This is a genomic window from Mycobacterium sp. 1245801.1, assembly GCF_001673055.1.
In the GTDB taxonomy this organism is placed as follows: Bacteria; Actinomycetota; Actinomycetes; order Mycobacteriales; family Mycobacteriaceae; genus Mycobacterium; species Mycobacterium europaeum_A.
In genome coordinates this window covers 1-56,731 of record NZ_LZKY01000374.1, presented here as the reverse complement: position 1 = coordinate 56,731, position 56,731 = coordinate 1, and the positions used below count along the sequence as shown (strand labels likewise).

Below are 56,731 nucleotides of genomic sequence, written 5' to 3'. Positions count from 1 at the left end.
CGCAATCGACCCCACCCGGCCGATCTCCACCCCGTTATACGTCACCTTCGAACCCGGATCCATCACCAAACCGGCCCTCGACGCAATCATCGTCAGCTGCGTCTTCTCGGTGAATGCACCGCGAAACTGGCCGTACACCAAGGCCAGAATCAGCCCGCAGACAAGCATCATGGCGAGGGCGATCCACTTGTAGGGCGGGGTTCGTTGCGAGTTGATCTGCACGGGTGAGCTGGGACCTGTTTTCGTCGACAAGACCGCCGCCACCCCTCACGTCCGCGCCGCCGCCTGCCGGCGCGGCGACAAATCCACTCCCCTGCCTTTGCCAGGGGCTTCGTAACTGTGCACTAACGAAGTCAGTGAAATGTACCGCGACGGCCGAACTTGTGCGAACCGCTGTTCACAAATTCGTCGGGCGCCGCGGTTGGCAAGATGCCGGGTCTACGCTCGATGAGAACCTCGATGAGGACAACGAAAGGTGCGCGATGCTGGCAGCGTTCGGATTCGAATCCCTGGGTGTGGTCGTCGGCGACATGTACTTCATCGACCCGTCCCCGCTCGAAGGTCAGGAAACCCCGGAGCGCGGCGTCAGGCTGGAACTGCGCCTCGTCGACCGGGCCGAGCCGCAGGGCTCGATCTACGCCGGCGTCCCGATCGCGTTCACTCGCCCGGTGTGGCGGGTGGACCTGTTCGGGTCCACCGAGAGCCCACCCGGGACCCTGGACCGCGCCCATCACCACCCGCAGTTCAACGGTTGGGAACCCAGCCGCCGGCACTTCGTCCCCGAGCTGTCCGCCGACCCGCTGGCCTGGTTGACCGAACAGCTGGCCGACCCGGCCGCCGTGCTGGCCCGCGCCGGCGTCGACGCCGACCAGGTCAGCGAGGCCGACACGGCCGGGCTCGCGGCGGCCGCTCCGGAGATCGTCGCCGCCGTGAAACGGTTGCTCGACGGCGTACGCAATGGCGAGCTGGCCCCGGAGCCCGCCGAGCCGGTCGCCGCCGCCCGCACCGGCTGGCTCTGACGTGCGTTAGCGTCGTCGGCGTGACCCTCAAAAACATCGCCCTGACCACCCTCGACGGTCGGCCGACCACGCTGGCCGAATTGTCCGACGGCGCAACGCTGGTCGTCAACGTCGCCTCCAAATGCGGGCTGACGCCGCAGTACACGGCCCTGGAAAAGCTGGCCAAGGACTATCGCGACCGCGGCCTGACGGTCGTCGGCGTCCCCTGCAACCAGTTCATGGGCCAGGAGCCGGGCACAGCCGACGAGATTCAGCAGTTCTGCTCGACGACCTACGGCGTGACGTTCCCGCTGTTGGAGAAGACCGACGTCAACGGCGACGGCCGCCACCCGCTGTACGCCGAGCTGACCAAGGCCGCCGACGCCGACGGCCAGGCCGGCGACATCCAGTGGAACTTCGAGAAGTTCCTGCTCGCACCCGACGGCGAGGTGGTGCGCCGCTTCCGGCCCCGCACCGAGCCCGAGGCCCCGGAGGTCATCAGCGCCATCGAGGACGTGCTGGCGCGCTAGGCATGAAAACGGCCCCCGGAGCTATCTCCGGGGGCCGTTTTACCTGGTAGCGGGGACAGGATTCGAACCTGCGACCTCTGGGTTATGAGCCCAGCGAGCTACCGAGCTGCTCCACCCCGCGTTGGTGAATGCCAGGTTACCGAACCGGTCTCTCGGCGACCAAATCGCCCGCTCAGCGGGCATCGAAGCCGCGAACGGCTCAGTGCGACGGCGGGTTCAGCCCGTATCGCTGGGCGATGTCGTCCATCCACTCCGGCGAGCCGTACGTCAGCCCATATTTGTCGGCGAGCTTGCCGAACTCGGGCAGCTCGTGCAGCGGTGTGCCCGCCGGGTCCTGGTCGTGCTCGACGAGCAGCTCGCCCAACTCGCGGAAGTAGTTCTCGAACCCGCCGGGGGTGATGACCTCGATGATGCGGCCCGGCTCGCTGCCGGCGTTCCACATCGCATGCATCTGCCCGCGCGGCTTGGTGATGTATCCACCGGGACCCAGCACCACTTCGCTGTCGTCGGAACGGAACCCGATCTCACCGGCCAGCACGATCGAATGCTCGTCCTCGCGGGTGTGCCGGTGCGCCGCGGTGAGCAGGCCGACGGCGAACGGATGCTCGACGATGGACACCTCGCCGCCGTTGGTCTTGCCGGACAGTTTGAACACCGCCCCGAAGCCCGGGAGAGTGACGACCTCGCCCTCTCCCGGTTGCACCACGGTGACGCCGATTGGATCTGGTCCGCTCATGGGAGATACCTTCCTCGCAAACCCGTTGCGCCGCAAGACGTGTTCAGCCCGCCGCGGCCAGGTCGGCCGTCGTCTCGTCGTGCGGCGGCCACAGTGGCTGCGGCACTTCGATGCCGAACGGCTTGTCCCATCCGTTGCGGGACGAAACCTGGTGCACGGGATGGCGATTGGCCGCGACGCCCCACCTGCCCAACGGGTAACCCAGGGTGAGCATCGCCGACATCTTCCAGCCCTGCTCGGCCGGAACTCCCAGTAGCTCGTTCACCTCGTCCTCGAAATTGCGGAGCACCATCGTCATGACACCGCCGACTCCCTCGGCGCGGGCGGCGAGCAACGCACTCCAGATGGCCGGGTAGATGTTGGCGCCGCCTAGGTCATCGATGGAGTAGACGAACAGCAACAGGGGGACCTCTTCGAAATGGTCGGCCAGGTAATTGCCCGAGCCCTTCATTCGGCGCATCGTTTCGGCGTGCGCGGCGGGATCCGCTCCGGGCGCCGTGGCGACCATCGGTCCCGTTCCCGTGCTGAACTTCTCGTATTCGATGGCGCGGGCCTTGCGGAACAGTTCGGCGAACTTGCCGATGAGTTCCCGATCGTCCACGGCCACGAAGTGCCAACGCTGGGTGTTGCCCCCGTTCGGGGCGCGCACGGCCGCATCGAGGATGCGCGCCTGGGTCTCCAACGGAATCGGATCCGGGCGCAGCCGGCGCATCATCCGGGTGGTGTACAGGCCTTCGTAGATGTCCATTGTTGTGCTCCTTCCACTATTCGGGCCAAGAACTGTTGTGGATCGCGTCGACCATGTTGGCGGGCGTGAAGTTCGGATCGAAGTGCGCCAGGACGTCGGCGTTCATGGTGCCGTAGGTGGTCTCCGGGCGGTGCTTCATGCCTTCGTTGAAGGCGACCAGGATGCGGTTCTTGAAGTCGGGACGCGGGTGGGCCGCGGTGACCGCCTCGACAGCGTCAGAAGGCAGGGCCTCGCGGCCGGCACCGACGACGTCGGTCGCGACACCGGCGATGAGCAAACTGATTTCCGGGTCCAGGCGGGCCGGCACGCCGGGCGTCGTGTGCAGGGCGATGCCCAACCACACCTTCTGGGCCTGCGCCTCCTCGACGCCACGTTCCACCAAGAATTCGCGCGCCGCGTCGGCACCGTCGATTTCGAACCGCTCGGTCGAGGCGCCGTAGCGCGAGGTGAGACCCAGGTCGTGGAACATCGCCGCCACGTAGAGCAGTTCCAGGTCTGGGTGCAGCCCGAGGCGGCGCCCGTGAAGCGCGCCGAAGAAGTACGCCCGCCGGGAATGGTGGAAGAGGACGTCGTCCTCGGCGGCGCGGATGAACTCGGTTGCCTCGCGCACCAGCGCGGTGTCGGGGACCACGATGTCCGCAACGGCTGTTGTCGATGGAATGGCCATGACCGCGTCTCCTTCACTGCTTGCCTGAAGTGTGCGCCGCCGCGCGGTCAGGGAGGAGTCGGTTTGCGGCCGTTCTTCCCACAGAATCCGACATTGGCCGTCAGGCGGTGAGGATCGCCTGGGCCACCTCGTCGGGGTGGGTGAGCAGCCCATTGTGCGTGCCCGCAACGACGACCGGCCGGACCCCGATCCGCGCGGCCGATTCGGCCGCCGGCCGCGGCATCGCCAGGTCGTCTTCGCCGGCGATGTAGACCAACGGGATGCCAAGGTCGATCGGGTGGATGTCGAGGGAACCGAGGAAGTAACCGCCGGGCTGAACGGTGAGCAGGTCCGCCACCAGCCGCTGTAGGTCAGCACAGACGCCCTGCATCAGTTCCCGTCCGAGATATTCCGCGGTTGCCGGAACGCCTCCGACCGGCGATTCCTCGATCCACCGCAGTGCGGACAGGCGCTTGTCGGGCGGGTTCTCGTCGATCAGCGACCTGCCGGGCAGCGGCACGTGCGCGTTGTAGTACACCAGTTTCTCGACTCGACCGGCGAGCACTTGCGCGGCGCCGGTCGCGGGGAAACCGCCCCAGCTGTGGGCAACCAACACCACCGCGCCGGATTCTCGCCGCCGCACCTGCCGGGCGATGTAATCGACCGCATCGTGAAGTTGGTATCCCGAGGGATCCTCGCCGTCGCCCATACCGGGCAGCGTCAAGGTGATAGCCCGGTGGCCCGCCGCGCGCAGCCGCTGGGCGACCGGACGCCAAGACCACGCCCCATGCCAGGCGCCGGGGATCAGGACGTATGTCGACATGTCCGCTAATCAACCGGGGTGGCCGGGCCGGGCGGCGGCCAGGTCACCGGTGGCCAAATCCCAAGTGTGGCAGTCGCTTCGCGTCATGTCCTGCTTTCTGTCGATCGAGGCAGCGCTTACGCTGAGGTCCGAGCCGCTATCGGGACGTTCCGCGCATTCGGGACCATGCGCAGCATCGTGGATGGATGAAACAGCTCCGCGCGCCGGCCGACCATGTTCATCAGATGCAGGAATCGCTGGACCATTTCCGGGTCGGTTTGCGCGGCGCGGACCATGCGCTCCACCAGAGCGTTCCTGAGCCGCACCGACACGGTTCGCTTCCCCGCTATTTGCGGCAGTGCCAGGTCCGAACTCAAGGCGGTGTGCCAGGCCACGGCGATCTCCTTGGCAGCGCGGCCGAAGAACCGCCGTGGCAGTTTGTCGCCGCCGTCCCGAAGGCAATCACGCAGAATCAACGCCTCGATGGCGGCGATCGACATGCCTTGGCCGTAAAGAGGATTGAAATTGCACAGCGCGTCTCCCATCACGATCAGGCCGTCGGGCGTGCGCGTCAGCTTGTCGTAGCGTCGCCATCGGTTCGAGGGAAACTTGTAATGCGTGACGTCGGCGAGCGGTTCCGCGGCCCGCGCGGCGGCCAGCACATGTGGGGGCGCTACACCGGTCAGACAATCGAAGAGGGCGGCGCGATCGGTGGGCGCCGGTTGCCCGGACAGCGTTTGCACCGCGAGCATGTACGCGTTGTTCTCCCCGGCGAACATCGCGAATGCGATCGGGCGGCTGGGCTGGGCAGCGGTGAGCGTGACGTTCTCCCGCAAGGTGCCCGGCTCCAGATAAACGGGCAGACCGGCGTAGGTGACGTGCACCTTCAATTCGTCCTCGCGTGGACGGCGATACCCGAGTTCTTCGAGGAGGATCGGTGTCCGCGAGCCGCGGCCCGTCGCGTCAACGACAAGGTCTGCGGTCAGGACGCTTTCGGCGCCCGAGTCACGTCGCGCCACCACGACACCCGTCACGCGGGCGCGCTGCTGGGTGGACGTCAACCGCACCGCGTCACAGCCCTGCAGCAACTCGACATTGGGAAGGGCATGCACGCGTCGACGTAGGTTCCACTCGAGAAAAGCGCGGTGCGCGTAGTGGATAACGATCGACTCCGGGTCGGGGACGTTGCCCGAGCGCAGCAACTCGTGTCCACCGAAATTGATGCAGAGGCGCGACAGGTCGCCGTCGTCCCAGACTCGGGCACCGCCGACCACCAATTCGTCGAGGAAACCGGGAAAAAGCTGTTCCAAACTTCGTGTCAGCCGTGCCGGTGGGATGTGCGGCAGGCCGCCTTGCGGGACCCCGCGGCGGGTCCGCGGTCCGTCCGGGAGAACGTCTCGTTCGATCACGACAACGTCGCGATAGAAGTCGGCCAGTACCCGTGCCGCCAGTAAGCCGGTGATGCTTCCCCCGAGAACTATTGCGGTGTACCCGATTTCGGACGCATTCGTCTTCAAGCTGACTCCTGTGATCGCACCTGATGAGAACCGCCGCATCCCCCGGCGGTCACCGCTCAGTCTGCTGCGGTGACCGTCGGGGCACCGGTGCGATTTCAGACCGCTATCCCACAGTTCGCGACATCACCGGCCGCGCGGACGGAGCGCCTACTCGGGCCAGGTGTTGTCCAGGATGATCTCGACGAAGTCGTCACGGCGGAAGGTGGGATCGAAGTGTTGCAGCACATCGGCGTTGACGGTGCCAAAGGTGCTGTGCGGGCGGTGTTTCATGCCTTCGTTGAAGGCAGCCAAGATTCGCCGCTTGAAGTCAGGCCGGGGATGCGCCGCGGTGACCGCGGCGAGGGCTTCCGCGGAAAGGTCGTCGCGTCCGATGCCCAGCACGTCGGTCTCGACACCGGCTGTGACCAAAGCGATTTCGGGTTCCATGAATTCGGGTATGCCGGGCGTGGTGTGCAACGCGATGCCGAGCCACACTTTGGCGGCGTCGGCCTCGCCGACGCCGTGCTCCAACAGGAAAGCCCGCGCCGCGTTGGCGCTGTCCACCTCGAAGCGCAGGGTGGACGTGCGATACCGCTCGGTGAGGCCCAGGTCGTGGAACATCGCCCCGGCGTACAGCAGTTCCAGGTCGGGCTCCAGGCCCCGGCGCCGCCCCTGCAGCGCACCGAACAGGAACACGCGCCGCGAATGGTCGAAGAGTAGGTCACCCTCGGCCTCGCGGATGAACTCGGTGATCTCGCGAACCAGCGGGGTGTCCGGTATGACGATGTCGGCGATACTCTCGACGTGTTGAGTGACCATGATCAACCTCCTGTGTCGGGTGGACTGTCCTCAGTATTCGACCGCGCCGTTCAAGCCACCCGAATCGTTTGAGCCGTCTTCACCACAGAATGCGACGCGTTCGTCACCGTCGGTCGGCCCGCTAGCCGCCCAGCCGCCATATTTCCCACAAATTGCGACACAATGGCTGGCGTGACCGAAGCCAAAGCGCGTACGCGGGTGGTGGTGATCGTCGTGTTCGACGGGGTGACGCTGTTGGACGTCGCGGGCGCGGGTGAGGTCTTCGTCGAGGCCAACCGGTTCGGCGCCGACTACCGGGTCAAGATCGCGTCGCTGGACGGGTGCGACGTGACCAGTTCGCTGGGGTCCCGACTTGGCGTGACCGACAGCATTGCCGCGATCGAATCCGCCGACACCGTCCTGGTCGCCGGCAGCGACAACCTGCCCGCGCACGCCATCGACCCCGCCCTGGTCGAGGCCATCCGATCGGTGTCGGCCCGGACCCGGCGGCTGGCCTCCATCTGCACCGGGTCGTTCGTCCTCGCGCAGGCGGGCCTGCTCAGCGGAAGGCGCGCCACCACGCACTGGCACGATGCCCGGCTGTTCGCGCGTGCCTTCCCCGATGTCACCGTCGATCCCGACGCGATCTTCGTCCGCGACGGCAACGTCTTCACCTCGGCCGGGATCTCGTCGGGCATCGACCTGGCGCTGGCGCTGGTCGAAATGGATTACGGCACCGAACTGGTCCGCAACGTTGCCCGGTGGCTGGTCGTCTACCTCAAACGCGCAGGGGGCCAATCACAATTCTCGGTGTTGGTCGAGGCCGATCCCCCGCCGCAGTCGCCGCTGCGTGCGGTCATCGACGCGGTCGCGGCCGACCCGGCCGCGAACCACAGCGTGCAGTCCCTTGCCGCGCGGGCGTCACTGAGCACCCGTCAGCTGACCCGGCTCTTCCAATCCGAGCTCGGGATGACCCCGGCCCGTTATGTCGAATTGGTTCGCATCGATTTCGCCCGTGGGGCACTGGAATCCGGCCGGTCCGTCAGCGAGTCCGCGGGCATGGCCGGCTTCGGCAGCAGCGAAACCCTGCGACGCGTGTTCGTCAACCACCTGGGCATCAGCCCGAAGGCCTATCGGGACAGGTTCCGAACGGCCTACGCCTGAGCGATCGAGTGGCAGTCTTGCGAGATGCGCCTGGCCAGGGTTCGCGATTGTTTCGCTACGTAGCCGATCAACGCTGGGCGGCTCAGCAGACCATGGAAGTACAGGCCATCGGCCGCAGGCGTCGGCGCCAGCAGGACCGGTGCGCCGTCGGGTGCGAGTACCCTCAAGTGCCCGACCAACGGGCCCAGGCCGGGCCCGTATCCGGTCGCGCAGATCATCACGTCGGGTTGAATTCGTGCACCGTCGGCCAGCGCCGCCTTGGCACCCTCGAGCGCGCTGACCGCCCCGACCACTTCGATGGATCCGTCGCGCACCGCGTCGATGACCTCGCGGTCGACAACTGTCGGTGCGGCGTGCAGCCGGTGGGCTCTGGCAAACGGGCCTTCCTCCGGAACAGGCAGACCGAATTCTTGGAGGTCGCCGAATGCGCGGTGGCGCGCTGCGTTAGAGATCCGGTCGGCTACCCGCGGGGGCAGATGGAACAACGGAATCGAGAGCACGTCGTTGGGCAGCCCGACAGGCCCCTTACGCAGCAAGAGGTTTGGTGGAGTTCCTACCGAGAGCCAGACTTTGGCCGCCGCGCCTACGGTCAGGTCGTGGGCGATCTCCATTCCCGAGGATCCCGACCCGACCACCAGCACGCGCTTGCCCGCGTACCGCGCCGGGCCTCGATAACTCGATGAATGCAATAGCTCACCGCTGAAAGTGCCGGCCCAATCCGGGATCAAGGGAGTGTGCAGATAACCCGTGGCGACCACGACGTGTCGAGCGTCGAGGTCGCCGTCAGACGTTGTCAACCGCCATCCCACCGTACAGCGGTCGATCCGCTCGACCGTGGTGTTGAGCCGGAGGTCGATGCCGTCCTCGCCCGCGTGTCGGTCAAGGTGCGCGACGACCTGGTCACGAGTCGGATAGAGCGGAGTCCCCTTCGGGTATGGCCGGCCCGGCAGGTGGGAGAACTGCCGACCGGTGTTGAGCCTGAGCCGGTCATACCGGCCGCGCCACGACGCGGCCACTGCATCGGCCCGGTCGATGAGCAATGGCCGGATTCTGTTGTCCTTCAAGCTCAGCGCGGCAGAAATGCCGGCCGGGCCGGCACCAATAACCACTACTGCCCGGTCAGGTCGCGAGGATCGCATTGGCCACTTCGTCGGGGTGGGTCAGCATTCCGTCGTGTGTCCCCGGAACGACGACCGGTTTTACACCGAGCCGGGCGGCAAATTCGGGCCCCGGGTGCGGCATCGCCTGATCGCTGTCGCCGGTGACGTAGGCGGTGGAAACACCGAGACTCGCCGCATCGATGTCGAGAGCGCCAAGGAAGTAGCCGCCGGGTTGCGGGGTCATCAGATCCGCCACCAATCGCTGCAACGCTGGGGCGACGCCTTGCAGCAACAGCTGTTCGACGTACTCCAGGCTCGGTGCAATGGCGCCGAACGGTGATCCGTCGATCAATTGCAGCATCAACTCGCGTGTGTCTGGCGGGGTTTCGTCGACGAGCGACCTGATCCGAACCGGCACGAAAGCGTTGTAGTAGACGATCTTGCTGACCCGGCCGCGCAGAAGGTGAGCGGCGCCGGTCGCGGGGTAGCCGCCCCAGCTGTGCGCGACGAGTACCACGTTGTCCAGCTCGAGCCGGCGCACCTCGTTGACGATGTAGTCGATCGCGTCCCCGAGCTGGTAACCCGACGGGTCATCGCCGTCGCCCAGACCCGGCAGCGTCAGGGTGATCGCCCGATGACTCGCCGCGCGAAGCCGGTTGGCAACCGGCCGCCAGGACCAGGCGCCGTGCCAGCCGCCTGGAATCAGCACATACGTCAGCCCGTGCGTGTCCGGCGGTAGGGTCCCGTCGAGAGTCATCTGGCGCGAGCCTCGATCACGCTGAAATCCGTTTCGGTGTCGAAGACTTGAGTCATCTCGAAGCCGGCTTCATCGAGGAGTCGCTGATACTCCTTGGCGGTGCGTTCACGCCCATCGTTGAACAGCAACATCTCGATGTCAGCGATCTTGCCGATGAATTCGCGGGTGTCTTCGGGGATTACCGTCTCGACGAGCAGTAAGGCCGCGCCAGTTGGCGCAGCCCTCCTCACATTCCGCAGGATTTGCAGCGCCGCGTCATCGGACCAGTCGTGCACAATGTGCTTGAGCACATAGGCATCAGCTCCCGGCGGAACATCGCAGAAGAAGGAGCCCGCAACCAGGCGAACCCGTTGCGCCACGCCTAACTTTCGTAGCAGCGGCGCTGCTTCGGCCACCACATCGGGAAGGTCGAACAGCACACCACGCGTGTTCGGGGCCGAGGCCAGGATGGCCGCGAGCAAGCGGCCATGACCGCCTGCGACGTCGACGATGGTAGCGAATGGCGTGAAGTCATACGCCGCCACGAGCGGTCCATCTACGTACGCCGACAAGCCCGTCATCGCGTCGTTGAAGATCGCACTGAATTCGGGTTCGTCGCGCAGGTAGTCGAAGAAGCGCTTACCGCGCAACGCCTGGACCGGCGAAGTGCCGGCTCTAACAGTCTGGGTGAGCAGGCTCCAATGTTCGCGCTCCTGCGGTGCGCCCACGAGCCGCGCCAGGGCCGCCATAGATACCGGGGCGTCCGAGCGCAGCAGGTCTGCTCGCTCGGTCAGTTCATAGCGGCCATCGTCGCCCTGAGCGAAGATGCCCTTGCTGATCAATGCTCGCAACACCCTGCGCAACGCATCGGAATCGGCTCCGACTTTGTCGGCGAGTTCATCGATGTGCAGTGGCCCGTCGCCAAGCGCATCGGCCACTCCCAAGTCGGCAACTGTAGTAATGGTCTGCGCTACCCACGCGCCCAGTATGAGCCCCTGCATCGCTTTCGCCGGCGATGACGCCGGCGGATCCAATGGCATTGTCTCCCAACCTCCTCATTCTGGTTGACAAAAATCACGGCCGCGCCCGCCGCCCGGACCGGGTGAGGGCTACCAACTCATCGCGATAACGGCTGCCAGCAGCAAGACCGTGACGAGACCGTGGAGGACGAGTTGGCGCAGAAAGGTGTTCTGGACAAGACGGTCCAATTCGGCCGACTGTGAAAAATCAGGCAACACATAGTGATTACGCATTGAGCCGAAACCCATTCTCGCGCTCAGCGATATGGTCATTGTTGATCATCGATCGAGTCGGCCGGCCGAAGCCGTTGGCCCGAGGTCGTATTGCTCGCAACGTGGGAAGGTCTTGGCAGACCCTGGAAGGTCACCGAAAGCCGCGGCCCATAGCATGGTGCCCATAAAGACCAGCACTATCGCGATGAAGCTGTGAACGCATGCTTGCCGCACTATCATCGCCAGGGGCGGCTGCAGTGGGTAATCCTCCGGAAATCTCGTCATGGTGGGCCCTTCTGTGTCACGGATCGGCAGAGCCGGAATCACTTCAGTGAGTAGCGGATCGGCAGGTGTTTGAGACCACCGACGAGTGTCGTCGCGCACAATTCCGGCTCGCCGGCGAGCTCGATCGATTTCAGCCTGGGGAGCAGTTCGCGGTAGAGACTGTTGATCTCCATCCGCGCTAATGCGGCACCGAGGCAGAAGTGCACGCCGTACCCGAAGGCCAGGTGTTTGTTGGGATCGCGGCGGATGTCGAAGCGGAACGGATCGTCGAAGACCTCCTCGTCGCGGTTGCCGGACGCGTAAGCCAGATACACCGACTCTCCTTCGGCGATGTCGACCCCCCGAACCGTGGTGTCGGCGGTTGCGGTGCGCATGAATTCCTTCACCGGGGTGGTCCACCGGATCATCTCCTCGATCGCCGTCGGCATCAGCGTGAGGTCCTGCTTCAATCGCGTTAGTTCACCGGGGTTTTCGATGAGCGCGCGCAGCCCGCCGGAGATGGCGTCTTTGGTGGTGTCATGGCCGGCGCTGGCGATGATCACGTAGTAGGACGCGGTGTCCACGTCCGAGAGCGGCTCGCCGTCGACGCGCCCGTTCGCGATGGCCGAGGCCAGGTCGCCGGTGGGGTTCTGGCGGCGCGACGCGGTCAGCTCGGCGAAGTAGTTGAGGAAGTCCTGCATCACCGCGAGCACGGCCTGGGGGCCTTGACTTCGCTGGTATTCGGCGTCATCGCGGCCGAACATTTCCTGGGTAAGCGTGCGCATCCGAGGAAACTCGGATTCGGAAAGACCCAATAGGGACAGGATGACGTAGAGCGGAAAGTCGGCTGCGACGTCGGTGACGAAGTCGCACTCAGGTCCGATCTCGCACATCTTGTCGACACAGCGCTTGGCCAGCTGGTCCACCTGCGCCTTCAGGTTGCGCATGGCCGCGGGGCGGAACCAGTTCGCGGAGATCGCGCGCACCTTGCGGTGGTATGCGCCGTCCATCTGGACCAGGGTGCGCATGCCGGTCCCGGCGTCTAGCTCTGCATTGCGCAGATCGTCGACGGCGGCGGCTGTGAGCATTGTGCGGGGCGCGCTGATGAAGAGGTCATTATCGCGCTCGATCGCCATGATGTCAGCGTGCTTGGTGATCGCCCAGAACGGCCGATACGGCGGATGGTCCACCCATGCAACCGGATTGGTTGCCCGCAGCTGCCGTAGCCCCGTGTGCAGCCGCTCGTCGTCGGCGTATGCCGATGGGTCAGCCAGAACTTTGGTGGCGTCATGCATTGTGGGTGCGTTCATGTGGATTCCTCACTCCGGGGTTGTCAGAACTTCGATAGATGAAGACCCAATGCGCCGCCGTCGAGGCGCGGCCGTCCTCGCTTCGACGCATCCTCAGAACCTGATCGGCTCGAGGCGGCCTAGGATCTCCTCGCGCCGCGCCTCGAATTGCTCCGGCAGCTGGAATCGCTTGCCCAGCTCCTGCGGCGACTCGTCGCAGTCCCAGCCACCCTCGTTGTGTGTCACGGCCAGTTCGAAAAGGGCGCCGCCGGGTGATCTGACGTAGACCGACTTGAAGTACTTGCGGTCTCGAACTTCGGACATATCTGTGTAACCGGCACCCTCGATCTCGAGTTTCAGGTCGCTCTGGTTTTCGAGAGTGTCTGCGTTCCAAGCGAAGTGGTGAATAGTTCCGGCACCATAGGTCCACGTGCCCGGCCCATCTGTGCGATTGACGACAAGCTCGACCGCACCGCCGAGCCCGGACTTACCGGCCTCCAACGCAAAACGGTCACCTTCGGTCAAGCCCTCGCGAGCACCAAGGTGGTTGGCGGCAAACTCGACTGCGGTGTCCGGCCCCGTCACGTGTACGCCTACACCGTAAATCCCGTGGATGGCGTACTCCTCGGGCACACCGTTGCCGGTGTAACCCCGACGAGGGTCGTCGACGACCTCGACCAGCTGGTACTCGATCCCGCACGGATGCCGGAACAGGACGCGGCGGCGATCGAACACGGTCGCGTCCCGGACGTCCGCGGCCCGTTCCTGCAACCTGGAGGACCAGTAGTTCAGCGAACCCGCGGGAGCGGCGAGCAATACCTCACGTGCCTGGTTGGTACCACGTCGCCCGCACATCCCGGCCTGGCCAACCGGGAACGTGGTGAGCACCGCGCTCGGGTCGCCGTTGGCGTTGCTGTAATACAGGTGATAGATCGGGATCGTGCCGTCGAACAACACCGTCCGTTTGATCAGCCGTAGACCCAGCATCTTGACGTGAAAGTCAACGTCGTCCTGGGCCCCGTTCACCGACATGGTGATGTGGTGACTATCGATGATGTACGACATTCGAGCTCTCCCGCCGGCGGGTGGTCATCGGGTCCCCCAGGAAGCGGAAAGCCGCTTCGGACATCGTTCTCGCCGTGAGCGTTTGCGGTCTGATCGGGCCATCGGGCATAGACATGTTGGCGTAGCCGCCGGGAAGCACATGCTGCGGAAGCGCAGCTGATACCACCTCGGGCCAACCGCGATGAGCAGTGTGGCCAGATCTGTTCTTCGTCACACCTGCGACGTTAAAAAGCAACGCGTCCAGCGGCTAACCTGCGCCCACTGAGTGGGCTTTACCGGCCGGTCACCGTTTGACGGTGTGGCGATAGGGGCAGCGCCCGAGCTCTAGGCTGGGGTAATAGATTGGCGCTCAAGGAGTACCAGGACGGATCCCAGAAGGGGCCGTCAGGTCATTGAGGAGCATTCATGATGAGTGATTCTGGTAAGGCGAATGGCTAGAGGCGTCGGCACTTCCCCAATGACGGGGCGGGCCATCATGATCGGGTTGGTCACGATTCCTGCATTGGTCGCCATGGCCGCGCTCGCCGCGGGGTGTGACTCACCGACTACGACGTCATCGACAGCCACGCCGGCGTCCGTCGGATTGCCACAGATTCTGCAGCGCGGCACGGTCCGTGTGTGCAGTACCGGCGACTACCGCCCATTCACGTACCGTGACGCACAGGGCATCTGGAGTGGGCTCGACATCGACATGGCCCACGACATGGCCACTCGACTGGGAGTCCGGCTGGACACGGTGCCGACCACGTGGGCAAGTGTTGTCAACGATCTGGGCAACAAGTGCGATGTGGCGATGGGAGGAATCACCATCACGCTCAACCGCGCCGAGCATGCGATCTACAGCGCTCCCTACCTACGCGATGGAAAAGCGGCCATCGTCCGTTGCGCTGAGGCATCAAAGTTCCAGACCCTGAGCGACATTGACCGCCCGGGTGTCCGCGTGGTCGTCAACCCCGGTGGTACCAATGCCGAATTCGACAACGGCCACCTCCACAATGCGCACGTGGTGAACTATCCGGACAACAACACCATCTTCGGCCAAATCACTAACGACGCCGCCGATGTCATGATCACCGATGCCAGTGAGATCCGTTGGCAGACAGGCCAGGATCCGCAGCTCTGCGGTCAGAGTCTGGACCATCCGTTCACGTTCGAACAAAAGGCCTATCTCATTCCTCGAACCGCCACGGACGTGCAGCAATGGATGAATCTGTGGCTCAACATCGCACAGAACGACGGGACCTACGCAGCGCTGAGCCAGAGGTACCTAGGTGCGCTAATCGGACCATGATTGTTGCGGGCCGATCGACATTCGTGCCCTCCTCTAACCGACGCTGGGAAGCGGAATGGCGGTGAAGACGCCGTCGGGGTCGTACCGCGCTTTCGCGGCGGCGAGTCGGACGGCGTTCTCGCCGTAGGCATTCGCGACCTGCTCGTGGTCATCGGGTCCCAGCAGGTTGGCGTAGCCGCCCGGTTGAGCGTGAGGCGCAAGCGCGGCCGACACCGCGTCGGCCCACGCACGGTGAGTAGCACCATCCCCGGTCTCCCAACTGGCGACAATCTCGACGACGAAGTGTGGGCGGCGGTTTGCGAACGCGGTTTGGTCCGAGGCGACGCGCGTCGACGCGCCGTGACAGTGGTGGATGGCGACGCCGCTGGGGGGTGAGGTCAGCGCCCGACCGGCCTCGCGGAGCGTATCGATCACCCCAGGGGTGTACCCCGCGACCGTGCGGGTGCGAATCGCCCAGCACTGCCCACCCACGCTCCAGCCATCGAACAGGCTCAGCCATTCGCGGTACGTCATCGGCGCGACCTGTGTGGTCAGCGGAGTTCCAAGCTTGACGAGCCTATCGACGGCGGCTTCGCCGCAACGATGATCGCCGCTGAAGGCAGGGGCAAGGAAAACCGCCGGATTTCCGCCTGGCTCGCAAAGCAGTCCACTTAGCACGGTCAGCTCGTCCGGTGCAGTCGACAACAGCTCACCGAGCCCACTCCACACCGTCGCGGCCTGCGACCACGGGAACATGATCATTCCGCCGATCAACCGGTCCAGCGGATGTAACCGCACGCGCATCGAGGTGACCACCCCGAAGTTGCCGCCACCACCGCGCAGTGCCCAGAACAACTCCGGCTCGTGAGTCGCGTCGGCTGCGACGGTTCGACCGTCCGCCAGGACAACCTCTGCACCGACCAGGTTGTCCGAGGCAAGGCCGAACCGGCCGTTGAGCGGTCCGTAACCTCCGCCGAGTGTCAGGCCGGCCATACCGACGCCGCCGCAGTTGCCGGTGGCGGCAACCAGCCCGTACGGCGCGACCGCGTCGGTCAAATCAGTCGCTGTGACACCCGCGCCGACCGTTGCGACCGGTACCGTGGTATCGACTGTGACACTTCGCATCCCGGACATGTCGATCACCAGACCGCCGTCGCACACAGCGCGACCAAGCCAGTCGTGGCCACCCCCGAGCACCGAGAGCCGCATCCCGCGGTCACGCGCCACCCGGATGGCTATCTGCACGTCGAACGATGACTCGGGTCGCACGATCAATGCCGGACGATGCTGCGCCGCCGCATTCCAGATCAATGGCGCAGCACCGGGGACCCGCACTTGCGTGGCATTGATCGCTCTCGTCAGGTCGGCGGCGGCCGCGGATATCACAGCGGGGGTGGTCATTTATCTCCTACGGGTTGACGACGACGTCCAGCAAGAACGTCCGCCCTGATGCGACGGCTTCGAGTGCCCGCTGCACGGCCACGGCCAGCTCATCGAATTTCTGCACGCGTTCGCCCATGCCGCCATACGCTTCGGCCTGCTTCACGTAGTCGGGCATCGGTTCAATGGTGTTGCCGACGAAGTTCTGTTCGCGGACGGCCGCGCTATCCGGGTAGTACCTGACGAGGTTTCGGATCTGGGATGCGTACTGCCGGTTATTGCACAGCACGATGAGCAGCGAGACTCCGTATTCCTGTGCGAATCCCAGCGCAGCCGGCACGGGATTGTAGTGCCACGCTCCGTCACCGAGGATGCAGACGACCACTTGCTGCGGGCGCGCGAGCTTGACGCCGAGTGCGGTGCCCAGGCCGGTGCCCAGTGCTCCTGCCCAACCGCGATACTGCTCGAAAAGTTTACGGGTGTACAGGAATTGAATCATTTGCGGCACTTGAGACGTGATCTCATCGACACAGATCGCGTCGTCGGGAAGTGCGTCGTGCAACGCACCGAACAAGTCGGCGGCACACACGAAATCGGTTGCCTGCAACGCTAGTTGGCGAGCTTCTTCGATTCCCTTGGCGCGCACGCCATCCGTGTAGCGCGTCCACCGCTCGTCGGCGTCGTGCCGAACGGCCGATCGCGTTTGTAGATTGGCAGCGAGCGCAACCAGATTGATCGACACATTCCCCGGGATCGCGTGAGTGATCGGGTAGCCCCAATAGGCACCGCGCGGGCGCAGCGGGTCTTGTTCGAGGTGAATGACCGCGCACCCTGGGCGTAACGCCGCCTGCGGCGGATGCCACGGTCCATTGCAGCCGGCCAACAGCACGGCATCGGCTTCACCCAGCACCGCTTCCACCGGCCCCGCCCCGTACAGGGGGTGCGACCGCGGAAAGTTGTGATAGGCGGGATTCCAGAATTCGAAGACGGGCGCCGACAGCGCCTCGGCGATGCCTATCAGGGCGTTGCGGTCGGCGTCGGTGCGCCCGCCGTGTTCGGTGACGATGATCGGGTTTGTCGCGCGCACGAGAATTCCGGCCACCCGGTCGATATGTTCTGGTGTCGCGACATTCGGTGCAGCGGGAACCCACGGGGGGACCTCGGGGTGACCCTCGCCCAGCAACAGCTGAAACGGTATCTCCAACAGCGTCGGGCCGAGCGGGACGGACTCGGCGATGAAGCGGGCGCGCCGGAGTTCGTGAACCAGATCGAACGGCGTGCGCGCTCGCTTCGCCCACTTGACGACGACTTCGGCGTTGCGCGCCGGGCCGGCATGGTCGGTCAGCAGTGCGGGCCATTCGGCACCGGGATCGCCGTCGGGGTCATCACCATAGCTGAGCGTGTCAGGCGACAGTGCCGTCATCGGTGTGCGCTCCTGCAGCGCCGTGCTCAGCGCCATCGACGCGTTTTGAACTCCCAACGATGTCGGCAAGAAGACGATCTGGCTTCGGCCGGTGGCCTTGTAGTAACCCGATGCCAGGCTCACCGCCAACAGCTCATGGCGACAGCGGAAGTACCGCAGCCTCATCTCGTTGCCGCGCCGGGCAAGCACTTCCCAGATCGGCGCCATCACGGCGATGGGAGAGGCGAAAATGCAGTCCACGCCCTGGGATTCCAAATGATCCAGCAGTACTTCTGCGCCATTCTTGGCGCCATGAGCGCGTGTCACACGAGTGACGCTAGGAAGCGACGAGGCCAACTGCGAGCCCGCGCCCACTGGGTGGGTTTTGCTAGCTGATCAGTGATTCACGGTTAGGCGCTTCTGATTTGAGGGCTAGTGTGCTGTGCGATCAGCTCGCCGACCATCCACACGCCGAAGGCGGTGCCGGGTTCATCGCCGCATCTACCTGTCACGCACCGGATGGCAGCTGCCGGCCAAAGAGCTGCGGTAAGCCCTTCAGGCGGGGGTTAACGCGATAACCGGGATGGGCCGCGATGTTCGGCTCTGGTAGCCGGTGTATCGGTTCGCGTTGTTTGTATTGACGATCTCCCACAGCCGAGCGTAGCCGGCGTCACCGGGTGCGACTCTGCGTGCTGTCACCGCGAATCGTATTGGCCCCACGTTTATTTCGCAGTCCGGCTGGTTCCGTAGGTTGTGGTACCAGCCCGGATGCTTATCGCTACCACCGAAGGACGCGACGACCAGATACGAGTCGCCGTCCTTGGCGTAGGTCAGTGCATTACTGCGCTGCTGACCGGTCTTCGCGCCCGTGGTGTGTAACAGCAAACAGGGTGGCATGCCTGGCATCCGGTGGCCGATCCGACCGTCGGTCCTCCGATAGACCATGCCATGAAGGCGCAGCAGCGGTAGGAGCACCAGTTGCTCCGCCGGAGTCATATTGCTCATGAGCAGTTTGCGCCTGTCATGCCCGCGACGTTAGGAAACCACGCGACGAGCGGCAAACCTGGGCCCACTGAGTGGGTTTTCGCGCCTGGCACCGTTTCACGGGTTGCGAAGGAGGCTGACGATGCGGCTGCCGGTAGCCCTGGTGGCAGCCAGCAGTCCCAGGGGAGGCCGGCGTTGCGCGATGAGCGCCGAAACGGCAGCCGCCGCGTTGTCGCCGAGAGGAATTGCTATGGCAACGCAGCTGAGATCCGCCAGCACCCCGCCGGCATCCACTATGGGGGCGCGGCCCAACTCGGTGTAAGCCCGCGCAGTCGCCGTACCTGGCGGCACCCGAGCCCCGGGTTCGGCTGTGAATCCCACCGGAATCCGAGCGTCCACCACGTCCAGGTACACCACCTCGCCACCGATCAGCGCAGACAACTGAACCGCAGCCCCAGTGGCGCTTGCCAGCTCGGCGATCGGCCGACGGGCGGCCACCCGCAATCGACGCTCCGGACTCACCCGCGAACCCAACCCCAACAGGCTCGCGCCCAACCGATACCGGCTGCCTTCGCGACTGACCGCCCCGACCGCGATCAACTGCTGCAACAGTCGACGGACCGTCTCGCGCGGGATCCCACTCACATTCGCCAAATCCAGCAGCCGCACCGGCTCCAACGCAGCCACCAGCTCCAGCAGTTCAAATGCGCTCTGGAGAACCCCGCGGCCGTCGTTAGGAAACGAGCCGTCCACAACCCGACGGAGCATCGCCATCGCCCAGACCAGGCCGCTTGGCAACCGGTCGCCTTGACCAGACTCCATGCCGGCGGCCCGAAATCAGCACATACGTCAACCCCTCGTTCAAGGTATGCCTTTCGCTGTCAAGGATCCGAAGGTAGTACCGGACCGGTGTGTGGCCGCCACGGCTATGACGTTAAGAAGCCGCGGGACAAGCGGCCAATCTGTGCCCACTCAGTGGGTTTTCTCGCTGATAGCAATTCACGGTGTACGAAGGAGCCCGGCGATACGGACACCGGTGGCCCTGGTGGCAGCGAGCAGCCCGAGCGGCGGCCGCGGTCGCGGGACAAGCGTCGACACAGCTGCCACAGCGCCGTTGCCCAAAGGAATGGTTACCGCGACACAGCTCATACCCTTGATAACCTCGCCGGTGTCCACTATTGGTGCGGTAAAACCCAATTCGGTGTGGGCTCGTGCGGCTGCGCATCTAGGTGGTACCCGGGCCCCCGGTTGGGCGACCACTCCGAACGGAACCCGAGCGTCCACCGTGTCCAGGTACACCACCTCGCCACCGATCAGCGCAGACAACTGAACCGCAGCCCCAGTGGCGCTTGCCAGCTCGGCGATCGGCCGACGGGCGGCCACCCGCAATCGACGCTCCGGACTCACCCGCGAACCCAACCCCAACAGGCTCGCGCCCAACCGATACCGGCTGCCTTCGCGACTGACCGCCCCGACCGCGATCAACTGCTGCAACAGTCGACGGACCGTCTCCCGCGGGATCCCGCTCACATTCGCCAAATCCAGCAGCCGCACCGGCTCCAACGCAGCCACCAGCTCCAGCAGTTCAAATGCGCTCTCGAGGACCCCGCGGCCGTCGTTGCGAAGCGAACCGCCCGCCGCGCCCACCCGCCTATCACTGGCGGTCATGCGATCCACCGTTGGCCCACCATCGACCCCTTTGAGGTTGCTGTTGCCGACTGCAACGGCGAGCACGTGCGATCTATGCCCGGTGCCGAAAAGCAACAACAGCCTGCTCAGAATGTCGTCGACGAGGTTATCCCCGAAGCGGCATGGGGCCAAAATGCTGCATTAGCGCGGGCAGCAGCCTTTGCGAGATGCGCTTCGCCGGCCCGCGTCCGACCTACTTGGTGTTGTTGTACTTGGTGATCGCGTCGTCCAGGCGCTGCAACGCCGCACCGTAGCCGGCGAAATCGCCCTTCTTCTGCGCGTCCTTGGCCGCGCCGAGGGCCGCCTGAATCTCTTGCAGGGCAGCCGATTTCGCCGGGGACAGGGTCACCGAACCGTCGGCGACCGGCGGTGCGGCCACCGGCGGCGCCGAACCCGGTGTCACGGCCGGCGGCGGCGTGTTGGCCGGCGGACTGGCGGCGGGCGTGCCGGACTCGGTGGGCTGGATGCCCGTCGCCGCCGCGCCCGCACCCGGACCGAACAGCCCCGTCAGGGCGTCCCGCACCGTGGGGCCGTACCCGATCTTGTCGTTGTACATCATCGCCACCCGGATGAGCCGCGGATACGACGACGCCGCATCGCTGGCCCCCGGGGACGCATACACGGGTTCGACGTAGAGCAGCCCGCCCTGGCCCACCGGCAGGGTGAGCAAGTTGCCCCACCGGATCCGGTTCTGGTTGTCACGCCCGATCACACCGAGGTCCTGGGACACCGCCGGATCGGTGGTGATCGCGTTGTTGGCCAGCTTGGGCCCGTTGACCTGACCCGGGATGGTCAGCACGGTGATCCGGCCGTACGTCGCCGGGTCGGAGCTGGCGCTGATGTAGGCGGCCAGATAGTCGCGCTTGAATCTGTTCATCGCGCTGGTCAGCTGATACGACGCCGTATTGTCGTTCTTCGCAATGTTTTTCGCGACGATGTAGTACGGCGGCTGGTAGCTGCTGGCCGTCGGGTTCGGATCTAGCGGCACGTCCCAGAAATCCGACGTGGAGAAGAACGTCACCGGATCGTTGACGTGATATTTCGCCAGCAACATCCGCTGCACCTTGAACAGGTCCTCGGGATAGCGCAGGTGCTCGGCCAGCTCCGGGCTGATATCGCTCTTGGGCTTGACCGTGCCCGGGAAGACCTGCATCCACGCCTTGAGCACCGGGTCCTGCTCGTCCTGCTGGTACAGCGTGACGGTGCCGTCGTAGGCGTCCACGGTCGCCTTGACCGAGTTGCGGATGTAGGAGACCCGCTTGTCGGGTGCCAGCCTGTTGAACGCCACCTCGTTGGAGTCCGCGGTCGCCGACTCCAATGACGTGAGTTCGGAATACGGGTAATTGTCCAGCGTGGTGTAGCCGTCGATGATCCACACCAGTCGCTTGTTCACGATCGCCGGATACACCGCGCTGTCGGTGGTCAGCCACGGCGCCACCGCCTCCACCCGCCGCGCCGGGTCACGGTTGAACAGGATCCTGCTGTTGGAGCCGATCACGTTGGAGAACAAGAAGTTTCGCTCGGCAAATTTCGCGGCGAACACGCTGCGCGACAGCCAGTCGCCGATCGGGACGCCGCCGAGCCCGGTGTAGGTGTAGTTCTTGGTCTCGTTGCTGGTCTCGTAGTCGTATTCGCGGTCGGTGCCGTTGCGACCGACGATCGCGTAGTCGGCCGACGTGTTGGCGATGACCGGCCCGAAATAGACGCGCGGCTGGTCGAGCTGCGCCGGGCCGTCGGAGACCACCCCGCCGTTAGCGCCGACGACGTTGACCAGGAATTCGGGGTAGCCGCCATTCTGGTTGGGGTCGTTGGCGATTCCGCGCACCGTGTTGGCCGGCGACGCGATGAAGCCGTTGCCGTGGGTGTACACGGTGTGCCGGTTGATCCAGTCGCGCTGATTGTCGATCAGCCGGTCGGGGTTGAGTTCGCGGGCGGCCACGACGTAGTCACGCAGGGCCCCGGTGCGGTCCTGGTACCTGTCGATGGAGAGCTGGTCGGGGAAGTAGTAGAAGTTCTTGCCCTGCTGGAACTGGGTGAACGCCGGGCTGACGATCGTCGGATCGAGCAGCCGGATGTTCGATGTGGTGGCCCGGTCGTCGGCGACCTGCTGGGCGGTGGCCCCCGCGTCGCCGGTGTAGTTGCGGTAGGTGACCTGGTCAGACGTCAGACCGTAGGCTTGCCGCGTCGCGGCGATGCTGCGGCTGATGTATTCGCTTTCCTTTTGCGCGGCATTGGGTTTGACGCTGATCTGCTCGACGATCAGCGGCCATCCCGCCCCCACGATCAGCGACGACAGCAGCAACAGGACCACACCGATCGCGGGAATCCGCAAATCCCTGAGCACGATCGCCGAGAACACCGCGCCCGCGCAGATCAGCGCGATGGCCATCAGGATCAGCTTGGCCGGCAGCACCGCGTTGATGTCGGTGTAGCCGGCGCCGGTGAAGGGCTTGCCGCCGCGGGTGTGCGACAACAACTCATAGCGGTCCAACCAGTAGGCGATGGCCTTGAGCAGCACCAGCACCCCGACCAGGGTGACCAGCTGGATTCGCGCCGACCGGCTCAGCGCCCCGGTGCGGCCGGACAGCCGAATGCCGCCGAAGATGTAGTGGGCCAACAGGTTCGCCACGAAGGCCAGGAACACCGCGACGAACAGGTAGGACAGCAGCAGCCGGTAGAATGGCAGCTCGAACGCGTAGAAACCGAGGTCCTTGCCGAACTGCGGGTCCCGGATGCCGAAATCGCCGCCGTGCAAGAACAGTTGGATTCGAACCCAATAGCTCTGGGCGACGATGCCGGCCAGCAGGCCGACCGCCACCGGGATACCGGCGCTCACCAGTCGTAGCCGCGACAGCACCAGGGCGCGGTAGCGCGCCACCGGGTCGTTGTCGTTGCTCGGCACGAACACCGGGCGGGTGCGGTAGGCCACCGCCAGCCCGGCGAACACGATGCCGCCCACCAGCAGGCCGGCGATCAAAAACACCACGAACCGGGTGACCAGCACGGTGGAGAACACCGAGCGATACCCGAGCTCGCCGAACCACAGCCAGTCGACGTATGCGTCGATCAGCCGCGGACCCGCGAGCAGCAAAGCGATCACACCCAGTGCGATCAGGATCAGAATCCGGCTACGCCGAGTCAGCTTCGGCATCCGTGCGGTGGGCCGCATCCCCACTGGCTACGCTCCCTGATCGATTGCTAGACGGTGACAACTCTACGCATGGCACAACCCGTGATCGCCGGGCTTCGCTAGCAGCTTGGCGCCTGCCCACCCGAACCGATCGCGTGCAACGCATCCACTGCCTGGCCGAGCGTCTCGACCTTGACCAACCGCAGGCCGGACGGATTGTCCGAGCTGGCCTCGTAACAGTTCTTGGCCGGCACCAGAAACACCGTGGCCCCGGCCGCATGCGCGGCGACCATCTTGTGGGTGATGCCGCCGATCTGGCCGACCTTGCCGTCCGACGAAATGGTTCCGGTCCCGGCGATGAAATTCGACTTGGCCAGGTCCCCGGTGGTCAGTTTGTCGACCACCGCGAGGCTGAACATGAGGCCGGCCGACGGCCCGCCCACGTTGGCCAGGTTGAAGTCGACGGTGAACGGCGCCCACGGCGCGTCGAGCACCGCGACGCCCAGGAAGCCGTAGTCGCGGTCCTTATTGGCACCCAGGGTGATCTGCGCCACACCGGCCGGCTCGTTCTTGCGGCGGTAATCGATCGTCACGACCTGGCCGGGCTTGGTGTTCTTCAGCAACCCGGTGAACTCCTCGACGGTGGCCACTGGGACGCCGTTAACCGCGTCGATGGCGTCACCGGTCTTCAGCTTGCCCGCCGAGGGGCCCGGCTCGGGGACCTTGGCGACGGTGACCGCCGCCGGGTACTTGAGGTAACCCAGGGCGGCATAGGCGGCGCTGTCCTCGGATTGCTTGAAGTCGGCGTTGTTGGCCTTGTCGACCTCCTCGCGCGACTTACCGGGCGGATAGATCAGGTCGCGCGGTACCAGCTGCTCGGTGTCCGAAAGCCACAGCGTCAGCGCCTCGCCCAGCGTCAGGTCGTCGCGCTGGGACACCGTCGTCATATTGAGGTGCCCGGTAGTCGGATGCGTCTGGGTGCCCTCGATCGCCACCACCTGCTTGCCGTCGACCTCGCCGAGCGTGTCGAAGGTGGGGCCGGGCCCCAGCGACACGAACGGCACCGTCACCACGGCCAGCAACACGCCGAACACCACGATCGGCACCAGCGCGACCACCAAGGTCAGGATGCGCCTGTTCACGCCGATCAGACTAGACGGCGGGTGCCGCGCGGTGTTCAGCCACGACGTCGGGTCAGCCTGGTTCAGCTACAAGCTGACCCGAGGTCGCGCCGCCTGACCTAGCGGTGAGTACCGTTGAGGGTATGGCTGACCTGCCTTTCGGGTTCTCCTCGGGAGACTCTGGAGACGACCCCGACAAACGCGGGAAGAAAGATCCCGAATCGGGCTCGAACCCGTCTGACCCGTTCGCCGCCTTCGGCATGAGCGGTGAATTCGGCATGGGCGACTTGGGGCAGATCTTCACCCAACTCGGCCAGATGTTTTCCAGCGCGGGCACTGTCGGGCCCGCCGGAACCGGCTCCGGGCCGGTGAACTACGACTTGGCGCGCCGCGTCGCGACGAATTCGATCGGCTTTGTGGCGCCGATCCCGGACACCACCAACTCGGCGATCGCCGACGCGGTGCATCTGGCCGAAACCTGGCTGGACGGGGCCACGGCGCTGCCGGCGGGCACCACCAAGGCGGTGGGCTGGACGCCCGGCGACTGGGTCGAGAACACCTTGGAGACCTGGAAGCGGCTGTGCGACCCGATGGCACAACAGATTTCGACGGTGTGGGCGGCGTCGCTGCCCGAGGAGGCCAAGAGCATGGCCGGCCCGCTGCTGCAGATGATGTCGCAGATGGGTGGCATGGCGTTCGGCTCGCAGCTCGGACAGGCGCTGGGCCGACTGTCCCGCGAGGTGCTGACCTCCACCGACATCGGTCTACCCTTGGGGCCCAAGGGAATTGCCGCGGTAATGCCCGACGCCGTCGAATCGTTCGCCACCGGACTGGAGCGGCCGCGCAGCGAGGTCCTGACCTTCCTGGCCGCGCGGGAGGCCGCCCACCACCGGCTGTTCAGTCACGTGCCGTGGCTGTCGAGCCAACTGCTCGGCGCCGTCGAGGCCTACGCCATGGGCATGCAGATCGACATGTCCGGAATCGAGGAACTGGCGCGCGACTTCAATCCGGCGTCGCTGTCGGATCCGGCGGCCATCGAAAACCTGCTCGGGCAGGGCGTTTTCGAGCCCAAGGCCACGCCGGCCCAGACGCAGGCGCTCGAACGGCTGGAGACACTGCTCGCCCTCATCGAGGGCTGGGTGCAGGTGGTGGTGGCCGGGGCGCTGGGCGACCGGATCCCTGGTGCGGCCGCGCTGGGCGAGACGATGCGGCGCCGCCGGGCCAGCAGCGGCCCGGCCGAGCAGACCTTTGCCACGCTGGTCGGGCTGGAGCTGCGGCCCCGCAAGATGCGTGAGGCCGCGGCGTTCTGGGAGCGCCTGACCGAGGCCGCCGGGGTCGACACCCGCGACGGCATCTGGCAACACCCGGATCTGCTGCCCGACGCCGGGGACCTCGACGAGCCGGCGGGCTTCATCGACCGGGTCATCGGCGGCGACACCAGCGGCATCGACGAGGCCATCGCCAAACTCGAGCGCGAGGGCCAAGGCCCCGACGGCCCGCCCGACGGCGGCTCTGTGGATAACTGAGCGGGACCATCGCCGCGCGCGTGACACAGTGACGCCGTGACGCAGCGGCGCCCGGCCACGCTTTCCACCTACGCGCTGGACCCAGCGCTGCCGGTGCTGCTGCGGCCCGACGGCGCGGTCCAGGTGGGCTGGGATCCGCGGCGCGCGGTGCTGGTCCGCCCGCCGGGCGGCCTGGCCGCCGCCGAGCTGGCCACCCTGTTGCGGTCGATGTGGTCGCCGACCCCGCTCTCGGAGTTGCAGCGCCGCGCGCTCGCCCGCGGGCTGACCGACGCCGACGGTCTGCGAAACCTGGTCGCGCAGTTGGTCGGTGCCGGCGTGGCCACCGAATGCGGGCGGCCGCGCGAGCGGGCGGCCTCGGTGCGGATCCACGGCCGCGGGCCGCTCTCGGAGCTGCTGGTGGAGACCTTGCGCTGTTCGGGCGCGCGGATCGCGCACAGCAGCCAACCGCACGCCGCGGTGTCGGCCCACGACGTCGATCTGGTGGTGCTGTCGGACTTCCTCGTCGCCGACCCGCGCATGGTGCGCGATCTGCACAGCCAGGGCGTCGCCCACCTGTTGGTGCGGGTGCGCGACGGCATCGGGCTGGTAGGTCCGCTGGTGATCCCCGGGGTGACCAGCTGCCTGGGCTGCGCGGACCTGCACCGCCGGGACCGCGACGCCGCCTGGCCGGCGATCTGCGCGCAGCTGCGCGAAACCGTCGGGATCGCCGATCGGGCCACCGTGCTGGCGACGGCGGCGCTGGCGCTGGCTCAGGTGAACCGGGTGATCGCGGCCGTGCACCGACGGGAGGCGGCGGCCGATCCCGACCCACCCCAGACGCTGAACGCGACCCTGGAATTCGATGTGCACTCCGGCGCGATCGTCACGCGGCACTGGGTCAAACACCCGCTGTGCTCATGCTGAATCACGCCTACTTCCGTTGTGGCGCTTGGCCTTGCGGGCCGCGAACGACGGCCGATTGGCACCCTGACCTGCGTTTACACAATGTGACAACAAGCGTTGTCGGCTTATCTCCACATCGCGGTGGCCATCATGGATGATGGATACGTGGCAGACATCAAAAGGGGCCGCGCTGCGCGCAACGCGAAGCTGGCCAGCATTCCCGTCGGGTTCGCCGGCCGGGCAGCGATCGGATTCGGTAAGCGGCTGACCGGAAAGTCCAGGGACGAGGTCCAGGCCGAGATCCTGGAAAAGGCCGCCCACCAGCTGTTCACCGTGCTGGGCGAACTCAAGGGCGGCGCAATGAAGGTGGGCCAGGCGCTGTCGGTGCTCGAGGCCGCGGTCCCCGAGGAATTCGGCGAGCCGTACCGCGAAGCGCTGACCAAGCTGCAAAAGGACGCCCCGCCGCTGCCCGCCGCCAAGGTGCACCGGGTGCTCGATGCCCAGCTGGGCACCAAGTGGCGCGAACGGTTCAGCTCGTTCGACGACACCCCGGTGGCGTCGGCCAGCATCGGCCAGGTCCACAAGGGCGTGTGGTCCGACGGCCGCGAGGTGGCGGTCAAGATCCAGTACCCCGGCGCCGACGAGGCACTGCGGGCCGACCTCAAGACCATGCAGCGCCTGGTCGGGGTGTTCAAGCAGCTCGCGCCGGGCGCCGACGTGCAGGGCGTGGTGGACGAGCTGATCGAGCGCACCGAGATGGAACTGGACTATCGGCTGGAGGCCGAGAATCAGCGCGCCTTCGCTAAGGCGTACCAGGACCACCCACACTTCGCGGTGCCACGCATCGTGGCCAGCGCGCCGAAGGTGGTGATCCAGGAGTGGATGCAGGGCACCCCGATGGCCGAGATCATCCGGCACGGCACCGTCGAGCAGCGCGACTTGATGGGCACCCGCCTGCTCGAGCTCACCTTCGACGCGCCGCGCCGGCTGGGGATGCTGCACGGCGACGCCCACCCCGGCAACTTCATGCTGCTGCCCGACGGCCGCATGGGCGTGATCGACTTCGGCGCCGTGGCCGCGCTGCCCGACGGCCTGCCGATCGAGCTCGGTATGAGCATCCGGTTGGCCCGCGACAAGAACTACGACGAGTTGTTGCCGACGATGGAGAAAGCCGGCTTCATCCAGAAGGGCCAGCAGGTGTCGGTGCGCGACATCGACGACATGCTGCGCCAGTACGTCGAACCCGTCGAGGTCGAGGTCTTCCACTACACCCGCAAGTGGCTGCAGAAGATGTCCGCCATCGAGATCGATCGGTCGGTGTCGCAGATCCGCACGGCCCGGCAGATGGATCTGCCGCCCAAGCTGGTGATCCCGATGCGGGTGATCATGTCGGTGGCTGCGATCCTGTGTCAGCTCGACGCTCACGTGCCGATCAAGGCGCTGTCCGAAGAACTGGTGCCCGGTTTCGCCGAACCCGACAACGCGGTCATCTAGCCGCTGCGCCCTAGGCGGCGGCTCCGTCGTCTTTACGCGGGCGTCCGCGGGGCCGTTTGAAGCTCAGGACCGAGCCGCGGTCGATGATCTCGCCGCCCCACACGCCCCAGGGCTCGGCCCGTTCCAGTGCGGCCGCCAGGCACTGGCGGCGGACCGGGCAGCCGGTGCACAGCGTCTTGGCCCGCTCGAGATCGGCCGGGGTGTCGGCGAACCACAGGTCGGGATCTCCGACGTGACACGGCAGGGATTGTCTGGGGACTGTCGGTGCCGACATGTCCTACCACCTACTTCCTGATCTGGGTTGGCGTCCGTGGGGAGTGATCCGGACCAGGTCAGGAAGTTGTCTGCGGAACAACTATGGCCACGGATCCTGGTGACTTCGGGTCCGTGGCCATCTGGGGAGAAAACCGGGCTGGTGCTTAGCTTGCCTTCGGTGGGCCCCCGACTTGTACGGACGCGTCGGTCGCGGCGGCGGCGCGATGCTTACGCGCGGCCGCCGAGGCGGCGTGTGCGGCATGGGTGGTGGCAGCGTCGAACGCCGCGCGGGCCACGCCTACACCGAAAGCGTCGTTGATCATCGTGGCCACCCCCTTCCCGTAATGCCGACTTCCGTGGTGCCGAGTTGTGCGCTTCGAGGGTAAACGGTCAGCGCCGATGACCACAACCGATTTTCTGACCTGCGGGTTTACCGGTCAGCGGCCGCGGACCAGCTCCAGCACGTCGGGCCCGTACTGTTCCAGTTTGCGTGCGCCGATGCCCGGGATCGCGATCAGCGCCTCTTCGTCGTCGGGCAGCAGCTCGGCGATGGCGATCAGCGTGTTGTCGGTGAAGACGACGTAGGCGGGCACCTTCTGCTCCTTGGCGATGTCGAGCCGCCAAGCCTTGAGCCGCAGCAACAGGTCCTCGTCGATGTCGGCGGCGCAGGTCTCGCAGCGCCGCAGCATGACCGCCGCCGGGGTGGTCAGGTTGTTGTTGCAGATCCGGCAGCGGGTCGCGGTGCCGCGGGTGCGCCGAGACTTGTTGGGCGCCGCGTCGGCCCGCGCCTGGGGTGCGATGCCGTTGAGGAACCGCGACGGCTTGCGCCCCTGGCGCCCGCCCGGGCTGCGGGCCAGCGCCCAGCTGAGCGCCAAATGCGTTCTGGCCCTGGTGATTCCGACGTAGAGCAGCCGGCGTTCCTCCTCGACCGCTTCGCTTTCTGCGCCGTGCGCCAACGCGTGCGAGATGGGAAGCGTGCCGTCGGCCAACCCGACCAGGAACACCGCGTCCCACTCGAGCCCCTTGGCCGCGTGCAGCGACGCCAGCGCGACGCCTTGCACCACCGGTGCGTGCCGGGCGTCGGCGCGCATCCGGAGTTCGGCCATCAGCCCGGGCAAGTCGAGCTGCGGACGCTGGGCGACTTCGTCGTCCACCAGCTCTGCCAAGGCGGTCAGCGCTTCCCAGCGCTCGCGGGCCCGGGTGCCCACCGGTTCCTCCGCCGTCAGCCCCAGCGGTTCCAGCACCGCGCGCACCATGTCGGGCAACGGGCCCGCTGGGCCATGCTCAGAGCCGCGCTCGGCCGCCCGGTGCAGCGCCAGCAGGGCCTGCTTGATCTCCTGGCGGTTGAAGAACCCCTCGCCACCGCGAACCTGATAGGCGATGCCGGCCTCGGTCAGCGCCTCCTCGTAGATCTCCGATTGCGCGTTGACCCGGTACAGCACCGCGATCTCCGACGGCGGGGTGCCGGATTCGATGAGCCGCTTGATCGATTTGGCAACCGCGGCGGCCTCGGCCGGTTCGTCGGGATGCTCGGAGAACGACGGCGCCGGGCCCGGCGCGCGCTGGCCCACCAGGTGCAGCTTGCTGCCCGCGACGCGGCCGCGCGCCGAGGCGATCACCTGGTTGGCCAACGACACCACCTGCGGGGTGGAGCGGTAGTCGCGCTCCAGGCGCACCACGGTGGCGTCGGGGAACCGGCGGGAGAAGTCGAGCAGGAACCGCGGCGAGGCCCCGGTGAACGAGTAGATGGTCTGGTTGGCGTCGCCCACCACGGTCAGGTCGTCGCGATCGCCCAGCCACGCCGTCAGCACACGCTGCTGCAATGGCGTGACGTCCTGGTACTCGTCGACCACGAAGCAGCGGTAGCGATCCCGGAACTCCTCGGCCACGGCGGGATCATTTTCGATCGCGGCGGCGGTGTGCAGCAGCAGGTCGTCGAAATCGAGCAGGGTGACGTTGTCGCCGCGGGATTTGAGCGCTTCGTAGGCGGCGTAGACGGTGGCGACCCGCGCGGCGTCCAGCGGAATGTCGCGCGCGGCGGCGGCCACCGCGGCCGGGTATTCCTCCGGCCCGATCAGCGACGCCTTGGCCCACTCGATCTCGCCGGCCAAGTCGCGCACGTCGTCGGTGCTCGCGTTGATCCGGGCGCGGGCGGCCGCCCGGGCGACGACGGCGAATTTGCTGTCCAGCAGCTGCCAGCCGGTGTCGCCGACCACCCGCGGCCAGAAATACCGCAGCTGTCGGTGGGCGGCCGCGTGGAACGTCAGGGCCGAGACCGCGCCGACGGTGGTGTCCTCGCCCGCTGCGGCGTCGATCATCCGCAGCCTCGAGCGCATCTCCCCCGCCGCCCGCTGGGTGAACGTGACGGCCAGCACCTGGCCCGCCGCGACATGACCACTGGCGATCAACTGGGCGATGCGGTGCGTGATGGTGCGCGTCTTTCCCGTGCCGGCGCCGGCGAGCACGCAGACCGGGCCGCGGGGAGCCAGCACGGCTTCGCGCTGCTCGTCGTCCAGCCCGGCTGTCAAGGGATCGGCGACCGTCGGCATGGCGTCCATCTTGGCAGCGGTCGCCGACAAACCCGGCGCATCGCCACACCTTGATCGGCGGCCTGGCGTGTCGCCCCGGCGAGTCGCCCACTCCTGCGCATCCCGCGTCGCGGAATGCATCGTCGCCGGGCTACACCCAATCGCCCACTCCTCCGCATCCCGCGTCGCGGAATGCATCGTCGCCGGGCTACACCCAATCGCCCACTCCTCCGCATCCCGCGTCGCGGAATGCATCGTCGCCGGGCTACGTTAACCAGCTATGACTTCTGCCCCGCTCACCGTCTACACGACCTCCTGGTGTGGTTACTGCCACCGGCTCATGACGGTGCTCAAGTCCAACGGAATTCCCTACGAGGCGGTCGACATCGAGCACGACGCGGCGGCCGCTGATTTCGTCAGCTCGGTCAACGGCGGCAACAGGACGGTCCCGACGGTCAAGTTCGCCGACGGGTCGACGCTGACCAACCCGAGCGCCGCCGAGGTGAAGGCGAAGCTGGCCCAGACCGGGAGCTAGGCCCGCTCAGTCGATCGCGGCCCAGGATTCGATGATCACGCGGGCGATCGAGATCGATCCGGGCAGCAGCAGTTTCGACTCAGACGAGCTGGACCAGTCCCCCGCCGCGAGCGCGGCGCGCACCTCGTCGCGGGTGAACCAGGCCGCCTCGGCGATCTCGCCGTCGTTGAAGGAGAACTCTTCGGCCGGGTCGGCGACGGCGTGGAAACCGACCATCAGCGAGCGCGGGAACGGCCACGGCTGACTGCCCAGGTAGCGCACGTCGCGGACGGTCAGCCCGATCTCCTCGCGGATCTCGCGGGCGACGCACACCTCGAAAGACTCACCGGCCTCGACGAATCCGGCCAGCAGCGAGAACATCCGCTCCGGCCACACCGCCTGGCGGGCCAGCACCGCGCGGTCACCCCCGTCGTGGACCAGGCAGATCACCGCCGGGTCGATGCGCGGGAACTCCTCGCGACCGGTCACCGGGTTGATTCGTGCCCAACCCGCCCGGGCCGGCCGCGTCGGCGACCCGTCCTCGGGGCTGAAACGGGCCTTCTCATGCCAGTTCAGCAGCGCGACGGCCGCGGACACCAGCTGGCTGCTGGTGTCGTCGAAGATCGGGCCCAGGCTGCGCAGGTTCACCACCTCGGCGTGCGCGCCGGGATCGTCGGGGGCCTGCAGCGCGCCGCGGATGCCCCACACGTGCCGGCCGTCCTCCAGGCGCCCCAGGAACACCGCCTCCGACGGCGGCTTGTCGCCGATTTCGGCGGCCGCGCCGAGCACCACCCGGCCGTTGGCGGCCAGCACCTGGTTGCGCGAATCCACCCGCAGCAGCGCCGCCTCCGCCCAGCCGGCGGTGGCGGCCTCGACATCGGTGCGCAGCTGATCGGCGCGGTCGGCGCCGACGCGCGACAGCAACGGGACGCTGCGCAGCTGAAAGTCCGCGATCGCCATCAGTGGTCGGCGTTTCGGATGTAGAGCAGTCGGTCGTTGGCCTCAATCGCATCCACCTCGGGTGCGCCGATGCGCAGCAGGTGGCCGTCGCGCACCACTCCGAGCACGATGTCGCGCAGGTGCCGCGGCGATCCGCCGACTTCGGTCTGCTCCACTTCCCGCTCGGCGATGGCCAGCCCGGCGTCGGGGGTCAGCAGGTCCTCGATCATGTCCACGACGCTGGGCGTGGTGGTGGCCAGCCCCAGGAGCCGGCCGGCGGTGGCCGAGGAGACCACCACCGAGTCGGCGCCGGACTGCTGCAGCAGGTGCTGATTCTCGGTCTCCCGGATCGAGGCGACGATCTTGGCGTTGGGTGCCAGCTCGCGCGCCGTCAGCGTCACCAGCACCGCGGTGTCGTCGCGGCTGGTGGCGACCACGATGGATGCCGCATGCTGGGCGCCGGCCAGCCGCAGCACATCGGCTTTGGTGGCGTCGCCGTGCAGGGTGACCAGGCCCGCGCTCTCGGCGTGCTCGAGCGTGCCCCGATCGGTGTCGACGACGACGACCTCGGCCTGGGCGGTCTCGTCACCGAGGATGGCGGCGACCGCGGTCTTTCCCTTGGTGCCGTAGCCGATCACGATGGTGTGGTTGCGCACTCTGCTCCTCCAACGCTGAATCTTCCACCCTTGGCGAGACCGCTCGGAGAGCACTTCGAGCGTGGTGCCGACCAGCACGGCCAGGAACGCGATCCGCAACGCGGTGAAGATCAGGGTGTGCACCAGGCGCGCGGTTTCGGTGTACGGCGTGATGTCGCCGTAACCGGTCGTCGACAGGGAGACCGCGGAGAAGTACACGCAGTCCAGAAACGTCAGCGGTTGGTTGCGCACGTCGCGGTAACCGGTGCGGTCCAGGTAGACGATGACCGCCGCGGCCAGCAGCACCACCAGCGCGATGGCCAGGCGACGGGTGATGACGCGGATCGGGCTCGCATGGTCCTCGGGGATGCGCACCACGCCGATCAGCTGGTGACCGCGCTGAGTGGTCAGGGTTTCGTCCAGACCGCTCAGCTTTCGGGACCTACCGTTGCCCACGGCGGCCCGTCACCGGCTGCACTTCTGCGCACGAGACACGCACGGGTCTTATGTAACCACGGCCACAGCGTCCCCAATACTCGGGCGGCGCAGGTCACACGCCGACGCGGCGGGCGCCGCCGGGATCCGACAGTAGGTCGGCGACCTCGGCGTCGCTCGGCAGCTCGTCGGGAACCACCGTGGCGCCGGCGCGCACGTAATAGAAGGCGGTGCGCACCGACGATTCGGGGACGCCGGCCAGCGCCGCCCATGCCGAGCGATACACCGCGAGCTGGACGGCGGCCTGCCGCATCGCCTCCGGCCCGTGCGGCGGTTCACCGGTTTTCCAGTCGACCACGGTGGCCCCGCCATCGGGGTCGGCGAAGACCGCGTCGATGCGCCCTCGCACCAGCGTGTCACCGATCGGCATTTCGAACGGTACCTCCACGGCGACGGGAGTCCTTGCGGCCCAGGGCGATTCGGTGAACGCCCGCTGTAAGGCGGCCAGTTCCGCGCTGTCGCCGACGCCGGAATCCGCCGCGCCGGGCAGGTCACCGAGATCGAACAGGCACTCGGCGCCGTAGAACTTCTGCACCCATGCGTGAAAGGCATTGCCCAGCAACGCATGCGGTTCGGGACGCGACGGCAGCCGATGCCTCAGGCGCTGCGCCGTGCCCGCCGGGTCGCGCGCCAGGCCGACCAGGGAACTGACCGACAATTGGCCGGGCAGGGCGAGCGGCGGCGGCCGCACCAACCGGGCACGCTCGGCCAGCAGGGCATCGACATCGGCGGCCCAGCCGTCCACGTCGAGCCCGGTTTCGGTCGCACCGGCGCGCAGCGCCTGAGCCACCAGCGCCGCCCCGCGCTCGACGTCGTTGCGTCGCTCGGCTAGCGGGTCGGGTGGCCACACAGCCTCGATGACGTTGTCGCGCAGTGGGTTTTGCTCACCGTCGGCGGGTGGCGGCGCCCAGTGCTCCACCGTTCCGCACGGGTCGCCGGCCGCGGCCGAGTCGTCGATGACGGCCTTGATCTCGCACAAAAAGTCCGACGGGCCGCGCGGCTTGATGCCGGTGGCCGCCCAGTGGTGCCCGGACACCAGCAGGGTGTCCTCTGCGCGGGTGATGGCGACGTAGAGCAGCCGCCGCTCCTCGTCGATGCGCCGCTGCTCGAGCTGGCGGCGGTGCTCGGAGATCTTGTCCGACAGCTGCTTTCGGTTGGTGACGTCCGAGGTGTCCATCACCGGGATGCCCAGGGCGCCCGCGGCGGCGCGGTCGCCGCGCAACAGCGGGGGTAACTCGCCGGCATCGGTGAGCCAGGTGCTCTTCGACGCCGTGGACGGGAAGGTGCCACCGGACAGGTGGGCCACCGCCACGACTTGCCATTCCAGCCCCTTCGCCGAGTGCACGGTGAGGATTTGGACGCGGTCGCGGGCGACCGCCAATGGTGCCGGCGCCAAGCCGTTTTCGACCGACTCGGCCACGTCCAAGTAGGCCAGCAGGCCGGTCACCGACGTGGCCGCCGATCCGTCCGCGGGCCCGGTTACGGCGTCGGTGCGTTCGGCGTACGCGGCGACGACGTCGGCGAATGCGTCCAGATGCTCGCTGCCGGCCCAGCCGGCCCCGACCCCGGCCGCGGCCCGGACCTCGCAGTCGATGCCCAGCACCCGGCGCACCTCGGCGACGAGGTCCCCGAGCGGATGGCCGAGGTGAGCGCGCAGGGCGCTCAGTTCGGCGGCAAGCGCCGTGATGCGTTGATACCCCGCGGCCGAATATGCCTCGGCCGCACCGGGATCGGTGATCGCGTCGGCCAGGCACACGGTGTCCGCGTCGGGGCCGGCCGCGCTCGCGATCGACTCGGGCGAACAGGGATCGCCGGTGGGCACACCCCCGCCCAGTACACGCGCGCGCTGCCACAGCGCCGCGAGGTCACGCGCACCCAGGCGCCAGCGCGAACCCGTGAGCACCCGCATCGCCGCCGCGCCGGCCGTCGGATCGGCGACCAGCCGCAGCATGGCGACGACCTCGGCGACCTCCGGGATGGCCAGCAGACCCGCCAGTCCGACGACCTCGACCGGGATCCCGCGGGCGCGCAGCGCGTCCGCGATGGGCGCGGCATCGGCGTTGCGGCGGACCAGCACCGCGGCCGTCGGCGGGCTGACGCCCTCGTCGCGGGCCCGCCGGTAGTGCGCGTCGAGGTGCTCGGCGATCCAGTCCCGCTCGGCCGTCACGTCGGGCAGCAACGCACAGCGGACCGTGCCGGGTGGGGCATCCGGGCGCGGGCGCAGCGCGTGCACGGCCACCGAGCGCCGCCGCGCCTCCGCCGACACCGCGTTGGCCACCCGCAGGGCCCGCGGCGGATTGCGCCAGCTGGTCCGCAACTCGCACATGGGCGCGGGGGTGCCGTCGGATCGGGGGAAGTCGGTGGTGAACCGGGGCAGGTTGGTCGCCGACGCGCCGCGCCAGCCGTAGATCGACTGGATGGGGTCACCGACGGCCGTGAGCGCCAGGCCGTCGTCGACCCCACCCCCGAACAGCGTTGAGAGCGCGATGCGTTGGGCGTGGCCGGTGTCCTGGTATTCGTCGAGCAGTACCACCCGGTAGCGGCTGCGCAGGTCCTCGCCCACTTGCGGGAAGGTCGCCGCCAGCCTGGCCGCCGACGCCATCTGCATCCCGAAATCCATCACCTTCGCGGCGCGCATGCGTTCGTCGAGGGCGTCGAGCAGGGGCACCAGTTCGGCGCGCTCGGTCTGGGTGGCCAGCAGCCGCAGCAGCCATTGGCTGGGGCCGCGGTCGCGTTGGTAGGGGCCGGCGGGCAGGGAGTGGATCAGCCGCTCCAGCTCCAGGTGGGTGTCGCGCAGCTGGCCGGTGTCCACCAGGTGCTCGGCCAGCTGCCCCCACAGCCGCAGCACCATCGAGGTGACCGCCGCCGGGGTCTTGTCGGTCCGCAGCTGCCCGGGATAGGCGTTCACCACGTCGATAGCCAGTTGCCACAACTCGGTTTCGCTGAGCAGCCGGGTGTCGGGCTCGACGGGCAGCAGCAGCCCGTAGTCGCGCAGCAGCGAGCCCGCGAAGGCGTGGTAGGTGCTGACCGTCGGCGCGCCCTCGGTGTCGACGGGTGCGTCGGCGGCGCCAGGCGGGCCCAGCCCGACGCCGGCCAGCCGGGCCAGTCGGGACCGGACCCGGCGCAGCAGCTGGCCGGCGGCCTTGCGGGTGAAGGTCAATCCCAGCACCTGACCGGGATCGGCGTAGCCGTTGGCGATCAGCCACACCACCCGCGCGGCCATGGTTTCGGTCTTGCCGGCGCCCGCCCCGGCGATGACCACCAGCGGCCCCGGCGGCGCGGCGATGACGGCGGCCTGCTCGTCGGTCGGCGGGAAAAGCCCGAGCGCCTTGGCCAATTCGGCCGGGGAATAGCGCGGCGGCGTCATCGCTGTGATCCGTCGGCGTGGGCCGGGCAGTTCGCCCGGATGGGGCAATGGCTGCAGCCGTCGTTGCGCCGCGCGATGAATTGCGGGCCGGACGTCGCGTCGGCCGCCCGGGCGATGACCTCGCGCCATTCGTCGCCGCCGGCCGCGGTCAGCGGATCCTGTTCGCGTTCGGCCACTCCCGATGCCCCGGTCTTGCCGAGGTAGACCAGCCGGGCACCGCCGGGTTCGACGTTCTCGGTGCCATTGCCGACCAATCCGTCGGCCACCGCCAGCTGATACATGGCCAGCTGGGCGTGCTGTTGCGCGTCGTCCTTGCTGACCGGCGTCTTGCCGGTTTTGATGTCGACGATGACCAGCCGGCCGGCGGCATCCCGTTCCAGCCGGTCGACCCGCCCGCGCAGCCGGACCTCGCCGCCGCCCTTGGTGGCCACGGTTCCGTCGATCTCGACCTCGACGCCGACCTCGGTCAGTGCGCCCCGGGTCTGCGACCGCCACTCGATGAACGCCTCCAGCATGGCCCGGTGGCGAGCCAGCTCGTTGGCCGAATGCCATTGCGCCGCAAAGGGTAGGTGTCCCCAGGCGCGGTCCAGCTCGGCCAGCAATTCCGATTCGCTCTTGTGCGGTTGGGCGATCAGGGCGTGCACCACCGATCCGATCGCCGAGCGCACATCGCGCGGGTTGGATCCGCCGTGCCGCTCGGCGAGCCAGCGCAGCGGGCAGTCGTTGAGGGTCTGCATGGTCGAGGGCGTCAACGTCACCACATCGCCGCTGCCCCGCAACGGTTCGCTGGTGCTGACCGGGGTCAGGCCGTGCCATCCGGCCGGGTCGGCGCCGGGCACGCCGGCTCGGGCCAGCCGGGCCAATTGTGTTGCCGCGCAGTCCCGGACGGCCTCGTCGACCGCCCCGTCGGGGGCGCACACCACGCCGCGCAGCCGCCCGACCAGCGCAGCCGCGGACAACACCCGCGGAGCCGAGACCGGTTGTAGCTCAGCGTTATCCGGTTCTCCGTCGGCCCACCGCGCGATTTCGGCGAAGAAGGTCGACGGCAGCGCGGCCTCGTGGCCGGCCCCGCCGGTGTCGCTGTCGACGGCCGTCACCAGCAACCGCCGGCGGGCCCGGCCCATCGCCGCGACCAGCAGCCTGCGCTCCTCGGCCAGCAGCGGTGCCCGCACCGACGCGTCCGCGCCGACCCCGTCCAGCACGTCCAGCAACCGCTGGGTATTCAGCACACCGCCACGCGGAACGGTATTGGGCCACAACCCTTCCTGCAGACCGGCGATCACCACGAAATCCCATTCGTGCCCCAGCGCGGCGTGCGCGCTGAGCACCTGGACCTGTTCGGCCGCGGCGAACGGCTCGGGAACGGCGCCCGGCAACGCCAGCGCGGCGATGTGCTCGACCAGACCGCGCAGCGATGCGCCCGAGGTGCGCGACACGTAGTCGTCGGTGACGTCGAACAGCGCGGTCACCGACTCGAGGTCCCGGGTGGCCTGGGCCGCGGCAGGCCCGCCGCGCTCGCTGACCGACAGCCAGCGGCGCTGCAGCCCGGACCGGTGCCAGGCGGCCCACAAGGTGTGGCGCGGGTCTTCACCGGCGCGGTGCGAGCGCGCGGCCGCGTCGAGCACCCCGCGGACCTTGCGCAGCGGGCCGAACTGCGGCCCCGGCGGCACGGCGCCGGCGGACAGCGCCTCGACCACCAGCTCGGCGAAGTCGCCCGCGGGGCGATCGGGGTTGGCGCGCTGCATCGTTCGGCGCAGCTGGCGCAGCGACACCGGATCGACCCGACCGATGGGGCCGGTCAGCAGCGCCAGCGCCTGCTGCCCGTCCAGCCCGTCGGCGGTGGCCAGCAGCACGGTGAGCAGGGCCCGCGCGGCCGGTTCCTCGGCCAACGGGCCGGGGATGGCGGGCGCGGCCACCGGCACCCCGGCGGCAGCCAAGGCGCGCGGCAGGCGCGCACCCGCCCGCGGCACCGACCGCACGATGACCGCCATCTGTGACCAGGGCACACCGTCGACCAGGTGTGCGCGCCGCAGCGCGTCGGCGATGGTCGCCGCCTCGGCGTGCGCCGACGCGGCCAGCCGCACCGTCACCGAGCCCTCCCCCGCCCCGGCGCCGTCGATCCGCCGGCCGCCGCCGGGTAGCCGGGCGGCGATACCGCTGACCGCGCGCGCTACGGCGGGCGTACAGCGATGCGACGTGGTCAGCATCACCGAGGGCGCGTCGCCGCCCAGCAGCCCGGCGGGTTCACCGCCCCGGAAGCCGAACACCGCCTGGTTGGGATCGCCGGCGATCAGCGCGAGCTCGGCGCCAGCGGCGAGCACCCGAACCAGCCGGGCGGCCTGCGGGTCCAGCTGTTGGGCGTCGTCGACCAACAAGACGCGGATCCGGCCGCGTTCGGCGGACAACAGCTCGGGGTCGACGGCGAACGCCTCCAGCGCGGCGCCCACCAGCTCCGCGGCGCCCAACGCGGGCGTGGTCGCCTCCGGCGCGGCCGTGCCCACCGCCGCGCGCAGCAGCATCACCTGCTCGTACTGGCGGGCGAATTGTCCGGCGGCGGTCCATTCCGGCCGCCGGCAGCGACGGCCCAACCGCTCCAATTCCTGGGGGTCCACGCCGCGTTCAGCGCAGCGCGCCAACAGGTTTCGCAGCTCGGCGGCGAATCCCGCGGTACTCAGCGCCGGGCGCAGCGGGGCCGGCCAGGCCGTCGCCGCGCGTGGCCCGTCTTCGAGGTCGCCGGCCAGCAACTCCCGGATGATGGCGTCCTGTTCGGCGCTGGTGACCAGCCGCGGCGGCGCCTCACCGGCCCGCTCGGCCGCGCGTCGCAGGACCGCGTACGCGTACCCGTGCACGGTCCGCACCAACGGCTCGCTGACCGCGGCCCGGCCGGGGCCGGCGGGTCGCGCGCGCAGCAACGCCGTCGTCAGCGCGCTGCGCTCGGCCATCCCGATCCGGCCGGAACCGGTAAGCAGCAGAACCGATTCCGGGTTGACCCCGGCGTCGATCTGGGCGACCGCCGCGTCGATCAGCAGACTGCTCTTGCCGGTGCCGGGCCCGCCGAGAATACGCAGCTGACCGCGCGCACCCGGGTCCAAGACGGTGTGCGCTTCGGGCTCCCACGTGTAGGCCATGACGGCATGACATCACGAGGGTCCGACAGATCTAGCGCGCGACGAACGCGGACTGCAGCAGCCGGTGGTCGAACCCGCCCACCGTCTCCCCGGTGACCGCGTACTGGTAGACCGCGACACGGAAGATCTGGCTCAGCGCGGTCGAGATGAACGAGATGACCACGGCGACCGCGAACGTGGCGGCCAGCACCACCAGACCCAGCGGCGCCAGACGCGCCGCGATCAGCGCGATGCCGCCGACCACGCCGCCCACCACGACCACCAGGGTCACCAGAAACGTGACCACCCCGATGGTGGCCGCCCCGGCGGCGCTCTCACCCCAGCGCGACTTGATGGTGTCCACCGAGCGGCGCAGTGACCGAAACGGCCCGGTGCCCTCGAGCGCGATCGCCGGGATGACGAAAAACGTTGCGACGGCCCACGCCGCGCCGACCAGGTCCGCGGCGAGCTTGCCCAGGGTCGGTAGGCGCTCCTCGAGCGCCTTGAGGATCAGCCCGACCGTGGTCGCCACCACCGTCCAACCCAGGATCGGACCGATCCGGCGCGCCGCGGCGGCGATGCCCTCGCCGACCCTGGTGTCCTCGCCGCGCATGGAGCGCACCGCGCAGGCGGCGAGCGCGACGTTGAAGAAGATCGCGATGAAGGTCGACACGTATGCCGTTGCCACGCCCGCGATGTAGTAGGCGGGGTCCTGGTTGTCCACGTGATGGCCGCCGAACACGCCGCGCAGCAACAGCGTCGGCGCCCAGATGGCGATCGTGGCGAGGACGGCGAACAGGGTGGACAGGATCGGGAAGAAGACGAGCGACCGGTCTTTTTTCAGGACCTGCCAGCTCTGCTGCGAAAGCGCCCAACCGCGCCTGATTCTGCCCATGACTGCTCCCGTTGGGTCGTCGAGGTGACCGAGCGGTCAGCGTACCCGGCCACGCCGCCGCCGACTCTTACCCTGGAGGCCGCAGCAGCCGGACAACGAGAGGAGGGGTGCAAGACCATGAACGACGACGAACGCGGCTTTCCCATCGACGAGGCGCCGGAAGGCGACGCGGTGGAACAACGGCGGCCTGTCGATTTTGACGACGAGACCGGTCTGGACATCGATTACGTGGCCGCCGCCGCGGACCGGGAAGCCAACGAGGCCGACGTGATCGAGCAGGCCTACATCGTCTCCACCGACGACGATCGGGAGGATGACGACCGTTAGGGGCCGCCCGCAACCCGCGACCGCGGTGGCTGGCACCATCGACTGGTGACCGCGAAGTTGCATGTACACCGCTACGGCCCGCCGGGTCCGGTGCGGATCCTCGCATTGCACGGGCTGACCGGCCACGGCCAGCGCTGGGAGCATTTAGCCGGCTTGCTGCCCGGGATCGGTATCGCCGCACCGGATCTGGTGGGTCACGGCAGGTCCTCATGGGCAGCGCCGTGGACCATCGACGCCAACGTCGCGGCGTTGGCCGCGCTGCTCGACGAACAGCCCGGCACACCGGTGGTGATCGTCGGCCACTCGTTCGGCGGCGGGCTGGCGATGCAGCTGGCCGCCGTCCGCCCGGATCGGGTGGCGGGGCTGCTGCTGCTCGACCCGGCGGTCGGGCTGGACGGCGAGTGGATGCGCGAGATCGCCGAGGCGATGCTGTCCTCGCCCGACTACCCCGACGCCGAGGAAGCGCGCCTGGAAAAGGTGCACGGTTCGTGGTCGGATGTCGAACCCGCCCTGCTGGACGCCGAGATCGACGAGCATCTGATCGCGCTGCCGGGCGGCCGCTACGGCTGGCGGGTGAGCCTGCCGGCGATGATGTCGTACTGGAGCGAGCTGGCCCGCGAGACCGTGCTGCCGCCCGCGAAGACCCCGACCATTTTGGTGCGGGCCAAGCGCACCACGCCGCCCTATGTCACCGACCAACTGATCGACGCCCTGGCGGAGCGGTTGGGAGCGGATTTCCGGCTGCTGGATTTCGACTGCAACCACATGGTGCCCTACGCCAAGCCCGACGAGGTCGCCGCGTTGACCCGCGAGCTGTTGGAAGCCGACTGACCGTGGCGCCGGTGACCGACGAGCAGGTCGAGCGGGTGCGTGAGCTGGTCGCCGCGATCCCAGCCGGGCGGGTCGCCACCTACGGCGACATCGCCACTGTCGCAGGGCTTTCCAGCCCGCGCATCGTCGGCTGGATCATGCGGACCGATTCCTCGGATCTGCCCTGGCACCGGGTGATCACCGCGTCCGGTCGACCGGCGCGACACCTGACGACCCGCCAGCTGGAGCTGTTGCGCGCCGAAGGCGTGCTGGCGACCGACGGCAAGATCGCGCTGCGCGAGGTTCGTTACGAGTTTGCCGACGGGCGCTAGAGCACCAGCCGGACCAGCGCGGCGGTGCGGGCCAGGCCGGGGAACGCCTCGGCGGTGGAACGCGGATGCAGCGCGTGGACCGCGAGGCGAAACATCAACGCCCGCAACAACATCTGCGGCCATTCGGGCAGGGCGTTCCAGCGCTCGATGAGCCCGTCGTCGGCCTCTCCCCAGGACAGCGCGTCGATGACGACCACACCGGCCGCCCACGACGCGGGCCGCCAGTACGGGGTGATGTCGGTGATTCCCGGCGCCGCGGTACCGACGAAAAGCACTGTGCCGTAAAGGTCTCCGTGGACCAGCTGGTTGGGGCTCTTGGTCGGCTTGCGCAGGGTGCCCAGCTGCTGGAGCAGCTCCACCGACCGCTCGGCGTCCGCCGTCGCGGGGGCGGAGCGCGCACCCGGGGGCACCGAGGCCAGCGGCCGTTCCTCCCACGCCGCGCGGTCGGCGGCGATGAAGATGTCGACGTCACCCCACGGCGCCGTGGGCCCCTGGGTCAGAAAGCGGGGCCGATCCAGTTTGCCCGTCGCCTCGTGCAGGCGCACCGCGGCCGAGACGACTTCGTCATGGCGGGGCTCGGGCGTCCCGGCCACGAAGGTGTCCGCCCGCCACCCGGATACGACGTAGCGCCCGTCGGTGGACCGCACCGGCCGGGCCAGGCGAACGCCGTCGACGAACAGCGTCTCGCGAACCCGGGCGGACCACGCCGCGCGGGCGTTGTCGGCCACCAGCGACAAGACGACTTCGCCGCACCGCCAGCCGCCCTCCCAGCTGGCGCCCAGATTGACGGGTTTAACTCCGGCCAAACCAAACGCCGACAGCACATGATCCGGCGGTGGCTCGACTGTCACACCGGTACTCTAAACGAGTCCAACAAGCGGTGATCGCTAGCACAGCGGCGGGTCGCCGCAGTCCAAAGGCGTACGGGTCAGTACATGACCATGTCGGGTTGCATCTGCTGCGCCCACGCCACGATCCCGCCCTGCAAATGCACCGCGTCGGCGAAGCCGGCCTGGCGCACCACCGCCAGCGCCTGGGCCGACCGCACCCCCGTTTTGCAGTACAACACCGGCAGGCGGTCCTGCGGCAGCTTTGCCAGGCCCTCGCCGGAATTGATCGAGGACTGCGGGATCAACTGGGCTCCGTCGATGTGCACGATGTCGAACTCCACCGGCTCACGCACGTCGATCAGCGCCAGCTTCTTGCCCGAATCCAGCCAGTCACGCAGCTCGCGCGGCGTGATGGTCGACGCGGCGTCCTGCGCCGAGGGCTCGGGCGCCACGCCGCACAGTTGCTCGTAGTCGACGAGCCCGGTGATCTTCGGCCGCGACGAATCCGACGGGTCCCGGCGGATCGCGATGGTGCGGTAGGTCATCTCCAACGCGTCGTAGATCATCAACCGGCCCAGCAACGACTCGCCGATCCCGGTAATGAGTTTGATCACTTCGGTGCTCATCACCGAGGCGATGGAGGCGCAGACGATGCCCAGCACGCCGCCCTCGGCACAGGACGGCACGGAGCCGGCCGGCGGAGGCTCGGGGTACAGGTCGCGATAGTTGAGCCCGCGTCCGTTGGGGGCGTCCTCCCAGCACACCGAGACCTGGCCCTCGAAGCGGTAGATCGATCCCCACACGTAGGGCTTTTTCGCCAGCACCGCCGCGTCGTTGGCCAGATACCGGGTGGCGAAGTTGTCGGTGCCGTCCACGACCAGGTCATAGCGGCCGAACAACTCCACGGCGTTGGTGGAATCCAGCCGGAACTCGTGCAGCCGCACGTCCACCAACGGGTTGATCGCGGCGATGGAGTCGCGCGCCGACCGCGCCTTGGACCGTCCGACGTCGGCCACCCCGTGGATGATCTGGCGCTGCAGGTTCGACTCGTCGACCACGTCGAAATCGACGATGCCGATCGTGCCCACGCCCGCGGCCGCCAGGTAGAGCAGCGTCGGCGCGCCGAGGCCACCGGCCCCGATCACCAGCACCCGGGCGTTCTTGAGGCGCTTCTGCCCGTCGAGCCCCAGGTCCGGAATGATCAGGTGCCGGCTGTAGCGGGCCACCTCGTCGCCGCTGAGGTGGTCTGCGGGCGCCACCAGCGGCGGCAGCGACGTCGACACTTGCGAAACATCTCCTCGATCGGATTCTCCCCACCATCTCAGCAGGCCGACGGACCGGCGGCAATCAGGCGACGCGCGGGCCGGGTTGGCTCAGCTCACGAACCGGCCGATCGCGACGAAGGCCGCGAGCAGCAGGAGAATCACATTGATCGGCAAAGGTTGCCGCTCGTTACGGGTCAGGTGGACGCGCAGTGCCCCGATCTGGACGATGACCAGGCCGACCGCAGCGATCGGGGTCAGGATGCGGGCGATGCCGGTCGCCTCGGGCAGGATCACACCGAGCGCCCCGAGGATCTCGACCGCGCCAACGGCTTTCACGGCCGCGTCCGAGTTGTCCTTCATCCAGTCGAGCCGGCCCGTTGCCACGAGTTGCTCGCGCGGTCGAATGATCTTGAGCCCGCCCGCGGCGAGATAGACGAATGCGAGCAGGCCCTGCGCCGTCCACAGTGCGATGTTCACGACAGTCCCCAATCCTTACCATTTGTGTGTAACCACATCGTGTGTCAGCGATGGGGCACCCACAAAAGGCACACCGATGTATGCATCCAGGAAGCAGGCTTCGCTATGACGCACATCACAAAGACGACGCGGATACCCGAGGGCGGTGCGGTCCGGGAGGTGCTCGATCGCATCGGCGACAAGTGGAGTCTGCTGGTGATCGGCACGCTGCGCGGCGGACCGATGCGGTTCGGCGGGTTGGCGGAGGCCGTGGCGGGCATTTCGCAGCGGATGCTCACCGTGACGCTCAAACACCTGGTCGAAGATGGCCTGGTCGAGCGCACGGCCTACGCCGAAGTGCCGCCGCGAGTGGAATACGAGTTGACCGAGCTCGGGCGAACGCTGCTACCGCTGGTGATCTCCCTCGCCGAGTGGGCGATGGCGCACCGCGACGAGATCAATGCCAACCGCAGCGGTAGCAAGCGGCGGTCGGTCAGGCGATCGGGTACGGCCAGGGATTGAACCGGCAGGTCTTGCCGTCGGCCTTGACGACGTCGGGGTCGAACTGCGCGGCGTCGTTGTTCGACGTGGAGAACGTCTGCTGCATCATCACCGGCGCCAGGGCGTTCTGCTGCTCGCAGGGCTCGTGGTGCAGGTACCCGATGGCGTGGCCGACCTCGTGGTTGATCACGTACTGCCGGTAGGAGCCGATGTCACCTTCGAACGGCACGGCTCCCCGTACCCAGCGCGCTTCGTTGATGAACACCCGCGCCTCCCGGTTGGCACCGAATACCGGGTTGTAGCAAGAGGTTTCGAGCCGGAATTCGTAGCCGCACCCTTCGCGCACCGTCACCGGGGAGACCAGCGAGATCCGAAAGTCGGGTTTGGCCCCACTGGTTCCGTCGATCCGGATGAACGCGAACTGCGGGTTGTGCGTCCAGCCCTTCGGATTGGCCAGCGTCTGGTCGACCATCTGGGCGAAGGCGTCGTCGCCGCCGAACATCGTCGGGTCGATGCCGTTCTCCACTTCGACGGTGTACCTGAACACCTTGGCGGTGCCCTGCCCGATCTGTGGCGTGGTGCCCGGCACGACGTGCCAGGTCTTGTCGCCCGCTTCAGTGAACGGGCCGCCGTCCGGCAGGGTCCCGGCCGGCAGGTTGGCGTCGAATGCGGCCAGCCCGCGCGGCGGGGCGTCGATGATCGTGGTGCCCACCGCGCCGATGGCCGGCGGGCTCTGGATGGGTTTGTTGGCCGTCGGCATGGGGGCGCCGGTGCCGGTCACCGTCTGGTACATCACCACCGCGGTGAGCACCACCAGGACGGGCAGGGCGTACGCGCGCCACCCGTAGGTGGAGACGAAGCGGCCCAGCCAGGTCTGCTTGCGCCATTGTCGCGGCCGTTCACGGTCGGCCCGGGGTCGTCCGGCTTCCCGCGCGATCGGGTCGCGCAGCGCCCGCAGCGGCTCGCGCCACTCGTCGCGTAGCACCGGCACGCGACCGGTGCCGCGTGGGGGCCGCGGGGACGTCATTTCCCCAGGATTACACAGGCAGGCACCGCCGCCGCCGGTGGCGCGCCCGAATCCACCGTCCGACACCGCTTCTGCCAGCGGCGACGACGGCGATGACGGTCGCATCGACCGGTCGGGTAGTAAGGTCTTTGCCACGGGCTGCGAGCGGTTGGCCCCCATTTTCCGAGAGGGCCGGCCGCCGATAATCAGATGAGGACTCGATGAGCGAACTCGCCAAAGTGCCGGCGCGGCGCGCCGTCAGATCGGCTGACCGCGGTCGGCCGGACGGGGCCGCGGTTTCCAACCGGCGAGGCAACCGGTTGCCCCGCGACGAGCGGCGCGGCCAATTGCTCATCGTGGCCAGCGACGTGTTCGTCGACCGCGGCTACCACGCGGCCGGCATGGACGAGATCGCCGACCGCGCCGGAGTTAGCAAACCCGTTCTGTATCAACACTTCTCGAGTAAGCTCGAGCTGTACCTCGCCGTGCTTGCGCGGCACGTGGAGAACCTGGTCTCGGGTGTTCAGCAGGCGCTGAGCACCACCACCGACAACCGGCGCCGGTTGCACTCCGCGGTGCAGGCGTTCTTCGATTTCATCGAGCACGACAGCCAGGGTTACCGGCTGATCTTCGAGAACGACTACGTCACCGAACCCGAAGTGGCCGCCCAGGTGCGCGTCGCCACCGAATCCTGCATCGACGCGGTGTTCGCGTTGATCAGCGAGGATTCGGGGCTGGACCCGCACCGGGCCCGGATGATCGCGGTCGGTCTGGTCGGAATCAGCGTCGACTGCGCCAGGTACTGGCTGGATTCCGACCGCCCGATCTCCAAGGCGGACGCGGTCGACGGCACCGTGCAGTTCGCCTGGGGCGGGCTGTCACACGTGCCGCTTACCCGCTCCTAGCGCGCCTTGCCGGCGTGTTTGCCGGTTTCGGCGCTGATCCCGAAGCCCACCCGGCGCGCGTCGGCGGCGCCGATCTCCACGTAGGCGATCTTGGCGGTGTGAATCAGGAAGCGGCGGCCCCGCTCGTCGCTCAGCCGCAGCAGGCCCGACGGATCGCTCAGTGCGGCGCTGACCAGATCTTCGACCTCGGCGGGCGTCTGGGCGCTGGCAAGGACCAGCTCGCGCGGACTATCCGTGATACCGATCTTGACCTCCACGGTCACCCCTTCCATGGGTCTTGCAGTCATTCCGCAGCTCTTGAAGTCCCGGCCCTGTCAGCAGCAGGCTAGTGGACGCGGCCGACCCCCACCTCGTCGCATCCCCACACTTCGCGGTCAGCGAAACCGGTCGCGGCCCGATAACGATTCGCTCTCAGGTTGTCTCACCCACCCGCGCGATACCCGATCCGTGTTTTCCCATGGCTAACTTCGGCACCATGGGTACCACGTTGCCGCACCTTGACGACAGGATCCGGGCATACCCCGACGACGACGACGTTGACGACGCCTGCGATACCGATCCCTACCTGAACGCCGACTACAACTGGACGGGCTGGCCCGCCGACTCGCGCTGGCGCCCCGCCACCGCGATCGTCGGCGCGGTGGTGGCCCTGGGCGCCATCGCCACCGCCGTCATCATCAACAGCGGCGACAGCGCGTCCACCAAGGCCACGCTGGGCGCCCCGGCTCCCCACCCGGTGACCTCGGCACCCGCGACCACCAAGGCGTCCGTGCCGCCCAGTTCGTCCCCGGGCCCCGCGCAGTTACCGGCCGAAACCTTCACGACGGTCACCACGCCCAGCGCCGCGCCCACCGCGCCGCCGGGGGCGGCCGCGCCCACCGTCGCGCCGCCGCTCGCCGCGGCACCGCCGACGGCCGCGGTCGATCCGCGCACCGTCGTCTACAGCGTGAACGGAACCAAGCAGCTGCTGGACCTGGTGAACATCGTCTACACCGACGCGCGCGGCGTGCCGCAGACCGAGTTCAACGTGTCGCTGCCCTGGTCGAAGGTGGTGGTGCTGAACCCGGGTGTGGAAACCGAATCCGTGGTGGCGACCAGCTTCTACGGTCGGCTCAGCTGCTCGATCTTCAACGCCGCCGGTCAGCGGGTGATCGCCTCGGCCAACACCTCGAACATGGCGACCTGCGCGCGCTGAGTTAGCTGAGTTTGATGGCCTCAGCTCAGGCCGAGTTCGTGCATGCGCCGGTCGTGCGTCTGCTGCATCCGGTCGAAGAAGGCGTTGAGCTGGCCCAGCCCGCCGGCGCCGGCCATCACCAGGTCCACCAGCTCGTCGTGGTCGGCCAGCAGGTACTGGGCCTGGGTGATCGCTTCGCCGAACAGGCGGCGTGACCACAGCGCCAGCCGGCTGCGCTGCTTGCCGCTGGACGTCACGGCGGCGCGCACCTCGGCGACGACGAACTGCGAGTGCCCCGTTTCCGACAGCGCCGCGCGCACCACGTCGGCAACCTCGTCGGGCAGCCGGTCGGCGATCTCCAGGTACAGATCGGCCGCCAGGGCGTCGCCGACATACGTTTTCACCAAGGCCTCCAGCCACGTGCTGGGCATGGTCAGCCGGTGGTAGTTCTCCAGCGCAGAGACGTATTTCGACATCGCCGACACCACGTCGACGCCGCGGCTTTCCAGCGCGTCGCGCAGCTGCTCGTAGTGCTGCATCTCGGCGGCGGCCATGCTCGCCATCGATATCCGTCCGCGCAGGTCAGGGGCCATCCGCGCCTCGTCGGTGAGCCGGTAAAACGCGGCGATCTCGCCGTAGGCCAGGACCGCGAACAGCTCGTTGACACCCGGGTGATCGGCCGACAACCGCGGGGCGGGTGAATCGTCGATTCGGTCGTCGGCCAGATCGGTTTCGGAGGGCTCGCAGGAGGGCCGGGTCATGGCAACACTGTAGTCGGCTGACTTAGCGCGAAATGGGAGCCAGCTGTCGACCAGCTATCATGTAGGTAGATGGCGGCTGTATTCATGCCAGATTTTGTTTTTCAAGCCGCTATCGGCGAAATGTGCGTGCACAGCTGGCCCGCCCTAACTGGGCCCTCCCAGACTGAGCCAGGGCCGGCGACTCGGCGACGTATTCGGAGTCGGAACTCGTGCGCGCGTGACCGCGACAGAGAAATACCGACACAACCCGATACGTCACCGAAAGGCTACTTACCCACGCATGACTGCACCCACCAGCACAACTGAACCGACCCCCCAACCGACATTTGCGCAACTCGGCGTCCGCGACGAAATCGTGCGCGCCCTCGCCGAAAAAGGGATCGAAAGCCCTTTCGCCATCCAAGAACTGACCCTGCCCATGGCGCTCGCCGGCGACGATCTGATCGGCCAGGCCCGCACCGGCATGGGCAAGACCTTCGCCTTCGGCGTGCCGCTGCTGCAGCGCATCACCGCCGGCACCGCCGCCCGCCCGCTCAACGGCACCCCGCGGGCGCTGATCGTGGTGCCCACCCGGGAGCTGTGCCTGCAGGTCACCGATGACCTGACACTGGCGGCCAAGCACCTGACCGCCGATGAGGGCCGACCGCTGTCGGTGGTGCCGATCTACGGCGGTCGCCCCTACGAACCGCAGATCGAGGCGCTGCGCGCCGGCGCCGACGTCGTGGTGGGCACCCCGGGCCGGCTGCTCGACCTGAGCCAACAGAACCACCTGCAACTGGGCGGGCTGTCGGTGCTGGTGCTCGACGAGGCCGACGAGATGCTCGACCTCGGCTTTTTGCCCGACATCGAGCGGATCCTGCGCCAGATCCCGACCGACCGGCAGTCGATGCTGTTCTCGGCGACCATGCCGGACCCGATCATCACGCTGGCCCGCACCTTCATGAACCAACCCACCCACATCCGGGCCGAAGCGCCGCACTCGGCGGCCACCCACGACACCACCGTCCAGTACGTCTACCGGGCGCACGCCCTGGACAAGGTCGAACTGGTCAGCCGCGTGCTGCAGGCCGAGGGCCGCGGCGCGACGATGATCTTCACCCGCACCAAGCGCACCGCGCAAAAGGTGGCCGACGAGCTGGCCGAGCGCGGTTTCGCGGTGGGCGCGGTGCACGGCGATCTGGGGCAGGTCGCCCGCGAGAAGGCGCTGAAGGCCTTCCGGTCCGGGGAGATCGACGTGCTGGTCGCCACCGACGTCGCCGCCCGCGGTATCGACATCGATGACATCACCCACGTCATCAACTACCAGATCCCCGAGGACGAGCAGGCCTACGTGCACCGCATCGGCCGCACCGGCCGCGCCGGCAAGACCGGTATCGCGGTCACCCTGGTGGACTGGGACGAGCTGCCCCGCTGGGCGCTGATCGACAAGGCGCTGGGGCTGGATTCCCCCGAGCCCGCCGAGACCTACTCCAACTCTCCGCATCTGCGCGCCGAGCTGAACATCCCCGCCGAGGCCGCCGGCAGAGTGGGCGCCGCCCGCAAGCCGCAGGGCCAGCGCCGCAGCGGCGACCGCGACGGCACGAAGCCGGAGCAGAATTCGGAAAGGCCCGCGCGCCGCTCCGGCACCCGGCGGCGCACCCGCGGCGGCCAGCCCGTCGCCGCGCACCCGTCGGGCAATGGGGCGGCCAGCAGCAACGGCGACTCCGCCGCGGAAACGCCGGCCGGCTCGCCCCCGGGCAACGCCGGCTCCACCCGGCGCCGCCGCCGGCGTCGCAAGCCCGCCGAAGGCCAAGCCGCCACCGCGGCCGCCGCCCCGCAGAGCAACTAACAACACCCGCACCGCCGCATGGTCAGACCCGAGCGTCGCACCAAGGGCGACCTGCTCGCCGCCGCGGCCATCGCGGTCGCGGTCGCCGCGGTCGCGGCATTGATCTGGTGGACCAGCGACGCCCGGGCCACCACCAGCCGACCCGCGGCCGTCCCCGCACCCAACCCGACCCCGGCCAAGCAGGTGCCGGCCGGCCTCAAGCAGCTGTGGAGCGCCGCGAGTCCGGCCACCACGGCCCCGGTGGTCGCGGGCGGGGAGGTCGTCACGGGTGCGGGCCGCCGGATCGACGGGCGCGATCCCGACAACGGCCAGTCCCGCTGGAGCTACGCGCGCGACATCGACCTGTGTGGGGTCACCTGGTTGTACCGCTACGCCGTCGGGGTCTACCGCGACGAGCGCGGCTGCGGGCAGGTCAGCACCCTGGACGGCTCCACCGGTCGCCGGGGGCCGGCCCGCAGCGGTTACGCCGATCCGCGGGTGCGGTTGTCCTCCGACGGCATGACGGTGTTGTCGGCCGGTGACACCCGGCTGGAACTGTGGCGCTCGGACATGGTCCGGATGCTGGTGTACGGCGAGACCGACGCGCGGGTGAAGCCGTCGACGCGCGGACTGCACTCCGGTTGCCGGCTGATCTCGGCCGCGGCCAGCTCGCAGGCGGTCTCGACGCTGGAGAGCTGCGCGAACCAGGCCGACCTGCGGTTGGTGCTGCTGCGCCCGGGCAAGGACGACGACGAACCACAGCAACACCTGGTCGCCGAGCCGGGCATCGCGCCGGATTCGGGCGCCCGGGTGCTGGCCGTCGCGGAGAACACCACCGCGGTGTACCTGCCGGCGCCGCAGCCCCGGGTCGACGTGATCGACGAAACCGGCGCCACCGTGTCGAGCACCCCGCTGCCCAAGCCGCCGTCGCGCACGTCGGCCGTCTCCCACCCCGGCAGCCTGATCACCTGGTGGACCGGCGATTCGCTGATGGTCTTCGACGCGAACACCGTGGCGCTGCGCTACACCATCGCCGCGGGCGACAAGACGGCGCCGTTGGGGCCCGGCGTGATGATGGCGGGCCGGCTACTGGTGCCGGTCACCGGCGCGATCGGCGTCTACGACCCGCTCAGCGGCGCCAACGAACGCTACATTCCGGTCGACCGCTCGACCAGCGCCCCGCCGGACGGCAAACCGGTGTTCCCGGCCGTGATCGGGTCCCGGGTTCTCGAGCAGCGCGGCGGCACGCTGGTCGCGCTGGGCTGACCGCGGCCGCGGCTCTTGCCGTCGAGTGTGAATCGTCGGCCTTCGGTGTGAATCCGCGGCGGCGACACGCCGATCAGGCCCGCCGCCAATGCACACTCAACGCCGTCAGCTCACACTCAAAGCCGGGCTGGGCTGACCCCTTCCGCTACACCTCGACGGTGAACGTCGGCAGCGGCTTGCCGCTCTTCCAGTGCTTGAGCAACGCTTGCGCCAGCTCGCCGTAGGCCACCGCGCCCTTGTTCTTGCGGCCGGCCATCACCGACGAGCCCGAGGCGCTGGCCTCGGCGAACCGCACGGTCCGCGGGATCGGCGGGGCCAGCACCGGCAGGCTGTAGCGATCGGCGACGTCGAGCAGCACGTCGCGGGTATGGGTGGTGCGCGAGTCGTACAGCGTCGGCAGGGCGCCGAGCAGGCGCAGCTCCGGGTTGGTGATCTGCTGGACGTCGGCGACGGTGCGCAGGAACTGGCCGACCCCGCGATGCGCGAGGGTCTCGCATTGCAGCGGCACGATGACCTCGTCGGCGGCGGTCAGCCCGTTGAGGGTGAGCACGCCCAGCGACGGCGGGCAGTCGATGATCACCACGTCGAAGTCGTCGCCGAGTTTGGCCAGCGCGCGCTTGAGCGCGTATTCGCGGCCGGCCCGCATCAGCAGCATCGCTTCGGCGCCGGCCAGGTCGATGTTGGCCGGCATCAGCGTCATTCCCTCGGCCGTCTCGACCAGGGCGGCGTTGGGCTCGACGTCGCCGAGCAGCACCTCGTGCACGGAGACCGGCAGCTTGTCGGGGTCTTGCCCCAGCGAGAAGGTCAGGCAGCCCTGCGGATCGAGGTCGACCAGCAGCACCCGCTTGTTCTCGTCGACCAACGCCGCCCCTAGCGACGCGACCGTGGTCGTCTTGGCGACACCGCCCTTTTGGTTGGCCACCGCCAATACCCGTGTCTTACTCACCGGCGCCGCCACCTCATCGCTGTCTCCCCACCTGCCTCGTCGCGTGCGGTTTACAGTGCCATCCTGGCATGTTCGCCCGCCGTGCGCTCCGGCCTGAGCAACCACCGCGAGTCGTCCGGCAGAATCGGTCGATATGGGCTTGCACAATCACCGTCTGGTGCTGCTGCGCCACGGCGAGACCGAGTGGTCGAAATCGGGCCAGCACACCGGCCGCACCGAGGTCGAGCTGACCGAGGCCGGCCGTACGCAGGCCGAGCTGGCCGGCGGGGTGCTCGCCGAGCTCAAACTCGTTGACCCGCTGGTGATCAGCAGCCCGAGGCAGCGGTCGCTGACCACCGCGCAGCTGGCCGGGCTGACCGTCGACGAGGTGACCGAGCTGCTGGCCGAGTGGGACTACGGCTCGTACGAGGGCCTGACCACGGAGCAGATCCAGGAGACGGTGCCCGATTGGCTGGTGTGGACGCACGGCTGTCCGGCCGGTGAGACGGTCGCGCAGGTCAGTGAGCGCGCCGACGCCGCCGTCGCGACCGCGCTGGAGAACATGCAAGCGCGCGACGTGGTCTTCGTCAGCCACGGTCATTTCTCCCGCGCGGTCATCACCCGCTGGGTCGAACTGCCGCTCGTGGAGGGTAGCCGGTTCGGCATGATCACCGCGTCGGTCGCGGTCTGCGGTTTCGAACACGGGGTGCGCCAGTTGCGGGCGCTCGGATTGACCGGTCAGTGAATCGCGAAGACGACGATGCGCGCCGCGCGGCGGCGCGAGACGGGGGTCCCCCCAGCCGCGAAGCGGCTAGGGCGCGAGTCGAGCAGCGCAATCACGAGCCGCCGTTCGCACTGTGCGGGCCGATGCGGACCCTGATTGCCGACGGGGCGCGGCACCGCTACCGCGACGTGGGCGCCGCGCAGGCCGCGCTGCGATCGGGTGAGGCGCCGATTGTGTTGGGGGCGTTACCTTTTGACGTCACGCGCCCGGCCGCGCTGCTGGCACCCGAGGCGGTGACCGCCACCGATCGGCTGCCGGACTGGCCGGCCGGCGCGCTGCCGCCGGTGCGGGTGGCGCGAGCCATTCCGGCGCCGCCCGACTACCGGGACCGGATCCGCCGGGCGTGCGAGCAGCTCGCCGCGGACGACAACCCGCTGCACAAGGTGGTGCTGGCGCGGGCCCTGCGGCTGGTCGCCGACGCCCCGTTGGACGCCCGGGTGATTCTGCGCCGGCTCATCGCCGCGGACCCGGCGGCCTACGGCTACCTGGTCGATTTGAGCGCCGCCGGCGAGGAGTATGCCGGTGCGGCGCTGGTGGGCGCCAGCCCCGAACTCCTGGTGGCGCGCCGCGGCGACCATGTCGAGTGCCGGCCGTTCGCCGGCTCGGCCCCGCGCGCCGCCGACCCGGACACCGACGCCGCCAACGGCGCCGCGCTGGCCGCCTCGGCGAAGAACCGGCACGAGCACCAGCTGGTCATCGAGACCATCAGGACCGCCCTGGAGCCGCTGTGCGACGAGCTGTCGATCGCGGCCGAACCGCAGCTGAGCAGCACCGCCGCGGTCTGGCACCTGTGCACGCCGATCGCTGGCCGACTGCGTGAAACATCAACGACCGCAATCGATCTGGCGCTGGCTCTACATCCCACCCCGGCAGTCGGCGGGGTGCCGACCAAGGCCGCGATGCGGCTGATCGCCGAACTGGAGGGCGACCGCGGGTTCTACGCCGGGGCGGTGGGCTGGTGTGATGCCCGCGGCGACGGCCGCTGGGTGGTGTCGCTGCGCTGCGCGCAGCTGTCGGCCGACCGGCGCGTCGCGCTGGCCCGGGCCGGTGGCGGTATCGTCGCCGAGTCCGACCCCGACGACGAAGTCGCCGAGACGACAACGAAATTCGGCACGATCCTCAACGCCCTGGGAGTCGAGCGATGAGCCCAAACATCCGGCGGGCGTCGCAGCGGGACGCGGCCGCCATCACCGAAATGATCTACGCGCTGGCCGAATTCGAGCACGCCGTCGATCAGTGCACGGTGACCGAATCACAAATCGCGGCAGCCCTTTTCGGTGACCCACCGACGGTGTACGGGCATGTGGCCGAGGTGGACGGCGAGATCGCGGCGATGGCGCTGTGGTTCGTCAACTTCTCCACCTGGGACGGGGTGGCGGGCATCTACCTGGAAGACCTGTTCGTGCGGCCGCAGTTCCGCAGGCGCGGGCTGGCCCGCGCGCTGCTGGCCGCGCTGGCCGCCGAATGCGTGCAGCGGGGCTACACGCGGCTGTCCTGGGCGGTGCTGAACTGGAACGCCGACGCCATCACGCTCTACGACGGGATCGGCGGGCAGCCGCAGAACGAATGGACGACCTACCGGCTGTCCGGGGCGTCGTTGGCGCGACTGGCGGAATCGCCCTGAGCGCCGGCGGCCCAGCGCACGGCGGCGGGGCTGAACAGCAATCCCAGCACGACCAGCGCCACGCCGCCCGCCGGAATCCCGAACCCCGGTTGGTGTGACCCGACGGCCAGGTACCAGGCCACCGGCAACAGCAGCAGCTGGGTGATCACGGCCAGCCCGCGGCCCCAGCGCCTGCCGCGGATCAGCGCGCGCCCCGCGGCGATCACGGCGGCACCGACCAGGACGAACCAGCCCGCCGTCGCCAGGCCGTTGACCACCCCGCTCACGGTGCCGTCGCCGCCGTGCACGACCACCAGGTCGGCACCGTCGGCCACGGCCTTCTGCGCGAGTTCGGTGCCGTGACCCCGATGGTTGGTGTGCTCGACGCTGAGCTGCAGGCGGCTTTTCAGCGCGTGGGCCAGCAGATCGCGCGCGGCCGGAGTGGTGGAAGTTGCTGTGGGATTGACGATCAGCACGGCCCGCATGAAGCACGAGCTTAGGCGGGCCGCCTAAGGCCACGCTGTGGGGGAACGGGCGGCCGCCCTGACTACGCTGACGCTGTGACGCCGCCAGCCACCCCGACCGCCGTTCGCCGCGCGGGCCTGATCGTTGTGCTGCAGGGGGTTGCGGCGCTGATCGTGGCGGTGGTGTTGGTGGTTCGCGGGATCGCCGGAGCCGATCAGCAGGTGGTCAACGGCCTGGCGACGGCGGGCTGGTTCGTCCTGGTCGGTGCCGCCGTGATCGCCGCGGGGCGCGCGCTGA

General features: G+C 68.2%; 54 protein-coding genes, 1 tRNA gene and 2 pseudogenes. 21 read left to right on the top strand and 36 right to left on the bottom strand.

The features are described from left to right. Positions 1–171: MlaD family protein (locus A5622_RS24055; protein ID WP_369829252.1), on the bottom strand; the 171-nt coding region annotated here is incomplete at its 3' end. A gap of 311 nt (positions 172–482) precedes the next feature. Here A5622_RS24055 and A5622_RS24050 point away from each other — a divergent pair. Both A5622_RS24050 and A5622_RS24045 read left to right on the top strand, forming a co-directional pair. Next, positions 483–1,019 (top strand): hypothetical protein, encoded by a 537-nt coding sequence (locus A5622_RS24050; RefSeq protein WP_066881664.1) that lies wholly within the window; start codon positions 483–485, stop codon positions 1,017–1,019. A gap of 20 nt (positions 1,020–1,039) precedes the next feature. Then, positions 1,040–1,528 (top strand): glutathione peroxidase, encoded by a 489-nt coding sequence (locus tag A5622_RS24045; RefSeq protein WP_066881648.1) that lies wholly within the window; start codon positions 1,040–1,042, stop codon positions 1,526–1,528. A gap of 44 nt (positions 1,529–1,572) precedes the next feature. On the opposite strand, the gene A5622_RS24040 is transcribed toward A5622_RS24045, so the two are convergent. The 6 genes from A5622_RS24040 to A5622_RS24015 all read right to left on the bottom strand — a co-directional run bounded on the left by A5622_RS24040 (position 1,573) and on the right by A5622_RS24015 (position 5,662). Next, positions 1,573–1,649: transfer RNA gene (locus A5622_RS24040), tRNA-Met, on the bottom strand. A gap of 78 nt (positions 1,650–1,727) precedes the next feature. Further along, positions 1,728–2,264, bottom strand: coding sequence for a cupin domain-containing protein (locus tag A5622_RS24035; RefSeq protein ID WP_066871104.1), 537 nt, complete (start codon positions 2,262–2,264; stop codon positions 1,728–1,730). 43 nt (positions 2,265–2,307) lie between these two features. Next, positions 2,308–3,012, bottom strand: a complete 705-nt coding sequence (locus A5622_RS24030) for a nitroreductase family protein (RefSeq protein WP_066881646.1) — start codon at positions 3,010–3,012, stop codon at positions 2,308–2,310. Positions 3,013–3,028: 16 nt separating this feature from the next. Next, on the bottom strand, positions 3,029–3,679 hold the full coding sequence (locus A5622_RS24025; protein WP_066881644.1) for an HD domain-containing protein: 651 nt from the start codon (positions 3,677–3,679) through the stop codon (positions 3,029–3,031). Positions 3,680–3,779: 100 nt separating this feature from the next. Then, positions 3,780–4,481 (bottom strand): alpha/beta fold hydrolase, encoded by a 702-nt coding sequence (locus tag A5622_RS24020; RefSeq protein ID WP_066881642.1) that lies wholly within the window; start codon positions 4,479–4,481, stop codon positions 3,780–3,782. A 116-nt stretch (positions 4,482–4,597) separates the two neighbouring features. Continuing rightward, positions 4,598–5,662, bottom strand: coding sequence for a 2-polyprenyl-6-methoxyphenol hydroxylase-like oxidoreductase (locus A5622_RS24015; protein WP_156753071.1), 1,065 nt, complete (start codon positions 5,660–5,662; stop codon positions 4,598–4,600). 3 nt (positions 5,663–5,665) lie between these two features. Here A5622_RS24015 and A5622_RS29380 point away from each other — a divergent pair, with 3 nt between their 5' ends. After that, positions 5,666–5,914 carry a hypothetical protein gene (locus A5622_RS29380; RefSeq protein ID WP_156753070.1) on the top strand — a complete coding sequence of 83 codons (249 nt, stop codon included), beginning with the start codon at positions 5,666–5,668 and terminating at the stop codon, positions 5,912–5,914. A 210-nt stretch (positions 5,915–6,124) separates the two neighbouring features. Here the strand turns inward: A5622_RS29380 and A5622_RS24010 are convergent, their stop codons facing one another. Continuing rightward, positions 6,125–6,775 carry an HD domain-containing protein gene (locus A5622_RS24010; protein WP_066881662.1) on the bottom strand — a complete coding sequence of 217 codons (651 nt, stop codon included), beginning with the start codon at positions 6,773–6,775 and terminating at the stop codon, positions 6,125–6,127. 162 nt (positions 6,776–6,937) lie between these two features. Here A5622_RS24010 and A5622_RS24005 point away from each other — a divergent pair, with 162 nt between their 5' ends. Then, positions 6,938–7,918: a GlxA family transcriptional regulator gene (locus A5622_RS24005; RefSeq protein WP_197508087.1), complete on the top strand. Its 981-nt coding sequence runs from the start codon at positions 6,938–6,940 to the stop codon at positions 7,916–7,918. Here A5622_RS24005 and A5622_RS24000 read toward each other — a convergent pair. From A5622_RS24000 to A5622_RS23975, 6 genes are all read right to left on the bottom strand, one after another. After that, entirely contained in the window at positions 7,909–9,057 is a 1,149-nt protein-coding gene (locus A5622_RS24000; RefSeq protein ID WP_066881637.1) for an NAD(P)/FAD-dependent oxidoreductase, read from the bottom strand. The genes A5622_RS24005 and A5622_RS24000 overlap by 10 nt on opposite strands. Next, the gene (locus A5622_RS23995; protein WP_232003032.1) at positions 9,038–9,775 is read right to left on the bottom strand and encodes an alpha/beta fold hydrolase; all 738 of its coding nucleotides are present in this window, start codon (positions 9,773–9,775) and stop codon (positions 9,038–9,040) included. The genes A5622_RS24000 and A5622_RS23995 overlap by 20 nt, the downstream gene beginning before the upstream one ends. Next, positions 9,772–10,794, bottom strand: a complete 1,023-nt coding sequence (locus tag A5622_RS23990; RefSeq protein WP_082975879.1) for a methyltransferase — start codon at positions 10,792–10,794, stop codon at positions 9,772–9,774. The genes A5622_RS23995 and A5622_RS23990 overlap by 4 nt, the downstream gene beginning before the upstream one ends. A gap of 69 nt (positions 10,795–10,863) precedes the next feature. After that, complete coding sequence (locus A5622_RS23985; RefSeq protein ID WP_066871127.1) at positions 10,864–11,046, bottom strand: hypothetical protein; 183 nt, start codon at positions 11,044–11,046, stop codon at positions 10,864–10,866. Positions 11,047–11,309: 263 nt separating this feature from the next. Further along, a complete protein-coding gene (locus A5622_RS23980) occupies positions 11,310–12,560 on the bottom strand; it encodes a cytochrome P450 (RefSeq protein ID WP_066871130.1) in 1,251 nt (416 codons plus the stop codon). Positions 12,561–12,653: 93 nt separating this feature from the next. After that, positions 12,654–13,604: a VOC family protein gene (locus A5622_RS23975; protein ID WP_066881635.1), complete on the bottom strand. Its 951-nt coding sequence runs from the start codon at positions 13,602–13,604 to the stop codon at positions 12,654–12,656. Between the two features lie 475 nt (positions 13,605–14,079). Here A5622_RS23975 and A5622_RS23970 point away from each other — a divergent pair, with 475 nt between their 5' ends. After that, complete coding sequence (locus tag A5622_RS23970; RefSeq protein WP_197508086.1) at positions 14,080–14,895, top strand: transporter substrate-binding domain-containing protein; 816 nt, start codon at positions 14,080–14,082, stop codon at positions 14,893–14,895. Positions 14,896–14,928: 33 nt separating this feature from the next. Here the strand turns inward: A5622_RS23970 and A5622_RS23965 are convergent, their stop codons facing one another. The 7 genes from A5622_RS23965 to A5622_RS23940 all read right to left on the bottom strand — a co-directional run bounded on the left by A5622_RS23965 (position 14,929) and on the right by A5622_RS23940 (position 24,601). After that, positions 14,929–16,275 carry an FAD-binding oxidoreductase gene (locus A5622_RS23965; protein WP_066881627.1) on the bottom strand — a complete coding sequence of 449 codons (1,347 nt, stop codon included), beginning with the start codon at positions 16,273–16,275 and terminating at the stop codon, positions 14,929–14,931. A 7-nt stretch (positions 16,276–16,282) separates the two neighbouring features. Further along, positions 16,283–17,983 carry a thiamine pyrophosphate-dependent enzyme gene (locus A5622_RS23960; RefSeq protein WP_197497897.1) on the bottom strand — a complete coding sequence of 567 codons (1,701 nt, stop codon included), beginning with the start codon at positions 17,981–17,983 and terminating at the stop codon, positions 16,283–16,285. A gap of 228 nt (positions 17,984–18,211) precedes the next feature. Then, positions 18,212–18,661 (bottom strand): nitroreductase family deazaflavin-dependent oxidoreductase, encoded by a 450-nt coding sequence (locus A5622_RS28650; protein ID WP_067179263.1) that lies wholly within the window; start codon positions 18,659–18,661, stop codon positions 18,212–18,214. A gap of 96 nt (positions 18,662–18,757) precedes the next feature. Beyond that, a complete protein-coding gene (locus A5622_RS23955; RefSeq protein WP_197508085.1) occupies positions 18,758–19,408 on the bottom strand; it encodes a helix-turn-helix domain-containing protein in 651 nt (216 codons plus the stop codon). A 231-nt stretch (positions 19,409–19,639) separates the two neighbouring features. Next, positions 19,640–20,461, bottom strand: coding sequence for an IclR family transcriptional regulator (locus A5622_RS23950; protein WP_156748782.1), 822 nt, complete (start codon positions 20,459–20,461; stop codon positions 19,640–19,642). 61 nt (positions 20,462–20,522) lie between these two features. Beyond that, on the bottom strand, positions 20,523–23,504 hold the full coding sequence (locus A5622_RS23945) for a UPF0182 family protein (RefSeq protein ID WP_066871149.1): 2,982 nt from the start codon (positions 23,502–23,504) through the stop codon (positions 20,523–20,525). 74 nt (positions 23,505–23,578) lie between these two features. Continuing rightward, the gene (locus A5622_RS23940) at positions 23,579–24,601 is read right to left on the bottom strand and encodes a PDZ domain-containing protein (RefSeq protein WP_066871152.1); all 1,023 of its coding nucleotides are present in this window, start codon (positions 24,599–24,601) and stop codon (positions 23,579–23,581) included. 104 nt (positions 24,602–24,705) lie between these two features. On the opposite strand from A5622_RS23940, the gene A5622_RS23935 reads away from it, so the two are divergent. The 3 genes from A5622_RS23935 (at position 24,706) to A5622_RS23925 (ending at position 28,482) form a co-directional block, all read left to right on the top strand. Next, a complete protein-coding gene (locus A5622_RS23935) occupies positions 24,706–26,106 on the top strand; it encodes a zinc-dependent metalloprotease (protein WP_197497899.1) in 1,401 nt (466 codons plus the stop codon). A 36-nt stretch (positions 26,107–26,142) separates the two neighbouring features. Then, positions 26,143–27,009, top strand: coding sequence for a cyclodehydratase (locus tag A5622_RS23930; protein WP_066881623.1), 867 nt, complete (start codon positions 26,143–26,145; stop codon positions 27,007–27,009). Between the two features lie 129 nt (positions 27,010–27,138). Continuing rightward, complete coding sequence (locus A5622_RS23925; RefSeq protein ID WP_066881657.1) at positions 27,139–28,482, top strand: AarF/ABC1/UbiB kinase family protein; 1,344 nt, start codon at positions 27,139–27,141, stop codon at positions 28,480–28,482. 10 nt (positions 28,483–28,492) lie between these two features. On the opposite strand, the gene A5622_RS23920 is transcribed toward A5622_RS23925, so the two are convergent. Next, on the bottom strand, positions 28,493–28,756 hold the full coding sequence (locus tag A5622_RS23920) for a WhiB family transcriptional regulator (protein WP_066871160.1): 264 nt from the start codon (positions 28,754–28,756) through the stop codon (positions 28,493–28,495). A 418-nt stretch (positions 28,757–29,174) separates the two neighbouring features. Beyond that, entirely contained in the window at positions 29,175–31,286 is a 2,112-nt protein-coding gene (locus A5622_RS23915) for an ATP-dependent DNA helicase UvrD2 (RefSeq protein WP_197508084.1), read from the bottom strand. 259 nt (positions 31,287–31,545) lie between these two features. Here A5622_RS23915 and mrx1 point away from each other — a divergent pair, with 259 nt between their 5' ends. Then, positions 31,546–31,800 (top strand): mycoredoxin Mrx1, encoded by a 255-nt coding sequence (mrx1, locus tag A5622_RS23910; protein ID WP_066871166.1) that lies wholly within the window; start codon positions 31,546–31,548, stop codon positions 31,798–31,800. Between the two features lie 6 nt (positions 31,801–31,806). On the opposite strand, the gene nudC is transcribed toward mrx1, so the two are convergent. The 5 genes from nudC to A5622_RS23885 form a co-directional block, all read right to left on the bottom strand. Then, on the bottom strand, positions 31,807–32,739 hold the full coding sequence (gene nudC, locus A5622_RS23905) for an NAD(+) diphosphatase (protein ID WP_066871169.1): 933 nt from the start codon (positions 32,737–32,739) through the stop codon (positions 31,807–31,809). Beyond that, a complete protein-coding gene (locus tag A5622_RS23900) occupies positions 32,739–33,809 on the bottom strand; it encodes a TrkA family potassium uptake protein (RefSeq protein ID WP_066871171.1) in 1,071 nt (356 codons plus the stop codon). The genes nudC and A5622_RS23900 overlap by 1 nt, the downstream gene beginning before the upstream one ends. A gap of 94 nt (positions 33,810–33,903) precedes the next feature. Next, positions 33,904–37,215 (bottom strand): ATP-dependent DNA helicase, encoded by a 3,312-nt coding sequence (locus A5622_RS23895; RefSeq protein WP_066881619.1) that lies wholly within the window; start codon positions 37,213–37,215, stop codon positions 33,904–33,906. After that, positions 37,212–40,343 carry an ATP-dependent DNA helicase gene (locus A5622_RS23890; RefSeq protein WP_066881617.1) on the bottom strand — a complete coding sequence of 1,044 codons (3,132 nt, stop codon included), beginning with the start codon at positions 40,341–40,343 and terminating at the stop codon, positions 37,212–37,214. The genes A5622_RS23895 and A5622_RS23890 overlap by 4 nt, the downstream gene beginning before the upstream one ends. 31 nt (positions 40,344–40,374) lie before the next feature. Further along, positions 40,375–41,217, bottom strand: coding sequence for a DUF6159 family protein (locus tag A5622_RS23885; RefSeq protein WP_066881615.1), 843 nt, complete (start codon positions 41,215–41,217; stop codon positions 40,375–40,377). Positions 41,218–41,334: 117 nt separating this feature from the next. Here A5622_RS23885 and A5622_RS23880 point away from each other — a divergent pair, with 117 nt between their 5' ends. The 3 genes from A5622_RS23880 to A5622_RS23870 are packed head-to-tail and all read left to right on the top strand — an operon-like array spanning position 41,335 to position 42,686. Continuing rightward, entirely contained in the window at positions 41,335–41,544 is a 210-nt protein-coding gene (locus A5622_RS23880) for a hypothetical protein (RefSeq protein WP_066867965.1), read from the top strand. Positions 41,545–41,589: 45 nt separating this feature from the next. Then, a complete protein-coding gene (locus tag A5622_RS23875) occupies positions 41,590–42,375 on the top strand; it encodes an alpha/beta fold hydrolase (protein ID WP_066867962.1) in 786 nt (261 codons plus the stop codon). Positions 42,376–42,377: 2 nt separating this feature from the next. Further along, positions 42,378–42,686 carry an MGMT family protein gene (locus A5622_RS23870; protein ID WP_066867959.1) on the top strand — a complete coding sequence of 103 codons (309 nt, stop codon included), beginning with the start codon at positions 42,378–42,380 and terminating at the stop codon, positions 42,684–42,686. Here A5622_RS23870 and A5622_RS23865 read toward each other — a convergent pair. The 3 genes from A5622_RS23865 to A5622_RS23855 all read right to left on the bottom strand — a co-directional run bounded on the left by A5622_RS23865 (position 42,683) and on the right by A5622_RS23855 (position 45,258). Continuing rightward, complete coding sequence (locus A5622_RS23865) at positions 42,683–43,537, bottom strand: TIGR02569 family protein (protein ID WP_066867956.1); 855 nt, start codon at positions 43,535–43,537, stop codon at positions 42,683–42,685. The genes A5622_RS23870 and A5622_RS23865 overlap by 4 nt on opposite strands. Positions 43,538–43,614: 77 nt before the next feature. Further along, positions 43,615–44,799: an adenylyltransferase/sulfurtransferase MoeZ gene (gene moeZ / locus A5622_RS23860; RefSeq protein ID WP_066881613.1), complete on the bottom strand. Its 1,185-nt coding sequence runs from the start codon at positions 44,797–44,799 to the stop codon at positions 43,615–43,617. 90 nt (positions 44,800–44,889) lie between these two features. After that, a complete protein-coding gene (locus A5622_RS23855) occupies positions 44,890–45,258 on the bottom strand; it encodes a DoxX family protein (RefSeq protein WP_066867950.1) in 369 nt (122 codons plus the stop codon). Between the two features lie 105 nt (positions 45,259–45,363). On the opposite strand from A5622_RS23855, the gene A5622_RS23850 reads away from it, so the two are divergent. Beyond that, a complete protein-coding gene (locus tag A5622_RS23850; protein WP_066881611.1) occupies positions 45,364–45,759 on the top strand; it encodes a helix-turn-helix domain-containing protein in 396 nt (131 codons plus the stop codon). Here A5622_RS23850 and A5622_RS23845 read toward each other — a convergent pair. Beyond that, positions 45,731–46,870, bottom strand: a complete 1,140-nt coding sequence (locus A5622_RS23845) for a DUF3152 domain-containing protein (protein ID WP_066867983.1) — start codon at positions 46,868–46,870, stop codon at positions 45,731–45,733. The two genes, A5622_RS23850 and A5622_RS23845, sit on opposite strands and share 29 nt — an antisense overlap. 95 nt (positions 46,871–46,965) lie before the next feature. Between A5622_RS23845 and A5622_RS23840 the strand changes: the two genes are divergently transcribed. Further along, on the top strand, positions 46,966–47,649 hold the full coding sequence (locus tag A5622_RS23840) for a TetR/AcrR family transcriptional regulator (RefSeq protein ID WP_066867944.1): 684 nt from the start codon (positions 46,966–46,968) through the stop codon (positions 47,647–47,649). On the opposite strand, the gene A5622_RS23835 is transcribed toward A5622_RS23840, so the two are convergent. Further along, on the bottom strand, positions 47,646–47,906 hold the full coding sequence (locus A5622_RS23835) for a DUF3107 domain-containing protein (protein ID WP_156748803.1): 261 nt from the start codon (positions 47,904–47,906) through the stop codon (positions 47,646–47,648). The genes A5622_RS23840 and A5622_RS23835 overlap by 4 nt on opposite strands. Before the next feature lie 218 nt (positions 47,907–48,124). Here A5622_RS23835 and A5622_RS23830 point away from each other — a divergent pair, with 218 nt between their 5' ends. Next, positions 48,125–48,844 (top strand): MmpS family transport accessory protein, encoded by a 720-nt coding sequence (locus tag A5622_RS23830; protein ID WP_066881609.1) that lies wholly within the window; start codon positions 48,125–48,127, stop codon positions 48,842–48,844. 20 nt (positions 48,845–48,864) lie between these two features. Here A5622_RS23830 and A5622_RS23825 read toward each other — a convergent pair whose 3' ends face one another. Then, positions 48,865–49,584 carry a ferritin-like fold-containing protein gene (locus tag A5622_RS23825; RefSeq protein ID WP_066867935.1) on the bottom strand — a complete coding sequence of 240 codons (720 nt, stop codon included), beginning with the start codon at positions 49,582–49,584 and terminating at the stop codon, positions 48,865–48,867. Positions 49,585–49,864: 280 nt separating this feature from the next. On the opposite strand from A5622_RS23825, the gene A5622_RS23820 reads away from it, so the two are divergent. Both A5622_RS23820 and A5622_RS23815 read left to right on the top strand, forming a co-directional pair. Further along, a complete protein-coding gene (locus A5622_RS23820; RefSeq protein WP_066881607.1) occupies positions 49,865–51,412 on the top strand; it encodes a DEAD/DEAH box helicase in 1,548 nt (515 codons plus the stop codon). Positions 51,413–51,430: 18 nt separating this feature from the next. Further along, entirely contained in the window at positions 51,431–52,657 is a 1,227-nt protein-coding gene (locus A5622_RS23815; RefSeq protein WP_066881604.1) for a hypothetical protein, read from the top strand. 145 nt (positions 52,658–52,802) lie between these two features. Here A5622_RS23815 and A5622_RS23810 read toward each other — a convergent pair whose 3' ends face one another. Next, complete coding sequence (locus tag A5622_RS23810) at positions 52,803–53,603, bottom strand: ParA family protein (protein WP_066867980.1); 801 nt, start codon at positions 53,601–53,603, stop codon at positions 52,803–52,805. A gap of 133 nt (positions 53,604–53,736) precedes the next feature. Between A5622_RS23810 and A5622_RS23805 the strand changes: the two genes are divergently transcribed. From A5622_RS23805 to A5622_RS23795, 3 genes are all read left to right on the top strand, one after another. Further along, entirely contained in the window at positions 53,737–54,327 is a 591-nt protein-coding gene (locus tag A5622_RS23805; protein ID WP_066881602.1) for an acid phosphatase, read from the top strand. Positions 54,328–54,449: 122 nt separating this feature from the next. Continuing rightward, positions 54,450–55,511, top strand: coding sequence for an isochorismate synthase MenF (locus tag A5622_RS23800; RefSeq protein WP_066881655.1), 1,062 nt, complete (start codon positions 54,450–54,452; stop codon positions 55,509–55,511). Next, on the top strand, positions 55,508–55,990 hold the full coding sequence (locus A5622_RS23795; protein WP_066881601.1) for a GNAT family N-acetyltransferase: 483 nt from the start codon (positions 55,508–55,510) through the stop codon (positions 55,988–55,990). Before A5622_RS23800 ends, A5622_RS23795 begins: the two co-directional genes overlap by 4 nt. Before the next feature lie 242 nt (positions 55,991–56,232). Here the strand turns inward: A5622_RS23795 and A5622_RS30870 are convergent. After that, positions 56,233–56,454, bottom strand: a pseudogene (locus A5622_RS30870) (diacylglycerol kinase family protein); the annotation flags it as partial. Between the two features lie 75 nt (positions 56,455–56,529). Here A5622_RS30870 and A5622_RS23785 point away from each other — a divergent pair. Then, positions 56,530–56,731: pseudogene (locus A5622_RS23785) on the top strand (hypothetical protein); the annotation flags it as partial.

Coding starts and splice junctions, on each gene's coding strand:
- A5622_RS24050 (WP_066881664.1), top strand. CDS start 483: ATGCTGGCAGCGTTCGGATTCGAATCCCTGGGTGTGGTCGTCGGCGAC.
- A5622_RS24035 (WP_066871104.1), bottom strand. CDS start 2,264: ATGAGCGGACCAGATCCAATCGGCGTCACCGTGGTGCAACCGGGAGAG.
- A5622_RS24030 (WP_066881646.1), bottom strand. CDS start 3,012: ATGGACATCTACGAAGGCCTGTACACCACCCGGATGATGCGCCGGCTG.
- A5622_RS24025 (WP_066881644.1), bottom strand. CDS start 3,679: ATGGCCATTCCATCGACAACAGCCGTTGCGGACATCGTGGTCCCCGAC.
- A5622_RS24020 (WP_066881642.1), bottom strand. CDS start 4,481: ATGTCGACATACGTCCTGATCCCCGGCGCCTGGCATGGGGCGTGGTCT.
- A5622_RS24010 (WP_066881662.1), bottom strand. CDS start 6,775: ATGGTCACTCAACACGTCGAGAGTATCGCCGACATCGTCATACCGGAC.
- A5622_RS24005 (WP_197508087.1), top strand. CDS start 6,938: ATGGCTGGCGTGACCGAAGCCAAAGCGCGTACGCGGGTGGTGGTGATC.
- A5622_RS24000 (WP_066881637.1), bottom strand. CDS start 9,057: ATGCGATCCTCGCGACCTGACCGGGCAGTAGTGGTTATTGGTGCCGGC.
- A5622_RS23995 (WP_232003032.1), bottom strand. CDS start 9,775: ATGACTCTCGACGGGACCCTACCGCCGGACACGCACGGGCTGACGTAT.
- A5622_RS23990 (WP_082975879.1), bottom strand. CDS start 10,794: ATGCCATTGGATCCGCCGGCGTCATCGCCGGCGAAAGCGATGCAGGGG.
- A5622_RS23985 (WP_066871127.1), bottom strand. CDS start 11,046: ATGACCATATCGCTGAGCGCGAGAATGGGTTTCGGCTCAATGCGTAAT.
- A5622_RS23980 (WP_066871130.1), bottom strand. CDS start 12,560: ATGAACGCACCCACAATGCATGACGCCACCAAAGTTCTGGCTGACCCA.
- A5622_RS23975 (WP_066881635.1), bottom strand. CDS start 13,604: ATGTCGTACATCATCGATAGTCACCACATCACCATGTCGGTGAACGGG.
- A5622_RS23970 (WP_197508086.1), top strand. CDS start 14,080: ATGATCGGGTTGGTCACGATTCCTGCATTGGTCGCCATGGCCGCGCTC.
- A5622_RS23965 (WP_066881627.1), bottom strand. CDS start 16,275: ATGACCACCCCCGCTGTGATATCCGCGGCCGCCGCCGACCTGACGAGA.
- A5622_RS28650 (WP_067179263.1), bottom strand. CDS start 18,661: ATGAGCAATATGACTCCGGCGGAGCAACTGGTGCTCCTACCGCTGCTG.
- A5622_RS23955 (WP_197508085.1), bottom strand. CDS start 19,408: ATGCTCCGTCGGGTTGTGGACGGCTCGTTTCCTAACGACGGCCGCGGG.
- A5622_RS23925 (WP_066881657.1), top strand. CDS start 27,139: ATGGATGATGGATACGTGGCAGACATCAAAAGGGGCCGCGCTGCGCGC.
- A5622_RS23920 (WP_066871160.1), bottom strand. CDS start 28,756: ATGTCGGCACCGACAGTCCCCAGACAATCCCTGCCGTGTCACGTCGGA.
- A5622_RS23915 (WP_197508084.1), bottom strand. CDS start 31,286: ATGCCGACGGTCGCCGATCCCTTGACAGCCGGGCTGGACGACGAGCAG.
- mrx1 (WP_066871166.1), top strand. CDS start 31,546: ATGACTTCTGCCCCGCTCACCGTCTACACGACCTCCTGGTGTGGTTAC.
- nudC (WP_066871169.1), bottom strand. CDS start 32,739: ATGGCGATCGCGGACTTTCAGCTGCGCAGCGTCCCGTTGCTGTCGCGC.
- A5622_RS23895 (WP_066881619.1), bottom strand. CDS start 37,215: ATGACGCCGCCGCGCTATTCCCCGGCCGAATTGGCCAAGGCGCTCGGG.
- A5622_RS23890 (WP_066881617.1), bottom strand. CDS start 40,343: ATGGCCTACACGTGGGAGCCCGAAGCGCACACCGTCTTGGACCCGGGT.
- A5622_RS23885 (WP_066881615.1), bottom strand. CDS start 41,217: ATGGGCAGAATCAGGCGCGGTTGGGCGCTTTCGCAGCAGAGCTGGCAG.
- A5622_RS23880 (WP_066867965.1), top strand. CDS start 41,335: ATGAACGACGACGAACGCGGCTTTCCCATCGACGAGGCGCCGGAAGGC.
- A5622_RS23850 (WP_066881611.1), top strand. CDS start 45,364: ATGACGCACATCACAAAGACGACGCGGATACCCGAGGGCGGTGCGGTC.
- A5622_RS23845 (WP_066867983.1), bottom strand. CDS start 46,870: ATGCGACCGTCATCGCCGTCGTCGCCGCTGGCAGAAGCGGTGTCGGAC.
- A5622_RS23840 (WP_066867944.1), top strand. CDS start 46,966: ATGAGCGAACTCGCCAAAGTGCCGGCGCGGCGCGCCGTCAGATCGGCT.
- A5622_RS23830 (WP_066881609.1), top strand. CDS start 48,125: ATGGGTACCACGTTGCCGCACCTTGACGACAGGATCCGGGCATACCCC.
- A5622_RS23825 (WP_066867935.1), bottom strand. CDS start 49,584: ATGACCCGGCCCTCCTGCGAGCCCTCCGAAACCGATCTGGCCGACGAC.
- A5622_RS23820 (WP_066881607.1), top strand. CDS start 49,865: ATGACTGCACCCACCAGCACAACTGAACCGACCCCCCAACCGACATTT.
- A5622_RS23815 (WP_066881604.1), top strand. CDS start 51,431: ATGGTCAGACCCGAGCGTCGCACCAAGGGCGACCTGCTCGCCGCCGCG.
- A5622_RS23805 (WP_066881602.1), top strand. CDS start 53,737: ATGGGCTTGCACAATCACCGTCTGGTGCTGCTGCGCCACGGCGAGACC.
- A5622_RS23800 (WP_066881655.1), top strand. CDS start 54,450: ATGCGGACCCTGATTGCCGACGGGGCGCGGCACCGCTACCGCGACGTG.
- A5622_RS23795 (WP_066881601.1), top strand. CDS start 55,508: ATGAGCCCAAACATCCGGCGGGCGTCGCAGCGGGACGCGGCCGCCATC.